At 72.1% G+C, this 51708-nt stretch carries 40 protein-coding genes and 1 pseudogene; 20 read left to right on the plus strand and 21 right to left on the minus strand.

Annotation, left to right across the window (positions count from 1 at the left end; translation table 11 throughout):
- Nucleotides 1-294: 294 nt before the first annotated feature.
- Nucleotides 295-1107 (plus strand): SAM-dependent methyltransferase, encoded by an 813-nt coding sequence (locus ACFUJR_RS08285; RefSeq protein WP_383171836.1) that lies wholly within the window; start codon nt 295-297, stop codon nt 1105-1107.
- A complete protein-coding gene (locus ACFUJR_RS08290; RefSeq protein ID WP_383171838.1) occupies nt 1104-3269 on the plus strand; it encodes a putative bifunctional diguanylate cyclase/phosphodiesterase in 2166 nt (721 codons plus the stop codon). Before ACFUJR_RS08285 ends, ACFUJR_RS08290 begins: the two co-directional genes overlap by 4 nt.
- A gap of 50 nt (nt 3270-3319) precedes the next feature.
- On the opposite strand, the gene ACFUJR_RS08295 is transcribed toward ACFUJR_RS08290, so the two are convergent.
- The gene (locus tag ACFUJR_RS08295; protein WP_383171840.1) at nt 3320-4198 is read right to left on the minus strand and encodes a LysR family transcriptional regulator; all 879 of its coding nucleotides are present in this window, start codon (nt 4196-4198) and stop codon (nt 3320-3322) included.
- A gap of 72 nt (nt 4199-4270) precedes the next feature.
- On the opposite strand from ACFUJR_RS08295, the gene ACFUJR_RS08300 reads away from it, so the two are divergent.
- The 4 genes and pseudogenes from ACFUJR_RS08300 to ACFUJR_RS08315 form a co-directional block, all read left to right on the plus strand.
- The gene (locus tag ACFUJR_RS08300) at nt 4271-4981 is read left to right on the plus strand and encodes a succinate dehydrogenase (RefSeq protein WP_383171842.1); all 711 of its coding nucleotides are present in this window, start codon (nt 4271-4273) and stop codon (nt 4979-4981) included.
- Nucleotide 4982: 1 nt separating this feature from the next.
- Complete coding sequence (locus tag ACFUJR_RS08305) at nt 4983-6983, plus strand: fumarate reductase/succinate dehydrogenase flavoprotein subunit (RefSeq protein WP_383171844.1); 2001 nt, start codon at nt 4983-4985, stop codon at nt 6981-6983.
- Nucleotides 6980-7729, plus strand: coding sequence for a succinate dehydrogenase/fumarate reductase iron-sulfur subunit (locus tag ACFUJR_RS08310; protein ID WP_383171846.1), 750 nt, complete (start codon nt 6980-6982; stop codon nt 7727-7729). The genes ACFUJR_RS08305 and ACFUJR_RS08310 overlap by 4 nt, the downstream gene beginning before the upstream one ends.
- 90 nt (nt 7730-7819) lie before the next feature.
- Nucleotides 7820-7933: pseudogene (locus ACFUJR_RS08315) on the plus strand (YceI family protein); the annotation flags it as partial.
- A gap of 68 nt (nt 7934-8001) precedes the next feature.
- Here the strand turns inward: ACFUJR_RS08315 and ACFUJR_RS08320 are convergent.
- Together ACFUJR_RS08320 and ACFUJR_RS08325 are read right to left on the minus strand one after the other, a co-directional pair.
- Nucleotides 8002-10353 carry an ATP-binding cassette domain-containing protein gene (locus ACFUJR_RS08320; protein ID WP_383171848.1) on the minus strand — a complete coding sequence of 784 codons (2352 nt, stop codon included), beginning with the start codon at nt 10351-10353 and terminating at the stop codon, nt 8002-8004.
- A gap of 9 nt (nt 10354-10362) precedes the next feature.
- Nucleotides 10363-11382 carry an LLM class flavin-dependent oxidoreductase gene (locus ACFUJR_RS08325; RefSeq protein ID WP_383171850.1) on the minus strand — a complete coding sequence of 340 codons (1020 nt, stop codon included), beginning with the start codon at nt 11380-11382 and terminating at the stop codon, nt 10363-10365.
- 125 nt (nt 11383-11507) lie between these two features.
- Here ACFUJR_RS08325 and ACFUJR_RS08330 point away from each other — a divergent pair, with 125 nt between their 5' ends.
- Entirely contained in the window at nt 11508-11996 is a 489-nt protein-coding gene (locus tag ACFUJR_RS08330) for a hypothetical protein (protein WP_383171852.1), read from the plus strand.
- Nucleotides 11997-12104: 108 nt separating this feature from the next.
- Here the strand turns inward: ACFUJR_RS08330 and ACFUJR_RS08335 are convergent, their stop codons facing one another.
- Nucleotides 12105-12323, minus strand: a complete 219-nt coding sequence (locus ACFUJR_RS08335; protein WP_352189686.1) for a dodecin — start codon at nt 12321-12323, stop codon at nt 12105-12107.
- 370 nt (nt 12324-12693) lie between these two features.
- Between ACFUJR_RS08335 and ACFUJR_RS08340 the strand changes: the two genes are divergently transcribed.
- The 3 genes from ACFUJR_RS08340 (at nt 12694) to ACFUJR_RS08350 (ending at nt 15867) form a co-directional block, all read left to right on the plus strand.
- Nucleotides 12694-13944: an extracellular solute-binding protein gene (locus tag ACFUJR_RS08340; protein WP_383171854.1), complete on the plus strand. Its 1251-nt coding sequence runs from the start codon at nt 12694-12696 to the stop codon at nt 13942-13944.
- A gap of 181 nt (nt 13945-14125) precedes the next feature.
- Nucleotides 14126-14992, plus strand: a complete 867-nt coding sequence (locus tag ACFUJR_RS08345) for a GNAT family N-acetyltransferase (RefSeq protein ID WP_383171856.1) — start codon at nt 14126-14128, stop codon at nt 14990-14992.
- Entirely contained in the window at nt 14989-15867 is an 879-nt protein-coding gene (locus tag ACFUJR_RS08350) for a lysophospholipid acyltransferase family protein (RefSeq protein ID WP_383171858.1), read from the plus strand. Before ACFUJR_RS08345 ends, ACFUJR_RS08350 begins: the two co-directional genes overlap by 4 nt.
- On the opposite strand, the gene egtD is transcribed toward ACFUJR_RS08350, so the two are convergent.
- The 4 genes from egtD to egtA are packed head-to-tail and all read right to left on the minus strand — an operon-like array spanning nt 15762 to nt 20048.
- Nucleotides 15762-16727, minus strand: coding sequence for an L-histidine N(alpha)-methyltransferase (gene egtD / locus ACFUJR_RS08355; RefSeq protein WP_383171860.1), 966 nt, complete (start codon nt 16725-16727; stop codon nt 15762-15764). The two genes, ACFUJR_RS08350 and egtD, sit on opposite strands and share 106 nt — an antisense overlap.
- Nucleotides 16724-17476 (minus strand): ergothioneine biosynthesis protein EgtC, encoded by a 753-nt coding sequence (gene egtC, locus ACFUJR_RS08360; protein WP_383171862.1) that lies wholly within the window; start codon nt 17474-17476, stop codon nt 16724-16726. The genes egtD and egtC overlap by 4 nt, the downstream gene beginning before the upstream one ends.
- Nucleotides 17476-18792 (minus strand): ergothioneine biosynthesis protein EgtB, encoded by a 1317-nt coding sequence (gene egtB, locus ACFUJR_RS08365; protein WP_383171864.1) that lies wholly within the window; start codon nt 18790-18792, stop codon nt 17476-17478. The genes egtC and egtB overlap by 1 nt, the downstream gene beginning before the upstream one ends.
- Complete coding sequence (gene egtA, locus ACFUJR_RS08370) at nt 18792-20048, minus strand: ergothioneine biosynthesis glutamate--cysteine ligase EgtA (RefSeq protein WP_383171866.1); 1257 nt, start codon at nt 20046-20048, stop codon at nt 18792-18794. The genes egtB and egtA overlap by 1 nt, the downstream gene beginning before the upstream one ends.
- 133 nt (nt 20049-20181) lie before the next feature.
- Between egtA and ACFUJR_RS08375 the strand changes: the two genes are divergently transcribed.
- Both ACFUJR_RS08375 and ACFUJR_RS08380 read left to right on the plus strand, forming a co-directional pair.
- Nucleotides 20182-21009, plus strand: coding sequence for a TIGR02452 family protein (locus tag ACFUJR_RS08375; protein WP_383171868.1), 828 nt, complete (start codon nt 20182-20184; stop codon nt 21007-21009).
- A gap of 118 nt (nt 21010-21127) precedes the next feature.
- The gene (locus ACFUJR_RS08380) at nt 21128-21292 is read left to right on the plus strand and encodes a hypothetical protein (RefSeq protein WP_383171870.1); all 165 of its coding nucleotides are present in this window, start codon (nt 21128-21130) and stop codon (nt 21290-21292) included.
- A gap of 257 nt (nt 21293-21549) precedes the next feature.
- Here the strand turns inward: ACFUJR_RS08380 and ACFUJR_RS08385 are convergent, their stop codons facing one another.
- A complete protein-coding gene (locus ACFUJR_RS08385; protein WP_383171872.1) occupies nt 21550-22257 on the minus strand; it encodes an alpha/beta fold hydrolase in 708 nt (235 codons plus the stop codon).
- A 222-nt stretch (nt 22258-22479) separates the two neighbouring features.
- On the opposite strand from ACFUJR_RS08385, the gene ACFUJR_RS08390 reads away from it, so the two are divergent.
- The 3 genes from ACFUJR_RS08390 to ACFUJR_RS08400 all read left to right on the plus strand — a co-directional run bounded on the left by ACFUJR_RS08390 (nt 22480) and on the right by ACFUJR_RS08400 (nt 25324).
- Entirely contained in the window at nt 22480-23502 is a 1023-nt protein-coding gene (locus tag ACFUJR_RS08390; RefSeq protein WP_383171874.1) for a LacI family DNA-binding transcriptional regulator, read from the plus strand.
- A 166-nt stretch (nt 23503-23668) separates the two neighbouring features.
- Nucleotides 23669-23938, plus strand: a complete 270-nt coding sequence (locus ACFUJR_RS08395; RefSeq protein ID WP_383171876.1) for a hypothetical protein — start codon at nt 23669-23671, stop codon at nt 23936-23938.
- A 198-nt stretch (nt 23939-24136) separates the two neighbouring features.
- A complete protein-coding gene (locus ACFUJR_RS08400) occupies nt 24137-25324 on the plus strand; it encodes a thiolase family protein (RefSeq protein ID WP_383171878.1) in 1188 nt (395 codons plus the stop codon).
- Nucleotides 25325-25407: 83 nt separating this feature from the next.
- Here the strand turns inward: ACFUJR_RS08400 and trxA are convergent, their stop codons facing one another.
- Entirely contained in the window at nt 25408-25782 is a 375-nt protein-coding gene (trxA, locus tag ACFUJR_RS08405) for a thioredoxin (RefSeq protein ID WP_383171880.1), read from the minus strand.
- 187 nt (nt 25783-25969) lie between these two features.
- On the opposite strand from trxA, the gene ACFUJR_RS08410 reads away from it, so the two are divergent.
- Both ACFUJR_RS08410 and ACFUJR_RS08415 read left to right on the plus strand, forming a co-directional pair.
- Nucleotides 25970-27421, plus strand: a complete 1452-nt coding sequence (locus tag ACFUJR_RS08410) for a dihydrolipoyl dehydrogenase family protein (protein ID WP_383171882.1) — start codon at nt 25970-25972, stop codon at nt 27419-27421.
- Nucleotides 27418-28296, plus strand: coding sequence for a 3'-5' exonuclease (locus ACFUJR_RS08415; RefSeq protein ID WP_383171884.1), 879 nt, complete (start codon nt 27418-27420; stop codon nt 28294-28296). The genes ACFUJR_RS08410 and ACFUJR_RS08415 overlap by 4 nt, the downstream gene beginning before the upstream one ends.
- Nucleotides 28297-28303: 7 nt before the next feature.
- On the opposite strand, the gene ACFUJR_RS08420 is transcribed toward ACFUJR_RS08415, so the two are convergent.
- On the minus strand, nt 28304-28918 hold the full coding sequence (locus tag ACFUJR_RS08420) for a TetR/AcrR family transcriptional regulator (protein ID WP_383171886.1): 615 nt from the start codon (nt 28916-28918) through the stop codon (nt 28304-28306).
- A gap of 140 nt (nt 28919-29058) precedes the next feature.
- On the opposite strand from ACFUJR_RS08420, the gene ACFUJR_RS08425 reads away from it, so the two are divergent.
- Nucleotides 29059-30456 (plus strand): purine-cytosine permease family protein, encoded by a 1398-nt coding sequence (locus tag ACFUJR_RS08425; RefSeq protein ID WP_383171888.1) that lies wholly within the window; start codon nt 29059-29061, stop codon nt 30454-30456.
- A 32-nt stretch (nt 30457-30488) separates the two neighbouring features.
- Nucleotides 30489-32159 carry an amidohydrolase gene (locus tag ACFUJR_RS08430; protein ID WP_383171889.1) on the plus strand — a complete coding sequence of 557 codons (1671 nt, stop codon included), beginning with the start codon at nt 30489-30491 and terminating at the stop codon, nt 32157-32159.
- Between the two features lie 487 nt (nt 32160-32646).
- Here the strand turns inward: ACFUJR_RS08430 and ACFUJR_RS08435 are convergent, their stop codons facing one another.
- From ACFUJR_RS08435 to ACFUJR_RS08470, 8 genes are all read right to left on the minus strand, one after another.
- Nucleotides 32647-33261 (minus strand): MptD family putative ECF transporter S component, encoded by a 615-nt coding sequence (locus ACFUJR_RS08435; protein WP_383172283.1) that lies wholly within the window; start codon nt 33259-33261, stop codon nt 32647-32649.
- Nucleotides 33262-33349: 88 nt separating this feature from the next.
- The gene (locus ACFUJR_RS08440; RefSeq protein WP_383450278.1) at nt 33350-34147 is read right to left on the minus strand and encodes a thioesterase II family protein; all 798 of its coding nucleotides are present in this window, start codon (nt 34145-34147) and stop codon (nt 33350-33352) included.
- 6 nt (nt 34148-34153) lie between these two features.
- Nucleotides 34154-35869, minus strand: coding sequence for an ABC transporter ATP-binding protein (locus ACFUJR_RS08445; protein ID WP_383172279.1), 1716 nt, complete (start codon nt 35867-35869; stop codon nt 34154-34156).
- A complete protein-coding gene (locus ACFUJR_RS08450) occupies nt 35866-37701 on the minus strand; it encodes an ABC transporter ATP-binding protein (protein ID WP_383172277.1) in 1836 nt (611 codons plus the stop codon). Before ACFUJR_RS08450 ends, ACFUJR_RS08445 begins: the two co-directional genes overlap by 4 nt.
- A 79-nt stretch (nt 37702-37780) precedes the next feature.
- Nucleotides 37781-38866 carry a Gfo/Idh/MocA family oxidoreductase gene (locus ACFUJR_RS08455; protein WP_383172275.1) on the minus strand — a complete coding sequence of 362 codons (1086 nt, stop codon included), beginning with the start codon at nt 38864-38866 and terminating at the stop codon, nt 37781-37783.
- Nucleotides 38863-43218 carry an amino acid adenylation domain-containing protein gene (locus ACFUJR_RS08460; protein WP_383172274.1) on the minus strand — a complete coding sequence of 1452 codons (4356 nt, stop codon included), beginning with the start codon at nt 43216-43218 and terminating at the stop codon, nt 38863-38865. The genes ACFUJR_RS08455 and ACFUJR_RS08460 overlap by 4 nt, the downstream gene beginning before the upstream one ends.
- A complete protein-coding gene (locus ACFUJR_RS08465) occupies nt 43215-47807 on the minus strand; it encodes an amino acid adenylation domain-containing protein (RefSeq protein ID WP_383450280.1) in 4593 nt (1530 codons plus the stop codon). The genes ACFUJR_RS08460 and ACFUJR_RS08465 overlap by 4 nt, the downstream gene beginning before the upstream one ends.
- Before the next feature lie 89 nt (nt 47808-47896).
- The gene (locus tag ACFUJR_RS08470; protein WP_383450282.1) at nt 47897-49885 is read right to left on the minus strand and encodes a non-ribosomal peptide synthetase; all 1989 of its coding nucleotides are present in this window, start codon (nt 49883-49885) and stop codon (nt 47897-47899) included.
- Between the two features lie 33 nt (nt 49886-49918).
- Between ACFUJR_RS08470 and ACFUJR_RS08475 the strand changes: the two genes are divergently transcribed.
- Entirely contained in the window at nt 49919-50638 is a 720-nt protein-coding gene (locus ACFUJR_RS08475; protein ID WP_383172269.1) for a tryptophan 2,3-dioxygenase family protein, read from the plus strand.
- Between the two features lie 27 nt (nt 50639-50665).
- On the opposite strand, the gene ACFUJR_RS08480 is transcribed toward ACFUJR_RS08475, so the two are convergent.
- Together ACFUJR_RS08480 and ACFUJR_RS08485 are read right to left on the minus strand one after the other, a co-directional pair.
- Nucleotides 50666-51166, minus strand: coding sequence for a winged helix-turn-helix domain-containing protein (locus tag ACFUJR_RS08480; RefSeq protein ID WP_383172267.1), 501 nt, complete (start codon nt 51164-51166; stop codon nt 50666-50668).
- A gap of 61 nt (nt 51167-51227) precedes the next feature.
- Nucleotides 51228-51455 carry an MbtH family protein gene (locus ACFUJR_RS08485; protein ID WP_383172265.1) on the minus strand — a complete coding sequence of 76 codons (228 nt, stop codon included), beginning with the start codon at nt 51453-51455 and terminating at the stop codon, nt 51228-51230.
- Nucleotides 51456-51708: the final 253 nt, after the last annotated feature.

Genomic DNA, 51708 nt, shown 5'->3' on the forward strand with positions numbered 1-51708 from the left:
AGGGGGGGGGGGGCGCCAGGGGTCTTCCCTCTTTTCCTTTTTTTTTCTTTCTCCCCCCTCCTTCCTTTTTTTTTTGCGTTTGTCCCGGCGCACGTCCGTATGCACGTGAAAATGCACGAGCTGAAGGCGTGAACTCTTCTCTTCCACTCGCACGTGCCAATGGCGTGTGACGAAGAACGGACCGCGAATTTCCGTTTCCACTCGCTCTCGCGACGGGCGATCAGTAGCCTCTGCTCGAACACCGGCCGCGAACACCTGGCCGTATCCCCCGTGGTTGACTCGTTGGAGACATTGATGGAGCGTCCCGCCTGGGCCCCGCCGGGCATCGATATTTCGGTGCCGAGCGTGTCCCGAATGTACGACTTCTATCTGGGCGGCTCGCACAATTTCGAGGTCGACCGTGAAGCGGCCCGCAAGGCCATGGAGTTCATGCCGGGACTCCCCAAGGTCATGCAGGCGAACCGTGCCTTCATGCGCCGCGCAGTGCGCTACGCCGTCGCCGAGGGAGTCACCCAGTTCCTCGACATAGGCTCCGGCATACCGACGTTCGGCAACGTCCACGAGGTCGCCATGGCAGCCTCGCCCGACGCGCGCGTGGTGTACGTCGACCACGACCCGGTGGCCGTCGCGCACAGCCGGGCCGTGCTGGAGGGCGAGGAGCGTGCCGCCGTCGTCGCGGCCGACCTGCGCGAGCCCCGGGAGATCCTGGACAGCCCGGAGGTCCGCCGACTCCTGGACCTGGAACGGCCCGTGGCGCTGCTGCTGGTGGCCGTCCTGCACTTCCTGGAGGACGAGGACGAGCCGCGCGCGGCGGTCACCGAACTGCTCGACGCCCTCGCCCCCGGCAGCCTGCTCGTGCTGACCCACGCCTCCTACGAGGGCATCCCTCTGTCGCAGGACGACGCCGCGGGCACCGTCGGCGTGTACCGCCAGATCCGCAGCCCCCTCGTCATGCGCTCGCACGCCGAGATCAGCCGCTTCTTCGAGGGCTGCGAGCCGGTCGAGCCGGGCGTGGTCTCCATGCCGGAGTGGCGGCCCGAAAGCCCGGTCGAGGAGGAGGATCCCTACGCCTTCTCGGGCTTCGCAGGCGTGGGGCGCAAGGCGTGAAGGTGCCGTCGCAGCCGTCAGGCTCCGGCGCGGAACCGGACAGCCTCGAAGACAGACTCCGGCGGTTCGTGACCATCTGGAGCCGGGCCACCTTCCCTGTCACGGCCACCTCCATGACCCGCGCCGAGTTCGAGCAGCACCTGATGCCGCTCGCCCGCGAGCTGTGCGCCGCGCTGCACGACCGGTCCCTGGACACGGCGCCCGCCCATAGCGCAGGCGCCGCGCTGGTCGGCATCCACTGCACGGAACCCGACGCGCTCAGCCGCACCCTCGGGGTCATCGACGCGTACCTGGTGCTCTACTGCGGCGACGAGGAGGGCACCTCCACGGAGGAGCTGCGGGCCCGCTGTTCACGGCTCCAGCACGCCATGGCGGCCGGCTTCGCCCAGGCCCTGCGCGAGCGGACCCGCGCCGAGCAGGAGGCCATCGCCCGCTCCGCGCTCAGCGCCCGCAACGCCGCCGAAGTCGCCCTGCACACCACCGAGAGCCGCTTCCGGGCGGTGTTCGACGGGGCGGCGGTCGGGATCGGCATCGCCGACCTCGAAGGGAACGTCCTGGAGGTCAACGAGACCCTCACCCGGATGTTCGGCGGCGTGGACGGGCAGATCCGCGCCCGCAAGGTCACGGAGTGGGCCCACCCCGAGGACGGCCCGCACGTCTGGAAGCTCTACGACGAACTCGTGCGCGGCGAGCGCGAGCACTACCGCGTGGAGAAGCCGTACTACCGGGGCGACGGCACCGTCCTGTGGACGAACCTCACGGTCTCGCTGCTGCGCGACGCCGAGGGCTTCCCGCAGTACCAGCTCGCGCTCCTGGAGGACACCACCGAGCGGCGGCTGCTCAACCTGCGCCTGCGCTACGAGGCGACCCATGACGCGCTCACCGGGCTGCCCAACCGGACCCTGTTCTTCGAGCGCCTGGAGAAGGCGCTCACCTCGGCCGACGGCGGCCGTTTCGGCCTCTGCTACCTCGACCTCGACGGCTTCAAGGCCATCAACGACAGTCTCGGCCACGCCACCGGGGACCGGCTGCTCGTCGAGGTCGCCGACCGGCTGCAGAGCTGCGCCACCGCCCCTGGCGAGATGGTGGCCCGCCTGGGCGGCGACGAGTTCGTCGCGCTGACCACCGGCCCGCACACCGAGCGCGAGGTCGTCGAGCTGGCCAACCGCATCCTCGCCACACTCGCCACCCCCGTCCGGATCGACGGCCGTGAGCTGACGGTCCGCGGCAGCGTCGGCGTCGTCGAGGGACCGGCGGGGGAGCGGACACCGGCCGAGGTGCTGCGCAGCGCCGACATCACGATGTACCGCGCCAAGTCGGCCGGCGGGAACCGCTTCGAGTTCGCCGACGCCGAGGCCGACGCCCGCGCCATCACCCGTCACGGGCTGACCACCGCGCTTCCGGCGGCCCTGGAGCGCGGCGAGTTCTTCATCGAGTACCAGCCGCTGGTGCATCTCGGCGACGGGAGCGTGCACGGCGCCGAGGCGCTCGTACGGTGGTGCCATCCGCAGCACGGCGTCCTCGGGCCCGACCGGTTCATACCGCTCGCGGAGAACACCGGACTGATCGTGCCGCTGGGCCGCTGGGTTCTCCAGGAGGCCGTCCGCCAGGCCCGGTTCTGGCAGGCCCGGCACGCCGACGGCGGCCCGCTGCACATCAACGTCAACCTCTCGCCCACCCAGCTGCACCATCCGCGCCTGGTCGCCGACACCGTCGACGTCCTGGAGCGCTCGGGCCTCGAACCGGGCGCGCTCTGCCTCGAGGTCACCGAGTCGGCTCTGATCGGCGCCGACGACGACCTGCTGAAGCCGCTGCGCCAGCTCGCCGAGATGGGCGTGGACATCGCGCTGGACGACTTCGGCACGGGCTACTCGAACCTGGCCAACCTGCGGCGGCTGCCGGTCAGCGTCCTGAAGCTGGACCGTTCCTTCACCCAGGGCATGCAGCAGCACCCGGCGGACCCGGTCGACCTCAAGATCGTGGAGGGCATCGTCTCCCTCGCGCACAGCCTGGAACTGGCGGTGACGGTGGAGGGCGTGGAGACGGGCGCGCAGGCGCAGCAGCTCAGGGAGCTCGGCTGCGACACCGCCCAGGGCTGGTACTACGCCCGCCCGGGAGCCCCGGACCGCATCCACTCGCTGCTCCTGGCGGACGCGGTGTAGCACCCGCCACGCGTCCCGCCGGGACGGTGCACGCCCTCGACGGGGCGCGCTCAGGTGGAGCGGAGGAGCAGGCGCTGCAGCTCCCGTGCCGCCCGGGGCGGCGCGACGTCGCTGCGGTGGGCCAACGCGATCGTACGGCGCAGGCCCGGACGGGCGAGGGCCGTGACCCGGAGGTCGCGGCCCGCGCGGGCCGCGACCATGGCAGGTACCACCGCCACCCCGAGTCCCGCCCGGACGAAACCGAGCACCGCGTCCATCTCGCCGCCCTCCACCGTGAACGTGGGCTCGAAGCCCTCCGCCCGGCACGCGGCCACCGTCAGCTCCCGCAGGTCGTAGCCGTGCCGGAACATCACCAGCGGCTGGTCGCGCAGATCGGCGATCCGTACCGGACGGGCCGGCGCCCTGGCAGCCGCGCTCGACACCACCACCAGGTCCTCGCGCAGCAGCTCCACCGTCGTCAGGGCCGGGGACGGCGTCGGCAGCGGCAGCACCACGAGCGCCAGGTCGAGCGCGCCGCGCGCCAGCCCCCGTACGAGATCGTGCGAGCCGCCCTCCTCGATGAGCAGCCGGATCCCCGGGTGGAGATCGTGGAAGGCGCGCAGCACGTCCGGCAGCAGACCCGTGCAGAGGCTGGGCGTCGCACCGAGCCGCACCCGCCCGCGCCTCAGCTGCACCAGCTCCTGCACCTCGTGCCGCGCCGTGTCCGTGTCCGCGAGGATCCGGCGCGCCAGCGGCAGCAGTGCCTCGCCCGCGTCGGTCAGCGTGATGTTCCCCCGCGCCCTGCTGAACAGCTCCGCCCCCAGCTCCTTCTCCAGGGCCCGGATCTGCTGCGAGAGCGAGGGCTGGGAGACATGCACCCGCTCGGCGGCACGCGTGAAGTGCCGGGTCTCGGCCACCGCCACGAAGTACTGGAGCTGCTGGAACTGCATAGGCTCAGTCTATCGAGATGAGCCGTACCATGTCTTGGACCTCTCGGGCCCTTCGCCCCTAGCGTCGGATGCATGGCTCTGGCAACGAAGACGGCACCTCCGCCGCCCACCCGCCCCCGCGGCTTCTGGTCCTCGACCATCGGCAAGAAGACCGTCATGGCCGTCAGCGGTCTGCTCATGCTCGGCTACCTCGTGGCCCACGTCGTGGGCAACCTCAAGGTGTTCTTCGGCCCCGAGGAGTTCAACAACTACGGCCACTGGCTGCGCACCATGGGCGCACCGGTCCTGCACTACTCCTGGGCCCTCTGGCTCGTCCGGATCGTGCTGCTCGCCGCCGTGGCCTGCCACGCCGTCTCCGCGTACCAGCTCAGCAGGCGCGACATCAAGGCCCGCCCCACCGGCTACGTCCACCGCCGCAAGCGGTCCTCGTACGCCACGCGCACCATGCGCTGGGGCGGGATCATCCTGGCCCTCTTCATCGTCTGGCACATCCTGGACCTGACCACCGGCACCGTCCACACCGGCGGCTTCCAGGAGGGTCGCCCCTACCAGAACGTCGTCGACACCTTCTCCACGTGGTACGGCAACGTCATCTACATCGTCGCCATGCTCGCCGTCGGACTTCACGTCCGCCACGGCTTCTGGAGCGCCGCCCAGACCCTCGGCGTCGGCAACGCCCGGCGCGAGCGGCTGCTCAGGACCCTCGGAGGCGGCCTCGCGCTCGTCCTGACCGCGGCCTTCATCTCCGTACCCGTAGCCGTCATGACCGGAGTGGTGAGCTGACATGAGCCTTCTCGACTTCACGACCGGTGAGCCGGTCGTCGACCACAAGGCCCCCGCGGGGCCCATCGCCGAACGCTGGGACACCCGCCGCTTCCAGGCCAAGCTGGTCAACCCCGCCAACCGCCGCAAGCACACCGTCATCGTCGTCGGCACCGGCCTGGCCGGCGGCTCCGCCGGCGCGACCCTTGCCGAACAGGGCTACCACGTCGTCCAGTTCTGCTACCAGGACTCCCCGCGCCGCGCACACTCCATCGCCGCCCAGGGCGGCATCAACGCGGCCAAGAACTACCGCAACGACGGCGACTCCATCCACCGCCTCTTCTACGACACCGTCAAGGGCGGCGACTTCCGCGCCCGCGAGTCCAACGTCCACCGCCTCGCGCAGATCTCGGTGGAGATCATCGACCAGTGCGTCGCCCAGGGCGTCCCCTTCGCCCGCGAGTACGGCGGACTCCTCGACACCCGCTCGTTCGGCGGCGTCCAGGTCTCCCGCACCTTCTACGCCCGCGGCCAGACGGGCCAGCAGCTGCTCCTCGGCGCGTACCAGGCGCTCTCCCGCCAGATCGCCGCGGGCAACGTCGAGATGCACGCCCGCACCGAGATGCTCGACCTGATCGTGGTCGAAGGCCGGGCGCGCGGCATCGTCGCCCGTGACCTGATCACCGGCGCGGTCTCCACCCACTACGCGGACGCGGTGGTCCTCGCCAGCGGCGGCTACGGCAACGTCTTCTACCTGTCGACGAACGCCATGAACTCCAACGCCACCGCCGTCTGGCGGGCCCACCGGCGCGGGGCGTACTTCGCCAACCCCTGCTTCACCCAGATCCACCCCACCTGCATCCCGCGCACCGGCGACCACCAGTCCAAGCTGACGCTGATGAGCGAGTCGCTGCGCAACGACGGCCGCATCTGGGTCCCCAAGGCGAAGGGCGACACCCGCCCGGCCGCCGAGATCCCCGAGGACGAGCGCGACTACTACCTGGAGCGCACCTATCCCTCCTTCGGCAACCTCGTCCCGCGTGACATCGCCTCCCGCGCCGCGAAGAACGTCTGTGACGAGGGGCGTGGTGTCGGCCCCGGCGGTCAGGGACAGACGGGCGGAGCCGAAGGCTCCTCGGCTGAGGGTGGTGGTGGGCGACGGGACGGCGTCTACCTCGACTTCGCCGACGCCATCCGCCGGATGGGCCGGAAGGCCGTCGAGGAGAAGTACGGCAACCTCTTCGAGATGTACGAGCGGATCACCGCCGAGAACCCCTACGAGGTCCCGATGCGGATCTATCCCGCCGTCCACTACACGATGGGCGGACTCTGGGTCGACTACGACCTCCAGACCACCGTCCCGGGCCTGTTCGCCATCGGCGAGGCCAACTTCTCCGACCACGGCGCCAACCGGCTGGGCGCCTCCGCGCTGATGCAGGGCCTCGCCGACGGCTACTTCGTCCTGCCCTCCACCATCAACGACTATCTCGCGCGCCATCCGCACAGCGAGCCCGTCACCGACGAACACCCGGTGGTGCGCGAGGTGTTGGCCGAGACCGAGGACCGGATCAACCTCCTGCTCGCCGTGGACGGGGACCGCACCCCGGACTCCTTCCACCGTGAACTCGGCGAACTGATGTGGGAGTTCTGCGGCATGGCCCGCACCGACGAGGGCCTGCGCAAGGCGCTGAGGCGCATCCCACGGATCCGCGAGGAGTTCTGGCGCCGGATCAAGGTCCCCGGCACCGGAACGGAGTTCAACCAGTCGCTGGAGAAGGCCAACCGGATCGTCGACTACCTCGAACTGGCCGAGCTGATGTGCCTCGACGCGCTCCACCGCGCCGAGTCCTGCGGCGGCCACTTCCGCGAGGAGTCCCAGACGCCGGACGGCGAGGCCGCGCGGCGCGACGAGGAGTTCTCGTACGTGGCGGCCTGGGAGTTCACCGAGAGCGGCGCCCCCGTCCTGCACAAGGAAGACCTCGTCTTCGAGTACGTCCACCCCACCCAGCGGAGCTACGCATGAAGCTCACCCTGCGCGTCTGGCGCCAGAAGAACGCCGACGCCCCCGGCGCCATGGCCACCTACGACGTCGACGGCATCTCCTCCGACATGTCGTTCCTGGAGATGCTCGACACGCTCAACGAGGAACTCATCCTGCGCGGGGAGGACCCCGTCGCCTTCGACCACGACTGCCGCGAGGGCATCTGCGGCGCGTGCAGCCTGGTCATCGACGGAGACGCCCACGGCCCCGAGCGCACCACCACCTGCCAGCTACACATGCGGTCCTTCCGCGACGGAGACACCATCGACGTCGAGCCGTGGCGGGCCTCCGCCTTCCCCGTCGTCAAGGACCTGGTGGTCGACCGCTCCGCCTTCGACCGCATCATCCAGGCCGGCGGCTACATCAGCGCCCCCACGGGCTCGGCTCCGGAGGCCCACGCGACGCCGGTGCCGAAGGCCGACGCCGACTTCGCGTTCGAGCACGCCGAGTGCATCGGCTGCGGCGCGTGCGTGGCCGCCTGCCCGAACGGCTCGGCGATGCTCTTCACCTCGGCGAAGGTCAACCACCTGAACGTGCTGCCCCAGGGCTCCCCGGAGCGGGAGACCCGTGTCCTCGACATGGTCGGACAGATGGATGCCGAGGGCTTCGGCGGCTGCACCCTCACCGGGGAGTGCGCGACGGCCTGCCCGAAGGGGATCCCGCTCCCGTCGATCGCGGCCATGAACAGGGAATGGCTCCGCGCGACACGCAGGTCCGCCCGCCGGTAAGGGGGCGCGGCCCGCCGCACGATGCCCTCCGGCCGTCCCGGTCGGCCGCCGACCGCGCGCAGGGTGCCCGGCGGCGGGCCGGCCGGTCCCTCCCTCGACACGGGCAACGCGGACCGCGACGCGCATGTGCGGGCCGCGGACATGCTCGACGTGGAGAAGCGCCCCACGACGACGTTCCGCTCGACCCGGATCGGCGGCGGGGGGCGAGGGGTGATCAAGGTGAGCCCGGAGGTCCGGTTCGTCGAGCCCCGGTAGGGCTCACAGGGGGTGCCTCAGCCGCCGAGCCGGGCCGCGAGATAGCGCGCGGTCCGGCTCTCCGACGCGGTCGCCACCCTGTGCGGTGGGCCCTCGGCCACGATCCTGCCGCCCTCCTCACCACCGCCCGGACCGAGGTCGAGCACCCAGTCCGCCGTGGCGACGACGTCCATGTCGTGCTCGACGACGACCACCGAATGCCCGGCGTCGACCAGGCCGTGGAGCTGGCGCATCAGCACCTCCACGTCCGCCGGGTGGAGGCCGGTCGTCGGCTCGTCCAGGACGTAGAGGGTGTGTCCGCGGCGCAGCCGCTGGAGCTCGGCGGCGAGCTTGATGCGCTGCGCCTCGCCCCCGGACAGTTCGGTCGCCGGCTGGCCGAGCCGCAGATAGCCGAGCCCGACGTCGAGCAGTGTGCGCAGGCTGCGGGCGGCCGCCGGGGTGTCGGCGAAGAAGCCGGCCGCCGACTCGACCGTCAGATCCAGGACCTCCGCGATCGTGAGACCCCGCAGCCGCACCTCGAGCGTCTCCGGGTTGTAGCGGGCGCCCCGGCAGTCGGGGCAGGGGGCGTACGTGCTCGGCAGGAACAGCAGCTCGACCGAGACGAAGCCCTCGCCCTGACAGGTCTCGCACCGCCCGCCGGGTACGTTGAACGAGAACCGCCCCGCCTTGTACCCGCGCGCCCGGGCCTCCTCGGTGGCCGTGAACAGCTTGCGCACCACGTCGAAGAGACCGGTGTACGTCGCGAGGTTGGAGCGCGGTGTCCGCCCGATCGGCCTCTGGTCCACCGTCACCAGCCGCTGCACTCCCTCCAGTTCCTCGCCCAGCGTGCCGACCAGGGTCGACTTGCCCGACCCCGAGACCCCGGTCACCGCCGTGAGGACACCGGTCGGGAAGGCCGCCTCGACCGCCTTGAGGTTGTGCCGCGTGACCGGTCCGGTACGCAGCCAGCCGGTGGGCCGGCGCACCGTACGCCCGGGGGCGGGCGCGCGGTCGAAGAGGAAGCGGCGGGTCGCCGACTCCTCCACCCCCGCCAGTTCCTCCGGCGGACCGCTGTGCAGCACCCGGCCGCCGTGCACCCCCGCCCGCGGGCCGACGTCCACGATCCAGTCGGCGTGGCGGATCACGTCGAGATGGTGCTCGACCACGAACACCGTGTTGCCGGCGGCCTTGAGGCGGTCGAGGACGACCAGCAGCGCCTCGGTGTCGGCCGGGTGCAGACCCGCGGACGGCTCGTCGAGGACGTACACGACGCCGAACAGCCCCGAACGCAACTGGGTTGCCAGGCGCAGTCGTTGGAGTTCGCCGCTGGAGAGCGACGGGGTGGTGCGGTCCAGGCTGAGATAACCGAGGCCCAGCTCGGTCACCGTGCCGATCCGCGCGACGAGATCCTCGGTCAGGAACCGCGCGGTCTCCGAACCGCCGTGGTCCGTCAGGTGCCCCGCGAGAGCCGTCAGCGGAAGAGCGGCCAGCTCGGCGATCGTCCGGCCCGCGAAGGTCACCGCGAGTGCCTCGGGGCGGAGCCGGCTGCCCCCGCAGACCGGGCACGGCGCGCTGGTCAGGAAGCGCTCGGCCTTCGCCCGCAGTGTGGCGCTCTTCGAGTCGGAGAACGTGTGCATCACATAGCGCCGGGCGCTCATGTACGTTCCCTGGTAGGGGCGTTGGATGCGCCCCGCCTCCCGTACCGGATGGACCGTGACGACCGGCTGCTCCTCCGTGAAGAGGATCCACTCCCGGTCCTTCGCGTCGAGCTCCCGCCACGGGCGGTCGATGTCGTGGCCGAGCGCGTCCAGCACGTCGCGGAGGTTCTTGCCCTGCCAGGCACCGGGCCACGCGGCGACGGCACCCTCCCTGATCGACAACTCCCGGTCCGGTACGAGGAGTTCCTCGCTGGTCTCGTGGACGAGGCCCAGACCGTGGCACTCGGGGCAGGCGCCGGCGGCGGTGTTCGGCGAGAACGCGTCGGAGTCGAGCCGTGAGGCCCCGGCCGGATATGTACCGGCACGGGAGAAGAGCATGCGCAGCGAGTTGGAGAGCGTCGTGACCGTGCCGACCGATGAGCGCGTGTTCGGCGAGGAGCGGCGCTGTTCGAGGGAGACGGCAGGGGGAAGCCCGGTGATCTCGCCGACCTTCGGGGCCCCCACCTGGTGGATCAGCCGCCGGGCGTACGGCGCGACCGACTCGAAGTAGCGGCGCTGGGCCTCCGCGTAGATCGTCCCGAACGCGAGCGAGGACTTGCCGGAGCCGGACACCCCGGTGAAGACGGCGATCGCGTCCCGCGGGACGTCCACATCCACGCCGGCGAGGTTGTGCTCGCGGGCGCCGCGGACGCGGACGTACGGGTCGTGGCCGTCGATGCGAGAGTCGGGCATTCCGTAATTCTAGGTGTTTGCGCTGGTCAGGCCCGCCACGCCAGCCAGTCGGCGGTACGAGTCGAGCAGCGCCGCGCGGTCGTACGTACTGGTCGTCACCAGCACCTCCTGCGCCCCGCTCTCCTTCACCACGCGCTCCAGCGCGTCGCCGGCCTGCTCCTCCGTGCCGTACACGTGCCCCGTCAGCCCCGACTCCAAGAACCCGCGCTGCCTGTCGGTCATGGGGAGCCGCCGGATCTCCTCCACGGGCCTGAGGGGCGGGAAGACGCCCTGGGTGCGGGAGTGGGCGAGCGACCAGGCCTCCGGGATCAGCAGGCTCCGCGCCTCCTCCTCGGTCGCGGCGACGGCGACGGTGCCCGCGATCACGACGTACGGTTCCTCGGCCCACGCCGACGGCCGGAACGCGGACCGGTAGGCGTCGATGGCGCCCAGCATCCGCTCCCTGCCGCGCAGATCGCCGATCACCAGCGGCAGGCCCGCCTCGGCGGCGATCGACGCGCCTTCGCCGGTCGCGAGGACGTACGGCGGGATCCGCAGCCCCTCCGCAGGGCGGGCGTGCACCTGGGGGTGGGCGGTCTGGGTGCCCTCGAACCAGCCGAGCAGCTCGGACAACTGCTCGCCGAACCGCTCGGCGTCCTCCTTGTCCCGGCCGAGCGCGCGCCGGATCCCGTCGGTGAAGCCGACGGAGCGGCCGAGGCCCATGTCGATCCGGCCGGGGAACAGCGACTCCAGGACGCCGAACTGCTCGGCGACGAGCATCGGCTGGTGGTTGGGGAGCATCACCCCACCGGTACCGACCCGGATGGCCGAGGTCGCGGCGGCCACGGCGGCCGCGAGCACCGTCGGCGCGGAACCGGCGACGCCGGGCACGCTGTGGTGCTCCGAGACCCAGAACCGGTGGTACCCGAGGGCCTCCACCTCCCGCGCGAGCTCCACGCTCGCCCGCAGGGCGACGGCCCCGTCCTCACCCTCCCGGGTCCGGGAACGGTCGAGGACGGAGAAGCGGATGTCGCTGAGAGAAGACGTCACGCAGGGTTCAACGCGCGGGGGCGTGGAGGATTCCCGGAGGGTCCAGGCGCCCGGAGACTCGCACGCCGGCGCCGCCCGGCCGGCCGCGTGCCCTGGTCCCCACCCGCACTGCCTACGCTGTCCGCGTGACGCGTACCAGCAGCCCCCTCGCCGTGTTCGACCTCGACAACACTCTCGCCGGCACCGCCCACCGGCAGCGGTTCCTGGAGCGCCGGCCGCGCGACTGGGCGGCGTTCTTCGCCGCGGCGCCGCACGATCCGCCGCTCGCGAAGGGCGTCGCCCTGTGTCTGGAGGCCGCCGAGGAGTGCCAGATCGTCTATCTCACCGGGCGCCCCGAGCGCTGCCGCCGGGACACCGTCGCCTGGCTGGCCGCGCAGGGCTTGCCGGAGGGCGACCTCCACATGCGGCGTGACCGCGACTTCCGTCCCGCTCGCCACACCAAGCTGGAGATCCTGCGCCGGCTCGGACGCGACCGTGATGTCCGGATGCTCGTCGACGACGACGAGCTGGTCTGCGACGCGGCCGAGGAGGCCGGCTTCACCGTCGTACGGGCCCGATGGGCGACCGCCTCGGAGGCGCTGAAGGACGCACAGGAGAAGGAGGGCCGTACCTGACCGCGGAAGGCCGCGTCAGGCGCCCGTCCGCCGGGGGTGCCGCACCTCAGGATCCTGCGCCTCGGCACCCTGCCGCTTTCAGGTGCCTGCCCCCGGGACCACCGCGCCTCAGGATCCGCCCTCCTCCAGCCGGAAGCCGACCTTGAGACCGACCTGGTAGTGGCCGATCTCCCCGTCGACGATGTGGCCGCGGACCTGCGTCACCTCGAACCAGTCCAGGCCCCGCAGGTTCTGTCCGGCACGCTGGATGCCGTTGCGGATGGCCTGGTCGACGCCGTCCGGGGAGGTGCCGACGATCTCGGTGACGCGATACGTGTGGTTCGACATGGGGGCCGAACTCCTCTCGGTGGGGGTCATTCCACGGTGCCCCACCACGCTCCGGTCCGCGACACGTCGGGCTCCGGGTGGTCGCTCGCCGCTCGAGGACTCCGTACCGGCCGTCCAGCGGCGTCACCGCCTCCCGCGGCCGGGACCCGGCCGTACGCGATTCTGGACGGTCCCGACCCGCCCTACCCGGGGTAACGGGCGGGCGTGCCGCGCACGACTGCCCGGAACCGGACAGTCCGGGGCTTGACCACTTCGTTGGTCCAGACCAGAATCCAGGCCACGCACCCGCACGAACACGCCGTTCGGTCCCCCCACGACGGGTCAGTTCCCCATGCCGCACTCCATTCATGGAACGCAGAAGGTGACCTACGTGAAGAACCGACACCTGGCCTGTCCCCTGGCAGTCGCCGCGGCCCTCGCCCTCGCGGGCTGCGGGCTCCTCCCCGGCGACGACGGCGGGACCCGAACGGTGAACGTCTGGCTGATGCGCGACAGCGCCAGCGAGGACTTCCTCCAGCGCTTCGAGGCCGCGTTCGAGGCCGAACACGAGGGCGTCGAACTGGAATTCACCATCCAGGAATGGACGGGCATCGGCAAGAAGGTCACCGAGGCGATCCGGGGCGAGGGCGGCCCCGACGTCATCGAGGTCGGCAACACCCAGGTCGCCCAGTACGCCGACACCGACAAGCTCTACGACCTCACGCTGGAGTCCGTACGCGACCTCGGGAGCGAGGACTGGCTGCCCGGCCTCGCCGAGCCCGGACGCATCGGCGGATCCCAGTACGGCATCCCCTGGTACGCCGCCAACCGTGTCGTGATCTACCACAAGGACCTCTTCGAGCAGGCCGGCATCACCAAGCCGCCCACCACCCGGGCCCAGTGGCTCGACGACACCGAGAAGCTCAACCGCACCGGGTCCCAGGGCATCTACCTCGCGGGACAGGACTGGTACACCCTCGCCGGGTTCATCTGGGACGAGGGCGGCGAACTTGCCGAGGACAAGGGCGGCGACTGGACCGGCTCGCTGGACAGCCCCGCCGCCCTGCGCGGCATGGACTTCTACAAGGACCTCCAGTCCCTCGGCTCCGGCCCCAAGGACGCGGACGAGCAGACACCGCCCCAGGCCGAGGTCTTCGCCCGGGGCGACGTCGCCCAGATCATCGCCACGCCCAGCGTCGTCGCCGCCATCACCAAGGCCAACCCCGGACTCGCGGACAAGCTCGGCTTCTTCCCGATACCCGGCAAGAAGGCCGGACAGCCCTGCGCGGTCTTCACCGGCGGCTCCGACCTGATCGTCCCGGAGAACGCGCCCGAGCGGAACGCCGCCATCGAGGTCGTCAAGGCCCTCGCCGGCGAGAAGTGGCAGACGGAGCTGGCCCGGGCCATGAACAACGTCCCCAACAAGACCTCCCTCGCGTCCGTCGTCGAGGGCCAGGAGGCCACCGCCGTCATGGCCCGCGCGGCCGCCCGCGGCCGTGCCACACCGAACTCCCCGCAGTGGGCCGACGTCGAGGCGGCCAACCCGATCAAGCCCTACATGACGGCCGTCCTCCAGGGCGAGAACCCGCAGAAGGCAGCCCGGGCCGCCTCCGAGAAGATCACCCGGACCCTCGGGGAATAGCGGGCCCACACCGAAGAACCAGGCCAGGCGGGCCACCGACCAGCATTCAGCACCTCCACACCCGCGGGCCCCCGAACGGTCATGTCGAATCCAGCCGGCCACGGAAGAAGTAAGGAGCCGGACCACCGCTCACCCGGTCCGGCCCCCACCGTCCCCCTTCCGTACGCCGGAGGAACACGACATGCCCGCACCCTCACCCGCAGCCGCTGTCGCACCCGCTGTCCCCGTCCCCGCCGGTGTCAACCTCACGACCGCCCCCCTCCACGGGGTCCCGGCGCAGCCCCAGCCCCTGGTGGCCGACCGTGCCACCGAGGAGCAGCCGCGCTACGTCGTCTGCCTCGCCCGCGACCAGGACGACGTCCGCGCCGCACAGCGGCTCCGCCACCAGGTCTTCGCCGGCGAGATGGGCGCCCACCTCGACGGCCCCGAGCCGGGCCTCGACATCGACGCCTTCGACGCCTACTGCGACCACCTGCTCGTACGCGAGGAGGCCACCGGCGACGTCGTCGGAACCTACCGCGTACTGCCGCCCGACCGCGCCCGGATCGTCGGCCGCCTGTACTCCGAGAGCGAGTTCGACCTCGGCCGCCTCGGCCCCATCCGCGACGACCTCGTCGAGGTCGGCCGCTCCTGCGTCCACCCCGCCCACCGCAACGGCGCCGTCATCGCCCTCATCTGGGCCGGGCTCGCCCGCTACATGACCCGGACCGGCCACAACTGGCTCGCCGGGTGCTGCTCGATACCGCTGGCCGACGGCGGCACGCTCGCCGCCGCCACCTGGGACACCGTCAAGACCAAGCACCTCGCCCCCGAGGAGTACTGGGTCACCCCGCGCAAGCTCTGGACCCCCGACGGCGTCGCCCGCCCCGAGAGCCGCGTCGAGCTCCCGCCGCTGCTCCGCGGCTACCTCCGGCTCGGTGCCTGGGTCTGCGGGGCGCCCGCGCACGACGTGGACTTCGGGGTCGCGGACCTCTACGTCCTGCTGTCGCTGCGCAACACCAACCCCCGCTACCTCCGCCACTTCCTCTCCCTCGCCCCGGCGCAGTGACCACCGCCGGCCCCGTCTCGCCCTGGCTGCCGACGGCGCCGTGCGCGCCCGACGACTGCGCCCGGCACACCGGCCCGTCGGCCGGGCCCGTCCTGGCGGCGGTCCGGCTGACCGTGGGCGCCGCCGCCGTCCTCGCCGGGGTGGTGTTCGCACCCCTGGCGGCGTTGCTGCCCGCCGCCCGCAGGCGGGCGCTCGTCCGCCGGTGGTGCCGGACGGTGATCCTGGCCTTCGGCGTCCGGATGAAGGTCACCGGCGCCCCCGTCCCCGCGGACGGGCCGCTGCTGGTCGTCGCCAACCACATCTCGTGGCTGGACATCCCGCTGGTCGCCGCCGTCCTGCCCGGCCGGATGCTCGCCAAGCGGGAGGTCAGGGCCTGGCCCGTGCTCGGCCCGCTCGCGGCGCGGGGCGGCACCCTCTTCATCGACCGCGACCGGTTGAGGGCCCTGCCCGAGACCGTGCGCACGATGGCCGGGGCCATGGCGGCCGGCGGGCGGGTGGTCGTCTTCCCGGAGGGATCGACCTGGTGCGGCCGGGGCGGCGGCGCCTTCCGGCACGCCGCCTTCCAGGCAGCCCTGGACGCCTCCGCGCCGGTCCAGCCGGTACGGCTGGAGTACCGGCCCGTCGGACCCGCCGCCTTCGTGGGAGACGATCCGCTGGCCGCCTCCCTCTGGCGGATCGCGGCGGCCCGCGGAATCACCGCGGAGATTCGGATACTGGATGCGATATCCGGCGTCCAGTATCCGAACCGTCGCGAACTCGCCAGGGCGGCTCAGAGAGCCGTCGCCAGCGACAGCGCGAACCGCCCCTCCCCGTCCGTCCACCAACGGCTCAGCTCCAGCCCGGCCTCGGCCAGCTCCGCGCGCACACCCGCCTGACGGAACTTCGCCGACACCTCCGTCCGGATCTCCTCGCCCTCCTCGAACGGCACCACCAGATCCAGCTCCGGGATCTTCACCGTCAGCGCGTGCCGCGCCCGCAGCCGCATCTCGATCCACTCCCGGTCCCGGTTCCAGACCGCCACATGGTCGAAGTCGTCCGGCCGCACGTCCGCGTCCAGCTCACGGGCGATCACGGCCAGCACGTTCCTGTTGAACTCCGCCGTCACCCCGGCCGCGTCGTCGTACGCCGCGACCAGCGTCGCCTCGTCCTTCACCAGATCCGTACCGAGCAGCAGCGCGTCCCCCGGCGCCAGCATCGCCCGTACCGAGCCCAGGAACACCGCGCGCTCGGCGGGCAGCAGATTGCCGATCGTGCCCCCGAGGAACGCCACCAGGCGCGGCCCCGGAGTCCCCGGCAGCGCGAGCCCCCGGGTGAAGTCGGCCACCAGGGCGTGGATGTGGAGACCGGGACGCTCTTCGAGCAGCGCCTCGGCCGCCCCCTTCAGCGCCGACTCGCTCACGTCCACCGGCACGTAGCTGTCCAGCTCCGGCAGCAGCGCGTCGATCAGGAAGCGGGTCTTCTCCGAGGAGCCCGAACCCAGCTCGACCAGCGTCCGTGCCCCCGTCGCCGCCGCGATCTCATGGGCCCGGTCCATCAGGATCTCCCGCTCGGCGCGGGTCGGGTAGTACTCGGAGAGCCGGGTGATCTCCTCGAACAGTTCACTGCCGCGCGCGTCGTAGAACCACTTCGGCGGCAGTTCCTTCGGCATGCGGGTCAGACCGTGGAGCACATCGGCGCGCAGATCGGCCTCCGTGGCGTCCTCGGGAAGGGTACGGGTCAGCTGGAAGGGGCTCACGAGGACGGCTCCTTGAGCGAGGTGAGGGTGACGTCGGTACGGGTGGCGGTCAGCAGCGTGCGGTCCGGCACCTCGTGCCAGCGGGGATCGTCGTCGTACGGTTCGGAGGCCACGACCACGCGGTCGGGACGTCTCAGGTACCACAGGGAGTTCCGCCAGCTCGTCGCGGTGATCTCCGTCCCGTCGGTGAGCAGCAGATTGAGCCGGGACCCGGGGGCGGCCTCGGCCACCTCGCGTACGGTGTCGGCGAGCGCCTGACCTGGCGCGTCACCGGCCCGAAGCCGGTGCAGCACCAGGGCCCACACCAGCGCCGAGTCCGTCCGGGCCTCCAGAGCGAGCAGCTCCGCGGCCGACAGCGAGGCGGCCGGGCCGGTCAGCGACCCCGGCCAGCCCTCGACCGCGCCGTTGTGGCTGAAGAGCCACCGCCCGGCCGCGAACGGGGCCGCCGCGGCCTCCCCGTCCGCGCCAGGCCGGGTGGCGCCCCGGACCGCCGCGAGCAGCGCGCCCGTGCGCACCACGCGCCCGAGATCGGCCAGGGCGAGGTCTCCCCAGACGGGCGCGGCCCGTCGGTAGCGGGCCGGCACCAGGTCGCCGTCGGCGTACCAGCCGACGCCGAAGCCGTCCGCGTTCACCACGCCGCTGGTCTGCATACGCGGCTGCCAGGCCTGCCGCTCCAGCGAGTACGGTGGCCGCAGCAGCAGCTCGCCGAGCGGCAACGGATCGCCGACGAAAGCGAGATGACGGCACATCAGGAGAACTCCGCATCGCGTGCGGTCCGGAACCCGGAGAAGATCTGGCGGCGCACCGGCAGGTCCCAGTTGCGGAACGTGCCGCGGCAGGCCACCGCGTCCACGGCGAACGACCCGCCGCGCAGCACCTTGTGCGCGGGACCGAAGAACACCTCCGAGTACTCCTTGTACGGGAAGGCCGTGAACCCCGGATACGGCAGGAAGTCGCTCGACGTCCACTCCCACACGTCCCCGATCAACTGCCGCACCCCGAGCGGCGAGGCGCCCTCGGGGTAGCTGCCGGCCGGGGCGGGCCGCAGGTGCCGCTGCCCGAGATTGGCATGGCCGGGCTCGGGGTCGGTGTCGCCCCACGGATACCGGCGCGAACGCCCCGTCCTGGGATCGTGCCGGGCCGCCTTCTCCCACTCGGCCTCCGTGGGCAGCCTGCGCCCGGCCCAGCGGGCGTAGGCGTCCGCCTCGTACCAGCTGACGTGCACCACCGGTTCGTCCTCGGGCACCGGCTCCGTCACGCCGAACCGGCGGCGCAGCCACTGTCCGCAGTCACGTCGCCAGAACAACGGCGCGCCGATGTCGTGCCTGCGGATCTGCTCCCAGCCCTCCGCCTGCCACCAGCGCTCGTCGGTGTAGCCGCCGTCCGCCAGGAAGGCCATGTAGGCGCCGTTGGTGACCGGCACGGTGTCGATGAAGAACGCCGGTACGACCCGGGTGTGCGCCGGGCGCTCGTTGTCCAGGGCCCAGGCCTCGTCCGAGGTGCCCATCGTGAACGCGCCGCCGGGAACGAGGACTTCGGACGGAAGAGGGCCGGTGTCCGTGACAGGCGGCGGGGGAGCGCTCAGCGCCTGCGGGCCCTTCCGCAGCTGATGGGTGATCAGCATGGTCTCGTCGTGCTGCTGTTCGTGCTGCGCGATCATCCCGAAGGCGAACGCCGCCTCCACCAGAGGCCGGCCCTCCAGCGGGGTGCGTTCGAGGATGTCCAGGACCCGGCCCCGTACGTCCGAGGCGTACGCACGGGCCTCTGCGGGCGCCAGGAGCGGAAGGGCGGGGCGGGCGGCGCGGGGGTGCTCGAAGGCGTCGTAGATCGAGTCGATCTCCGGACGCAGCGCGTCACGCCCGGCCACCGTCCGCCAGAGCCACTGCTCCTCCTGGTTGCCGATATGGGCCAGGTCCCACACCAGCGGGGACATCAACGGGGAATGCTGCGCGGTGAGCTCGTCGTCCTCGACGCACGAGGTGAGCAGCGCGGTGCGGGCCCGCGCGGTCGTGAGCGCTTCGAGCGCCCGCCGCCGCAGAGCCGTCGGCTCGTCGGTCACGGTCATCACGCCACCTCCTGGGGCTCGTCGGCGGGGCAGCTGCCGGTCAGTACATGGCGCTCGTGGAAGTCGGCCACCGCCTGCCGGACCGCCTCGCTCGCCCCTATCCGGGGCAGCGCCTCAAGTGCCGCGGGGAACGCGACCAGCGCGGCGGCATGCAGCTCAGGGTCGGTGAGCCCGTCCCGCGCCGCCGCCAGCCAGAGCGGATTGCGCGGCGCCGCCAGCGAACCGGCGCGCTCCGCAAGAGGTTTGACGGCCCGATAGACCGTCTCGGCCGCCTCCGCGTCCTCGAAGAGCGCCGTGGTCACGGCGACGGGCACGATCCAGCCGTCCGGGCCGGGTTGGGCGTCGATCATCCGCAGCTCCAGATGCCCGCGTGGCCGCACCGGCGGGAAGAGGGTCGTCAGGTGATAGCGCAGATCGTCCTCGTCGGCAGGCCGCGGACGTCCGGTGCGCAGCCACTCCCGGAAGGTCAGCGCCTCCGGCACGTCCCAGGGCGTCTCCGCGCCACGTACGCACATCACCGGGGTGTCGAGCACATGCGCCGCCCACGCGGCACGCGGCTCGCCGTCCGGCGGCGGGGCGAGCGCCCGAGCCGGGTCGAGATCCGTCCACAGGGCCTGCCGGGTCGACCGCCAGCCGGTCCGACGCCCCCCGTGGACAGGGGAGTTGGCGAACGCCGCCACCAGCACCGCGCCGAGCAGATGCGCCATCTGCCAGCGGCGGTGGTATCCGAGCGGCCCCGGCTCCTCGTTGCCGGCGTCCAGACAGACCTGCACGGACGCCGATTCGCGCATCATGGCCCGGCCGGCGGGACCCGTACGGTCGAGAGCGGTCTCCATCGCGTCGTAACGGGGCTCACGCAGGATCCGCTCGCGCGGCGCGTTCCAGGGGTCGACCCCGTACCCGCTGAGGGAGAGCCCGAGAGGGGTGAGAGCGTCGCGCACCGCGCGAAGATCGGCCGAGAGGGTGTCGACGCAGCTCATGAGGGACCCGGCGGGCGGCGAGCTGAGCTCCAGCTGTCCACCGGGTTCGAAGGTGATGGCCGAGGCCAGGGGCAGGGACCGTACGGTGTCGACCGCAGGGGCCAGTCGCTCGGGCGGGACGGGAAGCCGCGGATCCCGCAGCTCGTGGACGAGCCATTCCACCTCCGCCCCGACCGTGCGGGGCGGACCCGTCTTGAAGCAGATACATCGGAGCAGGTCTTCGGCCTCGTCCATGCTGAGGCCCTGACCGCCCTGCGGTATGCCGCTCGACGACATGTCTTCTCCTCCTGTTCCGTCAGGCGCTGATTCCACCTAAAGCCACCACCGACGGGCGTGCAAGAGCGCCTCACGGGCCCCACGGTGAATATCCCGTTGCTCAGGGTCAACGGAATCGATCAAGCTTGTGTTCATGAGCGCACGACTGCGGGGGATCGCGAAGCAGACCGAGGAGATCGTCGAGGCGGGCCGGTACCGGGCCCTCGGCGGCCGCGCGGTCTCCATCGAGGAGGCGCTGCGCGCCGCTTTGGCGGGGACGACGCTGTACGGCCCCGAGGCCGTGCCCGTCACGCCGGACACGGACCGCGCCACCTGCGTCGAGGTCACCGACGAGAGCAGTCTCGTCGCCGCCCGGCGCCTGACCGGGTCCGATCCGGCCGCGCCGGTGGCCGTCCTGAACTTCGCCTCGGCCCGTAACCCCGGTGGGGGATATCTGAACGGCGCCCAGGCCCAGGAAGAAGCCCTCTGCCGGGCCTCCGCCCTCTACACGACGCTCCTGCGCGCCCCCGAGTACTACACGCACCACCGGGCCGAGCGGGACGCCTTCTACACGGACCGCGTGATCCACTCGCCCGGTGTCCCCGTCTTCCGCGACGACCGCGGCGGACTGCTCGACGAACCCTTCACGGTCGGTTTCCTCACCTCGCCCGCCCCGAACGCGGGTGTGATCCGTCGGCAGACGCCCGAACTCGCCGACCGCGTCCCGGCCGCCCTCGCCGCCCGCGCCGAGCGGGTCCTGGAGACGGCCGTCGCGGCGGGCTACCGGCGGCTCGTCCTCGGTGCCTGGGGCTGCGGCGTCTTCCAGAACGATCCGGCCGAGGTCGCGGGCGCGTTCCGGGCACTGCTCCTGGACGGCGGCCGGTTCGCCGGCCACTTCGACGAGATCGTCTTCGCGATTCTCGACCGTACGGCCGCCCGGACGACGCTCGGCGCGTTCCAGCGGGTCGTCGCGGGCGACTGACCGGCTGCCGCGCTCTCCCTGGAATCAGGGCTCACGGCCCCTGACATGCGGCGTCCGTACGCCCGTGCGAGGCTGAAGACGGCCCCAGCGTCCGAGTTCCGGTACAGGAGGCACGATCGTGGGCAAGAAACAGACCCGGGTGAACCGCGGTGCCCGTACGGGCGGCCACGAGCACAGGACCGAGGCGACGTCGAAGGAACAGACTCCGGCCGTACGGGACACCCCGCGGCCGATCATCGAGCAGGTCTCCCACAAGAAGGAACGGAAGTTCGGTCACAACTGACCTTCCGCGGGCCCGCGTCACGCGCGCCGACCTGTCACAGAGCGGCTTGTGAACCTCTCTGCCGTGCCCGGCCGACCGCCGCGGAGGGCGCGGCCAGGGCCCGACGCCGGTACGGCGCCGGGCCCCTCCTGTCCCGCTCCCGTTCGTGCCCATGGGAATCGGCGTCCTGGCGGGCGGCGCCGTCGTCGGCGCCCTCGTGTTCCACGACATCACGACCGTACCGGGACCGATCCGATCCGTGACATCGGCGGCGTACGTCAGATCCACCCCTTCAAAGCGGTCATGAACCCGTCGAAGTCGTCGCGGTGGATCGTGTGTCCCGCGCCGACGACCGTACGGAGTTCGAAGCCACGCCCGGAGAGCATCCGGGCGTCGTCGGCGGTCACGAGCAGGCTCGGGTCGGCGAGGGTGACCAGCGAGGGGACGGCCGGGTTCGCGGGCCACATGTCCCGGCCGGCGAGGGCCACGAGACTCCGCGCCGTGCGCTCGTCCCAGAGCCCGACGGTGTCGATCTCGATGTCGATATCCTCCTCCGCCCAGCGGGGGTTGAAGACCCTGATGTGCTCACGGGTGAGCCGCTTGGCGTGGGTGAAGAGTTCCGCCCGGACGCTCGCGTCCCCAGCCGGCAGATGCCAGGCCGGGTCGACGTAGACCGCTCGTTTGGGGGCCAGGCGCTCCACCGCGGTGGCGAGGGCCAGTGCCCCGAGCGAATGGCCGATCGCCAACTCGGCCCCTGTGGAAAGGGTTTCGACGAGGTCGTCGGCGTAACTCTCGGGCGTGTACCCCTCGGGCCCGGCGGCCCGGCCGCTGGCTCCGTGCCCCCGCAGATCCACCGCCACCACCCGGTAGCCCTGCTCGGCCAGAGCCGGTCCGACCCGCCGCCAGGTGCGGTGGTCGGACATGATGCCGTGGACCAGCAGGGCGACCCGGTCACCGGATCCCCAGGTGGTGGTGTGCAGTCGCACGTCGTTCCCTCTCGGTCAGCGCACGGTATTGATCGGGCGCACGGCGAGTGCCCCGAGGACCCGACAGTACGGCGGCGATCACGAAGAGGGCCGTCCAGCCGGGGCGAGGAACGGATATGCGCGAGGTGGTACGTGTCAGTGACACGTGTCAGCGTGGGTGGGACTCGAATCCGGCCATCCCGAAGACCCTGGCCCGGAGGGGTCTGGAAAGATGCCGGAGCGATGAGCCAGTCACCCGAACGGTCCGCCGAACGTCCCGCCCCGACGAGCGCCGATGTGGCGCGGCTCGCGGGTGTGTCCAGAGCGACCGTCTCGTACGTCCTGAACAACACCGCTGCCGTACGGATCAGCGAGCCCACCCGGCAGCGGGTGCGGGAGGCGGCCGAGGAGCTGGGATACGTCCCGCACGCCGCGGCGCGCAGCCTCCGCGCAGGTCACAGCCGGATGGTGCTGCTGCCCACCGCCCACGTGCCGATCGGTCCCCTCTACAGCCGGTTCTTCGACGAGCTGCAGTGGGCTCTGCGGCGCCTCGACTACACCGTCGTGCAGTACGGCAGCCTCGGCCTTGAGGGGGACGAGGCCGCGCGCGCCTGGGCGGAGCTCCGTCCGGTCGCGGTGGTCTCGTTCGGCGAGGTCCAGCTCTCTCCGCACGGCGTCGAGATCCTCAAGCGGTCGGGGGCGAAGGCCGTCATCACCGTCGGCCCGCACCGGGTCGAGGGCGCGCACGCCCTCGTCATGGACCAGGGGCGGGTGGGGCGGGTCGCCGCGGAGCACCTCCTGGAGCGCGGCCGGCGCCGGATCGGCGTGGTGATCCCCGAGGAGCCGGGGTTCGAGATGTTCTCCGGACCGCGGCTCGAAGGCGCTCGGCAGGCGGTGGTCGGGACGGGGGCCACCGTCGTACCGCTGCCGCTGCGGTACGAGGAGGAGTCGGCGAACGAGCTCGCCGGACGCTGGCGCGAACTGGGCCTCGACGCGGTGTTCGCGTACAACGACGAGTACGCGATGCTGCTGATGCGGGCCCTCCAGGACGCGGGGATCTCCGTCCCGGACGAGACGGCGGTGGTCGGCTCGGACGACCTGCTGCTCGGGCGGCTGCTGCGGCCGCGGCTGACGACGGTGCGGATCGACATGGTGATCGGCCGGCACCTCGCCGAACTCGTCGACAGCGCGGTCCGCGCCCCTGAGAGCGCCCTTCTGGCGCAGGAGCTGATGGCCTCGCGGGTCGTCGCCCGCGAGTCGAGCTGAGCGCGGGCGCCGATCCGATCGGCGCCGGGCCGGAACCGGTGCCGGTGCCGGGGGCAGATGTCGCGGGTCGAGTGTCGGCTGCGGCCTGCGGCCTGCGGGCGCGTTGGGCGGACGCGAGGCGGGCGCGAGGCGGGCGCGGGGCGGCGATGCGGCTTAGCGTCGAAGCATGAGCACAGTTCCGCGGCGATTCGAGGTCCTGCTCGTCGCCGAGCACGTGGAGGACCGGGGCGGCGCGTCCGTGGAGGACAGCGCGGTCCGGACAGCGATCGTGGAGGCGACGGGCCACACGGGCTCGTCGGGCTACCCGCGCTACGAGGGTCACGGCATCGCCGCCGACATCGACCCGGAGACCCGCACCGTCGAGGCGCTGCTCGTCGACGGCCGTGAGCTCGACTACGGCCTGACGGCGCTGGTCAGGACCCCGACGGGATCCTGAGCGGTGGCCGCGTCGTAGCGGTTTGTCCACCACGTACTCGCCGTCCGGCCCCGTTGACAGAAGCTCCCGCCGGGCGGAGACTCGGCGCGCACCGCAACGAAGGAAAATTCACCAGGCGAACGAAGCCCGGCTAAGCACACGCACACGCACACGACGCGTGCGCGACCGACCGCCCGAGGGTCACGTGGGAGAGAACCGATGAGCATCCGCGACGTCTACATCGTCGACGCCGTCCGCACCCCGATCGGCAAGTTCGGAGGCGCGCTCTCCTCCGTGCGCCCCGACGACCTCGCCGCTCATGTCGTCGCATCGCTCGTGAACCGATCACCCCACCTCGACCCGGCCAGGATCGACGACGTCTACTTCGGCGACGCCAACGGCGCGGGCGAGGACAACCGCGACGTGGCCCGCATGGCCGTCCTGCTCGCCGGGCTCCCCACCTCCGTGCCCGGTGTCACCGTCAACCGGCTCTGCGGATCCGGTCTGGAGGCGGTGATCCAGGCCGCTCGCGCCATCGCGGTGGGCGACGCCTCCGTGGCCGTCGCGGGCGGCGTCGAGTCGATGTCCCGCGCCCCCTGGGTTCTGCAGAAGCCCGAACGAGCCTTCCCGGCCGGCCACCAGCAGCTCCACTCCACGACGCTGGGCTGGCGCATGACCAACCCGAGGATGCCCGCCGAGTGGACCGTCGGCCTCGGCGAGGGCGCGGAGCTGATCGCCGACAAGCACGCCCTCACCCGCGAGCAGCAGGACGCGTTCGCCCTGGCCAGCCACCAGAAGGCGGCCGAGGCGTGGGCGAAGGGGCTGTACGACGGCGAGGTCGTGCCCTACGAAGGCGTGGACCTCGACCGGGACGAGTGCATCCGCGACAACACGTCTCTGGAGGCGCTCGCCAAGCTGAAGCCCTCCTTCCGCCGCGAGGGCGGGACCGTCACGGCGGGCAACGCCTCGCCGCTCAACGACGGCGCCGCCGCGCTGCTCCTGGTCGACGAGGAGGGGCTGCGCGAGACCGGCCGCGAGCCGCTCGCCCGGATCCGCGCCTCCGCCGTCACCGGCATCGAGCCGCAGCTCTTCGGGCTCGGACCCGTGGAGGCGGTCCGGCGCGCGCTCGGGAAGGCGGACCGGTCCTTCGCCGACCTGACCACGTTCGAGCTCAACGAGGCCTTCGCCGCCCAGTCCCTCGGCTGTCTCGCCGAGTGGCCGGATCTCGATCCCGCCATCGTCAACCCGCGCGGCGGCGCCATCGCCATCGGGCACCCGCTCGGCGCCTCCGGCGCGCGGCTCGCCGGCGCGGTGGCCCACCAGCTGGCGGCGGCGGGTTCGGGCACCGGACTCGCGGCCCTGTGCATCGGCGTCGGCCAGGGCCTCGCGCTCGTCCTGGAGCGCTGACGCCCGCACGCGCACTCACCGGCGGCGCGACCACGCACGCGGGGGCGGTACGGGATGTCCCGTACCGCCCCCGCGTCGTGCGGTTACTGCTGCTGCTGCTGTTGCGCGTCCTCGATCGACTTGCGCACCTGGTCCATGTCCAGCTTGCGCGCCTGACCGATCACGTCCTCGAGCGCCGCCTCCGGCAGCGCGCCCGGCTGGGCGAACACGGCCACGTTGTCGCGGACGATCATCAGCGTCGGGATCGAGCGGATCTCGAAAGCGGCCGCCAGCTCCTGCTGCGCCTCGGTGTCCACCTTGGCGAAGACGAGGTCCTCGTGGCGCTCGGAGGCCGCCTCGAAGACCGGCGCGAACTGCCGGCACGGACCACACCAGGAAGCCCAGAAGTCGATCAGCACGAATTCGCTGTCGCTCACGATCTGGTCGAAGTTGTCCTTGGTGAGCTCAACAGTGCTCATGTTTTCTACCTCTCCGGGTCTCCTGGCGGGTGTCCTCACGGTCCCCTGGGGACTCGACCCGCACAACGGCGTATCGAGTCGCGCTATTCCACGCGGTTCCGCTCCTGTGCGCGGCCGTCGTGGCGGGCGCGCAGGGCCGCGCCTTCCCCTGTGGCCACCGTGCACACCTGCCGCCAGACTGGGGCCCATGACACGTGAGGTGGAGCAGGAGTACGACGTGGTGGTCCTGGGCGCGGGGCCCGTCGGCGAGAACGTGGTGGACCGGGCCAGGGCCGCCGGTCTGAGCGTGGCGGTCGTGGAGAGCGAACTCGTCGGCGGCGAGTGCTCGTACTGGGCCTGCATGCCGAGCAAGACCCTGCTGCGCCCGGCCATCGCCCGCTCGGACGCCCGCAAGGTCCCCGGCCTTCGGCAGCTGGTGCAGGGGCCGCTCGACGCGGCGGCGGTCCTGGCCCACCGCGACTACTACGTATCCGACTGGAAGGACGACGGCGCCGTCGGCTGGCTGGAGTCCACCGGAGCCCGCCTCTACCGTGGCCACGGCCGCCTCCACGGCCCGCGGAAGGTCGTCGTGGAAGGCCCCGAGGGGGATCGCCACCTTCTCTCGGCCCGCCACGCCGTCGCCGTCTGCACCGGCAGCCGCGCGGCGCTGCCGGAGCTGCCCGGCCTGACCGGGGCCCGGCCCTGGACGAGCCGCGAGGCGACCAGCTCGCATGCCGTTCCCGGCCACCTGATCGTGGTCGGCGGGGGAGTGGTCGCGGCGGAGATGGCGACCGCCTGGCAGGCGCTCGGCTCGCGGGTGACCGTCCTGGTGCGGGGCAAGGGGCTGCTGCCGCGCATGGAGTCCTTCGTCGGCGAGCACGTGGCGGACGCGCTCACCGAGGGCGGTGCCGACGTCCGTACCGGCGTCTCCGTCGCCGCGGTGGTACGGGACGGAGGCACCGGCCCGGTCACCGTCGTCCTGGAGGGCGGCGACCGGATCGAGGGCGACGAGGTCCTGTTCGCGACGGGCCGGAGCCCGCGCACCGACGACATCGGTCTGGAGACCGTCGGCCTGGAGCCCGGCTCCTGGCTCTCGGTGGACGACAGCCTCCGGGTCCGGGGAAGCGACTGGCTGTACGCCGTCGGGGACGTCAACCGGCGGGCCCTGATGACCCATCAGGGCAAGTACCAGGCGCGGATCGCCGGCGCGGCCATCGCCGCGCGCGCCGCCGACGGCTCCGCCGCGGAGACCGGCTCCTGGGGCGCGCACGCGGCCACCGCCGACCACGCGGCCGTACCCCAGGTCGTCTTCACCGACCCCGAGGCCGCGGCGGTCGGGCTCTCCCTCGCCGAGGCCGAGAGCGCCGGTCACCGGGTCCGCGCCGTGGACCTCGACCTCGCCTCGGTGGCGGGTGCCGGTCTGTACGCCGACGGCTACCGCGGCCACGCCCGGATGGTCGTCGACCTGGACCGCGAGATCGTCCTCGGCGTCACCTTCGTCGGGCCGGGCATCGGAGAGCTGCTCCACTCGGCCACCGTCGCCGTCGCGGGCGAGGTGCCGATCGCGCGCCTCTGGCACGCCGTTCCGGCGTATCCGACGCTGAGCGAGGCCTGGTTGCGGCTTCTCGAGGCGTACCGGGACGGTGCGACGACGGAATGAGTCCCGGTGCCCCCGACCTCACCAACGACTACGACGGCCACTGCGCGGTCTGCGGGGCCGTCGTGCCGGCGGGGACGGGGGTGCTGCGGCACGGCCACGGGCCCAGGGACGGTTGGGAGGTCTTCCATCCGGGGCATGTGCCTAAGGACGCTCCGCCGCCCCGGCAGGACCTTCCGGGCTGGCACCGCCGCCGCCTCATGGCGGTGGACATCGTGACCACCGGATACCGGGGGGCCGTGGATCGGATCCTCGCCGCGTCGGTGCGGACCAGCGACGGCGTGACCGGAGACTGGATCGTGGATCCCGGATCCGAACTCCGGTGCACGGACAGCGGCACGGGGCTCGGTGCCGCCGTGGAGCGGGCCCGCGCCGAAGGCGTCCCCGCTCCCCGCGCGCTCGACGAACTCGCGACCGTCCTCACCGATCACCTGGCCGCGAACGAGGTCCTGGTCGTCTGGTTCGCCCCCCACGTCCTGACCACCCTCCATGCCGAACTCCGGCGCCATGGCCTGGCCCCCCTCGCCGCACGTCTCCCGCACGGCGTGGCTCCCGTCTGCGACCCGCTCGTCCTGGACCGCCACGCCGACCGCTACCGCCCCGGCGGCCGCTCCCTGCGCGCCGTCACCGCGTGGTACGGCGTCCCGCACACCCACCCCGGGGACGCGGCCTCCGACGCCGAGGCGGCCCTCGCCCTCGCCCGGCTGATCGCGGACTCCTATCCCGCCGTCGCCAGGCTGTCCCGCCCCGCGCTCCACGCCGAACAGATCCGCTGGTACGCCGACCAGATGAGGCGTCGTCCCGACGCCCCCGCGTGGCCGTACACCGCCGTCGAGCCCCTGCCGTGGGGGGACCCGCCGGCCGCCGGCCCGGCGTAGCGTCCGCTCAGCCCCGCGGGATCAGCCGCGCGGCCGCGGCCCGTGCGGCGTCGATCGCCGGGCGCGAGTCGGGCCCGTGCTCCTGGCCGAGCACCACGCGGGTGCTCAGACCGTCGAGGAGCGCGAGGAGTTCGCAGGCGCGCTCGGTGACCTCGGCCGCGTCCATGGACGCGAAGCGGGACTGGGCCACGCCCTTGGCGAGCAGGGCCTCCAGATCCTCCTGCCAGCCCCGGTCCAGCTCCTGCTGTGCCTCGCGCAGCGTGTCGTTCCCCTGGGTGCGCGCCCAGAGTTCGATCCAGAGCATCCACCGGGGATCGCGCGGAGCCCGTGGCAGATAGAGCCGCAGGAACAGGTCGAGCTTGCGCTCCGCCGTCAGCCGCCGGCCGAGCAGCTCCCGTCGCTCCTCGGTGAGGGCCGCCTCGCTCCAGCGCAGCGCGGCTAGCAGCAGCAGGTCCTTGCTGCCGAAGTAGTACAGGATGTGGCCGCCGCTGGTCCCCAGGCGCTCGGCCAGTGCCGACATGGTGAGCGCCGCGAGACCGTTCTCGGCGATGGCCGCCATGGCCTCCTCGAGCATCCGCTCCTGGGTGATGTGCCCGTCGCGCCGTCGTGCTGACCCTGCCACCCGTGCCGCCTCCATCCCCGTGACCCGCCAGGTCACGACTTTAACCGCAGGTCTCGAAGGTCTTGACGGCGCCGCCACCTCTCCCACATCTTGAATGCTGTTCTAAGTTCTAGAACGGTATTCAAAGTCTGGGAGTGGACATGCTGCACCAGGAGAGAACGGCGGACGTCGGCCGCGACGAGGTCTTCCAGGTCGAGGGCCACGGCATCGACCCCATTCCGGACGCCGAGCGCCACGGCGGCGCCAAGGACCTGTTCTGGCTCTGGTTCGGCTCCAACCTCACCTTCACCTACGTGATCAACGGAGCCCTCGCCGTCGCCTTCGGCCTCTCCTTCTGGCAGGCCACCGCAGCCGTCGTGATCGGCGGCCTCTCCTTCTTCGCCATCAGCGCTGCCGGACTCAGCGGCGTCCGCACCGGCACCGCCACCCTCGTGATCTCCCGCGCGGCCTTCGGCGTACGCGGCAACTGGCCCGCCGGACTGCTCAACTGGGTCGTCAGCATCGGCTACACCATCGTCAACACGGTCGTCGGCACCCTCGCCCTCGAAGCCCTCTTCGCCCACCTCGGCTGGGCTACGGGCGGCCACACCGCACGCGCGATCGCCCTGCTCGTGACGCTCGCGATGACCTTCGCCGTGGCTCTGTGGGGTCATGCCACCGTCCAGTTCGCCGAACGCTGGATGGCCTACGCCCTCGCCCTCGGGTTCGCCGCCCTGCTGGTCTTCGTCCTGCCCGGCACCGACACCGCCGCCCCGGCCCAGGGACCCGGCGCCGCCGGCTGGAGCCTCGCCTTCGTCGTCGTGCTCGCGGGCCCTGTCTCGTACGTCCCGATGCCCGCCGACTACACCCGCTACCTCCCGCGCACCACCTCTCTCAAGGCCCTCACCTGGAGCGGCGGACTCGGCGGCTTCCTCTCCTCCGTCGCCCTCGGCGTCGCCGGAGTCGCCGCCGCGACCCAGGCCGACATGACCGACGCGGTCGCCGGAGCCGAAGGGCTGCTCCCGAGCTGGTTCCAGCCGCTCTTCCTCGCCCTGATCCTCGGCGGCTCGGTCACCAACTCGATCATCACGCTCTACTCCTCCAGCCTGAACCTCCAGGTGCTCGGCATCCCCTGGAGCCGCTCGCGCGCCATCGTGATCAGCGCCGCCGTCACCGCCCTCGGCTCCCTCGGCGCCCTCTTCCTCGCCGACTTCACGACCTCCCTGCTCGCCTTCCTCTCCCTTCTGATCATCGTCTTCGCCCCCTGGGGCGGGGTCTTCCTCGCCGACATGGTCCTGCGCCGCTGCACCTACGACTCCGACGCCCTTCACGCCGGCGAGCGCGGCGGCTACTGGTACCGCTCCGGATGGAACCCCGCCGGGATGACCGCCCTGCTCGCCGGCATGGTCTTCGCCGCCCTCACCTGCGACTCCGAACTCTGGACCGGCCCCCTCGTCGCCCCGCTCGGCGGCGCCGACCTCACCCTCCTCGGCGCCCTGGTATCCGCGCTCGTGTACGTCCTCCTCGCGCGCCGCACCGTCACCCCCGAAAAGCCGTAACACCTCTGACATGAACTGGAGTTCGCCCCCTCATGAGCAGCGCAACCCCCGCCGACCTCGTCCTCACCGGGGCCCGCATCCACACCGTCGACCCCCAGGTGCCCGAGGCCGAGGCGCTCGCCGTACGCGACGGACGCATCGTCTGGCTCGGCGCGGACACCGACGCCGCGCGCTGGACCGGCCCCGGCACCACGGTCCTCGACGCGGCCGGCCGCCTGGTCCTGCCCGGCTTCATCGACGCCCACAACCACGTACGCCTCGGCTCCGACGACGCCTGCGTCCAACTCGCCGGAGCCCGTACCCTCGACGCGATCCACGAGAGGATCGCCGCCTGGCGCGCCGCCCACCCCGAGGCCGCCTGGATCGAGGCCGAGGCGTTCGACTACTCGGCGATACCCGGCGGGCGCATGCCCACCGCCGCCGACCTCGACCCCGTCACCGGCGACACGCCCGCCCTCGTGCTCAGCTACGACGTGCACACCGCCTGGCTCAACACCGCCGCCCTGCGCGCGCTCGACGTCACCCGCGACCGCACCGACCTGCCGTTCGGCACCGCCGCCACCGACCCCGAGACGGGCGAACCGACCGGCTTCGTCAAGGACTTCGCGATCAAGGGGCTCTCCCGCGAGGGCCACCGCGCGCTGCGGGAGCTCGGTCTCCCGTGGGCCTCGCCGGACCGCCAGTACGGCCGGCTCGCACAGAGCCTGGACGATGCCGTCGCGTACGGCATCACCACCGTCGTCGAACCGCAGAACTCCCTGGACGACCTCTCCCTCTTCGAGCGCGCCCGCGCCGAGGGCCGGCTCCGTTCCCGGATCGTCGCCGCGCTCTTCCATCCGCGCGGCACGACCGACACCGAGCTGGACGAATTCGCCGCCGCCGCCCGCGCGTTCGCCGACGACCGGCTGCGCGTCGGACCGCTCAAGCTCTACATCGACGACGTCGTCGAGCCCCGCACGGCCGCGCTCCTGGAGCCGTACGCCGGCTGTGGCCGCCACCGCGGCGACACCTTCTACCCGCCGGAGGAGTTCGCCGAGCTGCTCACCGGGCTCGACGCGCGCGGCTTCCAGTGCTTCGTCCACGCCACCGGCGACCGCGGCATCCGTACGGTCCTCGACGCGGTCGCCCGTGCCCGCGCCGCCAACGGGCCGCGCGACGCCCGTCACCAGATCGTCCATGTCGAGTGCCTCGATCCGGCCGACACCCCGCGCTTCGCCGAACTCGGCGTCGTCGCCTGTATGCAGCCCCGCCACGCCGCGCCCGACGTCGCGGGCCCGGGCCAGGACTGGGCCGAGAACATCGGCCCCGACCGCTGGCACAAGGCGTGGCCGCTGCGCAGCCTCCACGCCGCAGGGGCCGTCCTCGCCCTCTCCAGCGACTGGAACGTCGCCGAGATGGACCCCATGGTCGGCATCTACACCGCCGTCACCCGCCGTCCGCTGCACGGCGGGGGAGAGCCCTGGACGCCTGAGGAGACGATCGACGTCGCGACCGCCGTCGAGGGCTACACCATGGGGTCCGCGTACGCCAACTTCCTGGAGGACGAGCGAGGTTCGCTGACCGTCGGCAAGCTCGCCGACTTCGTCGTCCTGTCCCGCGACATCCTCCGCGTCGACCCCGAGGAGATCCCGGGGACGGTGGCGGAGACCGTCGTGGTGGGCGGCGTCATCGTCCACACGCGCACGGGCGGCGGCGCGACGTAGGGCGACTGAGTTCCCGTGCCGGCGGCCTCGGACGGGCGGCTTCGGACCGGCGGCCTCGGACCGGGGGGGAAACGAGGGGGCCGGGGGGGGGGAGGGGGGGGGGGTGGGTTCTTGGGGCTGGTGCGCCCCCCCCCCCCCCCCACGGCCACCAGGCGGAGCGTGAACTCGCCCATGACCCCGATCAGGCCGAGCAGCGGCCACGGTGCGGCGAGCGGAAGTAGATAGGCCACCGCAGCGGCTGCCGCGGCTGCCGCCGGGAGTCCGATCGCGCGTTTCCAGGCCCGCTCGGAGAGCGCGAGCAGCACGCCGGCGGCAAGGGTCGCCGGAACGAACCACATGCCGCCGGGCGCCATGATGGTGATGCTCGCGGCCAGCAGGACGGCGACGGCCGTACGCGGGTCGAGCGACCGTCGTACGGCCGTCCTCCCCGGTGCGGCGGGGACGCTTCCGGGCGTGGTGCGGTGGCTCGGCCGCGTGGGGGCGCCGCTCACGCCAACCCGGCCTTGCGGAAGTGCTTGTCCAGGAGCCGCAGTCCCAGCACCCCGCCGATCAGGCCGAACACCAGCGTGGACACGTCGAAGGCGATCAGCACGCCCGGTGACAGCAGGTCGTCGAGCCGCGCCACGTAGTCGCCGTCCATCGACTCCATGTACGGGCTGGAGAGGAAGTCCTCGCGGGCGTAGAGCATCGGCAGGAACAGCCCGACGAACCAGGTGCTGAACACGGCGTAGCCCAGCACCGCGAGGTACCGCGAGCGGTACCGCCCCGCCCACAGCAGCACTTCGGCGACCAGGGCCGCCACCACGCCGACGAGGAGGGTGACGGGCGGGCTCCCGATCAGCAGCATGAATCCGGTGACGATGACGGCGAGCACGGTGACCATGCCGGCGTGTCTGACCCGGGTGAGGAAGAGCATGAAGGGCACTCCGGCCGCGACGATGCTGGCCGCACTCGTCACCAGGGTCATCACCGGGCTGATGAACTCGAGCAGGTTGAAGACGCCCACCGTCACGATGTAGAGGGCGCTGAAGACTCCGATGTTGATCAGGTCCTTGGGGCTCATCCGGACATCTATGCGGTGATCTGCGACGTCGACGGTCACGGTGTCCTGTCCTTGTCTCGGGGGGAAGGGGGCGAGGCGCCACCCCGCCACAAGGGGCCAAAAGCAGCCCCAGTACAAGTCAGTGCTGTCAGGGCGCTGAAGGCCCCAAGACCCCCCACTCCTCGGACGCGGCACGTGCCCGCGCCGTCAGGAGTTCGACGACCGCGTCGCGGTGCTCCTCCAGATAGAAGTGACCGCCCTCGAAGGTGCGCAGTTCGCACCCGCCGTCGGTCACCTCGCGCCATCCCTCGGCCTCCCAGTCGTGGATCTCGGGGTCGGCGTCGCCGTACAGCACGTCGACGGGGCAGCGCAGCGGGAGGCTGGGAACCGGTCGGTAGGTCTCGCTCAGCCGGTAGTCGGCCCGGATGATCGGCAGGAACGCCTGGACGAGTTCGGCGTTGTCGAGGATGTCGCGGTGCGTCGCGTCGGTGCGTCGCAGTTCCTCGACCAGTTCCTCGTCGGTGCCGAGATGGACCCGGCCGCGTCGGGTCAGTGCCGGGGCGGGGTGCCCCGACACGATCAGCCGCGTGGGAGGTTCGCCGGCCGCCGCGAGGCGGAGGGCGACCTCGTAGGCGACGACGGCGCCCATGCTGTGCCCGAACAGGACCGTCGGAAGCCGTGGGCCGTCGGCCGTCAGATCGGCCGCGAGCGCCTCGGCGACGCCGTGCAGGTCCGCCGGTATCGGATCGGAGTACCGGTCCTCCCGGCCGGCGTACTGCGCGGCGAGGAACTCGACGTCCCAGGGCGCCGCCGCGGCCCACGCGCGGTAGTAGCTCGCGCTGCCTCCGCCGTGGGGAAGGAGCAGCACCCGGGCCCGGGCGTACGGCCGCGGAGTGAGGCGGCGGAACGCGCCGAGGTGACGGTCGTGCGTCGCTGGATCGAACATGTCGGCTCAGTCCCTCGCTACCGGTGCCATGGAGATGTTCCAGAAGTTCGCGTAGCGGCCGCCTCGGCTGAGCAGCTCGTCGTGCGTCCCCTCCTCGACGACGTGGCCGCCGTCCAGGAAGACCACCCGGTCGGCGCGCTGGACGGTCCGCATCCGGTGCGCGACCATCACCACCGTGCGCCCGGCCATCAGTCGCTCGATGCCCTCGTGGACGGCCACCTCGTTCACCGGGTCGAGGGCGGAGGTGACCTCGTCGAGGAGGACGATGGGCGCGTTCTTCAGGAGGGCTCGGGCGATCGAGACGCGCTGGCGCTCGCCGCCCGAGAGCAGCGCGCCGCCCTCGCCGACGTCGGCGGCCCAGCCGTCGGGCAGCCGCTCGATCACCTCGTCGAGCCGGGCCGCCGTGGCCGCCGCCCGGACCTCGGCGTCGGTGGCGTCGGGACGGCCGAGGCGTACGTTCTCCTCGATCGTGCCGTCGAAGAGGTAGACGTTCTGGAAGACGATGGAGATCTGTGCCATCAGGACCTCGGGGTCGACGTCCCGTACGTCGACCCCGCCGACGCGCACCACGCCCGCGTCCACGTCGTAGAACCGCGCGATCAGCTGCAGCAGCGTGCTCTTGCCGGCACCGGACGGTCCGACGACGGCGAGGCGTTGGCCCTGCGGTACGGACAGCGAGGCGTTGTCGATCACCGTGCGGTCGCCCCGCCGGAAGACGACGGAGTCGAACTCCAGGTCGTGGCGCACCGGCAGGATCGGTTCGGCGGCCTCGGGCAGCGGCTCGGTGCGCAGGACGGTGTCGAGCCTGGCCAGGACGGACCGGGCACCGCGCAGCTTGCCGCCGATGTCCGTCAGCGACAGCAGCGGGTCGGCGCAGCGCGCCGCGAGGACCAGGATCGTGAGGATCTCGGCCACGCCGATGTCCCCGTCGAGCGCGAGGTAGGCGCCGAGCACCAGTACGGCGGTGAAGACGGCCTGGACCGTGAGTGTCAGACCCACCGCGCCGGGCAGCGCCGAGAAGGTGGAGCGGCGGGACGCGCGCTCGACGTCCCGCAGCGCGTCGTCGAGGAGCCGGAAGCGTTCGGTGGTCCGGCCGCCCGCACGCAGCACCGGCTGGGCCTGGAGGAACTCGATGACCCGGCCGGTGGCCTCGTGGTCGCGTTCCTCGCGCTCGACGTCCTCGGCGGCCGAGGAGCGTCCGGTCCAGATCTGGATCGCCGCCACGATCGGCACGCCGACGAGCGCGGCGAGGCCGAGCTGCCAGCTGTAGGCGAGCATGACGGCGACGATCGTCAGCGGGGTGACGGAGGCGGAGATGAAGGGGGCCAGCAGGTGTGCGATGACGCTCATCGCGTCCAGGACGCCGCGGCTGGCCAGGACGGAGACCTCGCCGAGGCGGCTCCCGCCGAACCAGCCGATGGGCAGCCGGGCCAGATGGTCGCCGAGGCGGTGGTACATGCCGCGGAGCAGCGCGGTGCCGACGTGGAAGCCGGACAGGTCGCTGATGTAGCGCAGCGCGGCGTAGACCGCGATCGTGACGCCGAAGGCCGTCAGCCAGGGCCAGGCGTCCTCGGGGGTGTCCCCGAACAGCTCCCGCAGGACGGGGACGACCAGCGCGTAGGACAGGCCCTCGACCACGGAGGTCAGCGTCATCAGCGCCACGGTGCGCCGCAGGGGCTGGGCGTACTCGCGGCCCAGCACGCGCAACAGCATTCGAATCATCGGGACTCGTCTCCTCGCAGTGCGCGACCGTCGGCTTCGGCGTCATCGGCGACCGATGGGTGGGACTGCCAGAACGCGGCGAACCTTCCTCCCGCGGACAGGAGTTCGGCCGGCCTGCCGCGCTCGACGATCCGGCCCTCCTCCAGCATCACCACCGTGTCGGCGTCGGCGATCGTCTCCAGGCGGTGGGCGATGACCAGGACGGTCCGCTCGCCCCCCAGCGTCCCGAGGGCGGCGCGTACGGCCTGTTCGGTCTGCGGGTCGGCGAAGGCGGTCGCCTCGTCGAGCACCAGGACGGGCGTGTCCGCGAGCAGGGCGCGGGCCACGGCGATCCGCTGGGACTCGCCACCGGACAGACCGGCGTCCTCACCGATCACGGAGTCGTATCCGCGGGGCAGTTCGAGAACGCGGTCGTGGATGTTCGCCAGCCGGGCCGCGCGTACGACGTCCTCACGGTCGGCGTGCGGGACGGCCAGCGCGATGTTGTCGGCGATCGAGGCGCGCAGCAGCCGGACGTCCTGGAAGACGAAGGAGACCGTCTGGTAGAGCTCCCGGCTGCCGAGTTCGCGCAGGTCCACACCGCCGAGGACGACCGAGCCGTGGTTCGGGTCGAAGAACCGTGGCAGCAGCTGGACCAGTGTGGACTTTCCGCTTCCGGACGGCCCGACGACGGCGGTGACCGTCCCGGGTTCCAGCACGAGGTCGATCCCGCGGAGCACCTCGCGGTCCTCCTCGTAACCGAACCGGACGTCGCGGAGTTCCACGCGGTGCCCCTGGGGCAGGACCGGGTGGGCCGGCTCGGGCAGCGCCTCCACCGTCAGCACGTCCTTGATACGGCCGATGGCGCGCCCCGCGGTCTGCATCTCGTCGAAGCCGTGGCCGAGGGCCGCGACGGGCGCGGTCAGGCCGAGTCCGAGCAGCAGGAAGGGCAGCAGGTCGGCCGGGGCCAGGTCGCCGCCGGTGATGCGGATCGTTCCGCCGATCAGCACGACCAGCAGCACGAAGGGCGGCGAGAGGACGAGCTGCATCCCGGCGGCGATCTTGGAGATGCCGTGCACCCACCGGTTGAAGGTGTCGACGAAGGCGTCCGCGGAGCTGAGGAACGTGCGGTGGGCGCGCTTGGACCCGCCGAACGCCTTGACCACCGAGATGCCCTGGACGAACTCGATGACGGAGCTGGAGATCTGTGCCATGGCCCCGTCGAACTCCTCCTGTTCGCGCACCCGGGTGGGCGTCATCATCAGGGGGACCAGCGCGATGGCGAGGAAGACGGGCATCAGGGTGATCAGTGTGAGCTGCCAGTCGATGGTGAACAGGTAGATCAGCGAGGCCAGCGGGACGACGAAGGCGGAGACCAGTTCGCCGGGAGTGTGGGCGATGACCGGGTGCACGGCACCGACGTCCTCCCCGACCACCTTGGCGAGTTCACCGGTCCGGCGCCGCGAGAACCAGCCGATGGGCACGCGCCCCAGCTGCGCGGCCAGCTGCCGACGGAACGTCAACTGGACCTTGCCGTCGAGGATGTGTCCGATGCCGGAGGACGCGGCCGTGAACACCAGCCGTACGAAGAGGCCCACCGCGCCGAAGATCACGACCGTCCACACGTGATCGCGGTCGCCCGGTCCGGGCTCCAGCAGGGTGCGCCCCAGCTCCACGACCGCGAGCAGCGGCGCCAGGCCCGCGAGGGCGCCGATCACCTGCAGGACGACGACGGTCGCGAAACTCCAGATATGGGGGCGCACAAGCCGTCCCATACTCTGCTGTGCCCCTGAATCGGTACCCGATAACGGCGCGGACCGCTCGCTCACCGCAGCAGAGTCAATCGCGTTCATTGGACTCCTCATTGTGTTTTGAAACGCGTTCCGATATCACTGTAGCGCGACCGGACACGGTGAGCAGCACGGCTACGGCCTAGAGATCCGCGGCCGTCAACGGGCTTCCGAGTTCGGGGGTCGCCACCTCCGGATATCCCAGAACCTCCGTCAGTTCCTGCCAGGTTCGGGCCACGGCGAGATGCCGCTGACCGCCCCGCATCGGGTCGGCGCCCGCGTCGATCCGCTCGCGCAGCAGCTCCAGGGCGGTCAGCACCCCGTCACCCCACACGTCGTGCATCGCCGACCTCCAGGTGGGCGTCTCGGCCGGCCCCACGTAGTCGCCGGTGACGGCGAGGCCGTCCGGCCACAGCTCCTCCGGGTCGTCCCGGCCGGGGAGACGCTCCCCCGTCGAGCCGGAGAGCGTGCGCAGCACCGGACTCCAGATGACCGGGCCGTGGGTGTTGGCCAGCATCAGGTTGCCCGCGTCGGTGCCGACGGTGATCCGGTGCAGAAGCAGGCTGGTGCTGTCGTCCCCCGCCTGCATCCGGTTCTCCACGCGGAGCGTCAGCGGAACCCCGGCGATCCGGCCCTCCAGACCGGCCAAGGGGCGACCGGCGGCCGTTCCGGCGGAGGAGATCGACCACGGCCGCAGTCCGTCGAAGATCTCGGCCAGCACGTCGAGCAGGTCGAACGAGACCTGCACGGCGCACATGGCGTCGACGAACACCGGCCGGCGCAGCCGGACCAGGCGGCGCGCGGAGGCGATGAACCGCCGGACCGGCTCCACATGGGGATAGAAGGTGTTCACCATGTACTGGACACCCGCCTTGCGCGCCGTCCGCAGGCAGTCCGCCAACTCGTCCGGATGCAGGGGATGTTCCTGGAGGACGTGCACCCCGCGGTCGAGCAGGGCCCGGGACAGCTCGACGCCCCGTCCGCCGCCGACCGCGGTCGACACCACGACGCACGCCGCGTCGACGTCGTCGGGGAGCTCCTCGACCGCGCCGTACAGCGGGACGCCGTACTCCTCGGCGAGGGCCACCGACCGTTCGCTGCCCCGTGCCACGATGCCCGCGAGCTGGAAGCGTTCGGGCGCGGCGTGCGCGAGGGCCGAGAGGTACACCTGGCCGAAGCGCGTGCCGCAGACCACGACCCGCATCGGTCCGGTCGTCGCGCGCGTCATCGGCGCTCCGCCTCTCGCGCCGCGATCGTGTCCGCGATGTCCGCGACACACGGCGGCCGAAGGGAGCCGAGCTGGTCGCCGGGGACGTCGATCACCGTCACATCGCCCAGGCACGCCTCGCGCCAGAAGTCGGCCGTGTCGTCCTGCGGGCCGGGGAGCAGGGGCGCGTGCGGGGCCGGACGCAGGAGCGTCAGGTCTCCCGCGTACAGCTCCGGTTCGTACCGGGCCGCCGCCTCGACCATCCGCGCGAACACGGCGTGCATCGCCGCGATCCGCCCGGGGTCACCCAGGGCCTGGTGGGATCCGGCGAGGGAGCGATGCAGCTCGGTCCGTCGCTCGGTGGCGTCCCGCTCCCCGAGGGCGCGGAACCGCTCGGCGATCTCCATCAGTTCCTGGTCGCCCGTCAGCCGGGCGAGAGCGCCCTGTGCCACCGCGGCCGGCGAACCGGCCGTCGCGGCGGCGATCGCCCGGCCCACCGCCGCCTCGTCCGCGGGCCAGCCGTGGGCGCCCGGGTCGGTGCCCGTCGCCCGGGTGAAGGCGTAGTCCACCAGGAGCTCGTCCTGCAGCAGGTACGGGAGGCGGTGACCCGGGACGACGGTCAGCCGGCGCACCGTCACGTCGGCCTCGCTCAGGGCACGGGCCAGTTCCAGCGCGATCGGGCCACCGAGGCCGTGGCCGATGATCTCGACCTCCTCGTGTCCGGCGGCCCGCACCTCGCGGGCGTAGCCGACGGCCAGCTCCTCGATGAGGTCCGCGGCGTCGAGGGCGGGCTCGCCCTCGGGCGGCACGAGCCCCACCAGCGTGCCGTCCGTGACGAGTCCGTCGATCAGCGCCTGGTACGCGGTCGGCGTTCCCGTTCCGTCGTGCACGAGCAGCCGGACCGGTCCGTCCCCCGGGCCGCCCAGCGGTACCAGGGAGGAGTGCCGGGCCCCGGTCGCCTCCACGGCCGGTTCCGGCGTCCCGGCGTTCTCCAGCCACCGGGCGAGGCCGGCGACCGTCGGCGTGTCCAGGAGGACGCGCAGCAGCACGTCGAAGGGGGTCCGGTCGGCCTCGGGGACGCGCTCGCGGACCCGGCCGACGAACTGCGCCGCCAGCAGCGAGTTGCCGCCCGCATCGAAGAACCCCAGGTCGCGGCCGGGCAGATCGCCGCCGAGGACCTCCACCCACAGCTCGGCGATCCGGCCTTCGAGACCCGGCCGCGGCGGCTTCGACCGCTCGGCACGCGGCGCACCGGGTGCGGGTGCGGGTGCGGGCGCCGAGTCGAGGAGTCGCTTGCGGTCGACCTTTCCGTTCGGGGTCAGCGGCAGCCCGTCGACGACGCGCACCCGCGCGGGGACCATGTGCCCCGGCAGCCGGTCGGCCACCCAGCCGACGAGCTCCGCGGGGTCGACGGGCTCGGGCCCCTGGCGGGGTATGACGAAGGCCATCAGCGCCCGCTCGAACGCGTCGCTTCCGGCGGCGAGCACCACACAGGTGCCCACCCTCGAGTGCTCTCCGAGCACCGCCTCGATCTCGCCGAGCTCGATCCGGTGACCGCGGATCTTGACCTGGTGGTCCGCGCGACCGAGGAACTCGATCTCGCCGTTCGGCAGGTAGCGGCCGAGGTCGCCGGTCCGGTAGAGCCGCTCCCCCGTCTCCGGGTGCGCGAAGAAGCGCTCGCCGGTCCGCTCGGGGTCGCCGAGATAGCCCCGCGCCAGACCGACGCCCGCGATGAACAGCTCGCCGGTGACCAGGTCGGGCCGGTCGCGCAGCGCGGCGTCGAGCACGTGGAAACGCTGGTTCGCCAGCGGAGTTCCGTACGGAATGCTGCGCCAGTGCGGTGCGACGGTCGTGATCCGGTGGTGGATCGACCAGATCGCCGCCTCCGTCGCACCGCCCAGGCTGACCAGCTCGGTCCCGGGCAGATGCCGTCCGGCATGGCCGGGCAGCGAGAGCGGGATCCAGTCGCCGGACAGCAGAGCGAGCCGCAGGGAGCCGAGTTCGGCGGGCTCGACGTCCAGGTAGTGCATCAGCATCTGCAGCTGAGCGGGGACCGAGTTCCACAGCGTGACCCGGTGCTCGGCGACCGTCCGCGCCCAGTGCGAGGGGTCTCCGCGACGGGCCGGATCCGGCAGTACGAGGGTGGCGCCGACGGCCGTCGGGCCGAACAGGTCGTACACCGAGAGGTCGAAGCTCAGGGCCGCGAGCCCCAGGACCCGGTCGGAGTCGTCGACGCCGAAACGCCGGTTGATGTCGTGGACGGTGTTGGCGGCGGCGAGATGAGTGATCATCACCCCCTTGGGCAGGCCGGTCGAGCCCGAGGTGTGCATGACGTACGCGAGGTCCCCGGGCGTCACTGCGCGGTCGTCGGGCACCTCGGCCGGCGGGACCTCGCGTACGCCGGTCACGTCGACGCCCTCGACACCGGGCGGCAGCACGCCGGTCGAGGTGCCCGCGACGACGGCGAGCCGTGTGCCGCTGGCGGTGAGGATCCCGTCGCGGCGGCTCGCGGGCTGCCCGAGGTCGACGGGGACGTACACACCGCCCGCGAGCAGGACGCCCAGCACCCCGACGGCCTGGTCCCGGCACTTGTCGATCAGTACACCGACGAAGTCGCCCGGGCGGCACCCCGCGGCCCGCAGGCGTTCGGCCACTCCGGCGGCGCGCCCGAGCCACTGGCCGTAGGTGAGCGATCCGCCTCCGTCGACGACGGCGATCCGGTCGGGGTGCGTGCGGGCGTAGGCGACGAGCGGTTCGTGGAGCAGGCACTCCGGCGTCGGCGCCTCCGTGGCGTTCACCGTGCTCCGCAGGGCGCGCTGCCGGTCGGGCAGCGGCTGCGGATCGACCGCGCCCCAGGGTTCGTCGTGCTCGGCCAGTCGGCGCAGGAGCCCCTCGAACGCGGCGAACATGTCCTCGACGAGACCGTCGGGGAAGACGCCCTCGCGGACGTCCCAGTTCATGTCCAGTCGGCCGCCGAAGGGATCGCCGACCTGGCAGTCGATCCACACCTGCGGGGTCTGGCTGATGCCGTACACCGGCCGCGGGTCGCGACCGGCCGGCGAGGCGGGCGGGCTCCCGACCCCGATGCTTCCGGTGAACACGACGGGGAGCACCGCCGCGTCACGGCCGCGGCGCCGGGCGAGCTCGCGCAACACCTCCACACCGCTGTAGAGCCGGTGGTCGAGGTCGTCGAAGACCCGCTCGCCCAGGGCGCGGGCCCGCTCGGTCAGGCTCGTCCGGCCTTCGTTCTCCACCGCGAGCAGGCTGAGTGAGGTGAAGTCGCCCAGCAGCCGGTCCACGTGCGGGTGCAGCGGCATCCGGTTGAGCACCGGCAGCCCCAGGGAGAAGCGTTCGACGCTGCTCCAGCGGCCGATGGTCTCGGCGTACGCCGCGAGCACCGCGTTGGCCGGGGTGATGCCGCGCTCGGTGGCGCGCGCCTTCAGCGACTGCCACACCCGGCTCTCCAGCGTCGCGGTCAGACGGCGGAAGCGGGGCGGTGTCGTCGCCGGGTCGTGGTCGTCGCGCAGCGGCAGCACCGGGGCGCCGGGCAGCTCGTCGATGCGCCGCGACCAGTACGCGCGGTCGCGTGCGTACCGCTCGGTGTCGCGCAGGCGGCGCTCGGACAGCACGTAGTCCCGGAAGGTGGCGTCCACCGGCGGCAGTTCGTGGTCCGGCCGCGCGTACCGGTGGTCCAGCTCGGACAGCACCTGCTGCAGGCTGATCCAGTCCAGGGCCATGAAGTCCACCGACACGTGCAACACACTGCGGTCGGCGGCCAGGGTCAGACGCAGCTCGTACATCGGGCGGACGCCCGTGGGGTGCACCCGGTGGGACAGCTCGTCCCGCACCCCGGCGATCGCCTTGTCGACCGTGTCGTCGGGCGCGCCACGCAGATCGGCGACCTCGACGGCGGTCCCGGCCGGCTCGGGCAGGACACGCTGGGTGCCGTCCTCGTGGATGACCGTACGCAGGGTGTCGTGGCGGCGGACGAGTCCGTCCCACGCCTGCCGGAACCGGTCCGGGTCCAGGTCGGCCGGGTAGGCGAACTCCAGGTAGATGTGGCAGGAGACGCCGCCGTAGTCGAAGGCCGCGCTACGGCCGAAGAGGTACGCCGACTGGATGTCCGTCAGCGGGAAGGGTTCCTCCCGCTCCTCGGGCCGGGCCTCCCACACCGGAGCGTCGCCCTGCCCGGCCCGCGGCGGCTCCGCGGTGTCGGGCACGATCGCCAGCAGCTCCGCCTTGCGGCTGCGCAGTTCGGCGAGGCGCCGGTCGGTCATGGCGCCGCGGGGGGCGCGGAAGCGCAGCTGGTCCCCGTCCCGCCAGAGGCGGATCCCGGCGCCGCGAAACTCGTCGAGCAGTTCGTTGGCGTTCACACCGCACCCTCTTCGCAGTCGTCACCGTCGTCCCGGCCGTCGGCCGGCCGCTCGCCGCCGGCGGCGGCCAGCTCGTCGATCAGCGCGCTCAGCCCCGCGACCGTCGGGGTGCGCATCACCTCGCGCATGGGCAGTTCGACGCCCCGCGCCTCCCGGATCTCGGCGACGAAGCGGGTCGCGAGCAGGCTGTCGCCACCGAGCAGGAAGAAGTTCTCGTCCCGGCCGACCGAGTCCGCGCCGAGGAGCTTCGTCCACCGTTCGGCGACGAACAGCTCGGTGTCGCCCCGCGGCGGATCGCCCATGTCCCGGGCCCGCTCGACGGAGTTCTCCAGGGCGGTGTGGATCCGCCGCCGGTCCACCTTTCCGTTGGCGCTGAGCGGCAGGTCGGGCAGGACGACGAGGTGGGCGGGCACCATGTGGTCGGGCAGCCGGTCCGCCGCCCAGGCGCGCACCTGCTCCACGTCGATCCCCCCGGCCGTCGCGGGCCGGTCCGCACTGAGCAGGATCTCCCCGGTGGCCTCGGCGCGCAGGACGCGGACGTCGCCGAGCCCGGCCGCGGCGCAGGCCCGGGTCCACCGCTCGGGACCGTACAACCAGGCGCGCTCGGGCCGGCCCTCGTCGAACCTGCCCGCGCGTGCCTCCAGCGGCAGGGCGGCCACGAGGGCGAGCGGCGTCGGGTGGGCGCGTTCGAGCAGGTAGAGGCGTCCGCCGGGCGCGAGCAGCAGGGCCATGGTGGCCACGGCCGTCTCCGGGTCCGGCATCCGGTGCAGCACGTTGTTGGCGACGACGGCGTCGTACGCGTGGACGTGCCGACCGGCGATCGCGGCGGCGCCCTGCACCGCGGTGCGCACCTGCCGTCCCCCCTCGCTCAGCAGCGCCTCGGCCTTGGCCAGCGCCGGCTTGGAGGAACCGAGCAGGGTGTACTCGGCCACGTCCGCCTGGAGTTGCGCCAGGAGCCGCGCGGCGCCGAGGCCGCCGGCCACGTCCCACTCGGCGACGGCGACCGGCGCCGCGTCCGCGCCGCGGGCCCCGAGGTCGCGGGCGACATCGGCGAGGCACTCCGCCGCCCCCGGCATCAGATCGTTGAGGGCTTCCGGAGCGAGGACCGGATCGTCCAGCAGCGCGACGGCGTCGGCGTCGCCGGAGACGATGGCCGCGAGGAGCGGCCCGGCCCATTCCAGCGCCGTCGCGACGGCTTCGAGAGGCGTGCCGTGGGTGGCTTCGCGCGTCTGCTCGGCCCACCGCGCGTCCGTGACCTCGCCCCACCGGGGCCCCTGCTCGTAGGTCGCGTCGGCGCGGCGCACCAGCACGGAGCGCTGCGTCAGATACTCCCGCCAGATGTCCACGACCGGACGCCATCGGGCGTGGACGGCGACGCCGCGCGCCGTGCCGCCGGACCCGGTCAGGGGTGCGACGACGCCGGCGAGCAGGGTCTCCACGAGCCGGTGCTCGTGGAGCCGCAGGGTGGTCTCCGCCGCGGCGTCGGTCGTGGGCGGCAGGAACGCGTGGTCCGGGCCCTCGCCGTCGTGGCCGGTCTCCTCGGCGCCCCGCTCCTGGGCCGCCGTCCGCTCGACGACGGCGGCGACCAGTTCGCGGCGTCCTTCGAGGAACGGTACGGCGACGGCCTGGGCGACCGTGGGATGGGCCTGGAGGCAGGTCTCGATCTCGCCCAGTTCGACGCGGAACCCGTTGATCTTCACCTGGTGGTCGAGACGCCCCAGGAACTCCAGGTTCCCGTCCGGCCGGTAGCGGCCGAGGTCGCCGGTGCGGTACCAGCGCTCGCCGTCCACGTGGGGGAAGCGTGCCGCGGTCAGCTCCGGGTCGCCCCGATACCCGAGGGCGACACCGCTGCCGCCGATCCACAGCTCGCCGGGCACCCAGTCGGGGCAGTCCCAACCACGGCCGTCCACCACTCGGAACTTCTGGTTCCGCAGCGGCTTCCCGTACGGGATCGACCGCCAGCCGTCCGGCACCGTGGCGGCCTCGTAGGCGTTCGACCAGATCGCGGCCTCCGTGGCGCCGCCGAGCGCGGTCAGCCGGCATCGGCCGCCCGAGGCGTGGGCCAGCCGGTCGGGCAGGTCGAGCCCGATCCAGTCGCCGGAGAGCAGGGCCTGACGCATCGTCTCCGGCAGCGGGGAGCCGTCGGCCGCGGTCAGGAGCATGTCGAGCAGCGCCGGGACGGTGTTCCAGACGCTCACCCCGTGCCGGCGGCACAGGGCCAGCCACTCGTTGGCGTCACGCCGGCCGGACTCCGGGACCAGGACGGCGGCGCCGCCCACCCCGAGGAATCCGAAGACGTCCCAGACCGAGAGGTCGAAGTCCAGGGCGGACACCGCGAGAACCCGGTCGTCGGCCCCGACCTGGAACCGTTCGTTGACGTCCTCGATCGTGTTGACCGCGGCGCGGTGGCTGACCTCCACTCCCTTGGGAAGGCCCGTCGAGCCCGAGGTGAAGATGACGTACGCGGTGTCGTCGGGGTCCACGCCCACCGGTGCGTCGAGGGGCGGCGCGAGCATCGCCTCGTCGATCGCCAGCACCTCGGCACCGGTACCGTCCGGGTCCAGGGCTCCGCCGCCGTCGAGGATCACCCGGGCACCGCTGAGTTCGAGGATGCGGGCGCGCCGCTCGGCGGGCTGGTCCACGCCGATGGGCACGTACGCTCCACCGGCGGCGAGGACGCCGAGCACCGCCGCGATCTGCTGCGGACCCTTCGGGGCGACCACGGCGACGTACGAGCCGGGGCCGACACCGTGCCGCCGCAGCGCGCCCGCGACGCCCAGGGCGCGCCGGGCCAGGTCGTCGTGTGTCATCTCGTCCGTGTCGCCCCAGAGCAGGGCGGGGCGCCCCGCTCGTTCGGCGGCCCCCGCGAAGAACGCGGAGTGCAGGAGGTTCTCGCTCAGCGGGCGGGTCGCCGCGTTGACCAGCTCCCGCCGCCGCCGCTGCGCCGCGGGCAGGGGGATCTCCGGCAGCGCGGTGTCCCACCCGCCGGCCAGCAGGCCGCGAACCAGCTCGTCGTAGGCGGAGAGCATCGCGTCGAGCACGCCGTCCGGGAAGAGCTCCTCGACGGCGTCCCACACCAGCAGCACCCCGCCGTCGCGGGTGCGGTACGTCTGGTGGTCGAGCCAGATCTGCGGGGTCTGGGAGATCATCCATGTCGCTTCGCCGAAACGGGCCTCGAAGGCGTCCGGCACCAGCGGCGCGGAGAGGTCGCACGCGAAGACGACCGGCGCCGTGCGCGGCGCGTCGGGATCGGTGCGGACGAGGTCACGCAGCACGTCGACGCCGGAGTAGGCGGCGTGGCCGATGTCCTCGTGCATCCGCTTCTGCAGCGTGCGGGCGCAGTCGGCGAAGCTCTCACCGGTGAGGTCGGCCTCGACGAGCACCAGGCCCGTGAAGTCGGCGACGATCCGGTCGATCTCCGGGTGGGCGTCGAGGTCTCGGTGGAAGAGCGGAAGGTTCATGAGGAAGCGGTCGTCCCCGCTCCACCGTCCCAGGACCATGGCGAAGGCCGTGGCCAGCACCACCGAGGGCGTCAGGCCGGCTTCGCCCGCCCAGCGCTCCATGCGGCGCCACTCCTCGGCCGTGAGCGCGCGCGAGCGCCGGACGAACTTCGGTACGGCGACGGCCTCGGCGTCGACTGCCTGAGGCAGTTTCGGGCCACCCGGCAGCGAGGGAAGCCGCTGCTGCCAGTACGCGCGGGCCCGTTCGCGTTCCGTGGAACGCAGCCGCTCCTGGTCGGCGAGGTACCGGCCGAAGGTGTAGGTGAGGGGGTCGAGGCCGTCGGGGTCGTCGTAGAGGACGGCCAGGTCGGCGAGGAGCACCCGGATGCTGGCCAGGTCGGCGGCGAGGAGGTCGACGTTGAAGTGGAGCCGGTCCATCCCGCCCGGCAGCCGGGTCACATGGACGTCCAGGACCTCGCCCAGGTCGACCCGCAGGCGTCGGTGCGACAGCCTTTCACGCAGGGCCAGTGCCGCGGCCGTCGCCTTCTCGTCGTCGAGCTCGCGGACGTCCTGGACGGTCACGCCCGGCCACGGGGACTCCCGCTCGATGCGCTGGGTGGCGTCGCCGGCGAACGACGCGCGCAGCATGGGGTGGCGCTCGATCAGGGCGAGTACGGCGTTCTCCAGGCGCTCGACGTCCACCTGCGTGGCGTCGAACTCCAGGTAGGCGTGGCAGCTGACGCCGCCGAGCGGCTGGTCGTCGGCGCGGCCGATCAGATACGCCTGCTGCACCGCCGTGAGCGAGAAGGGCCGGTCCTCGCGGTCGTCGTACTCCGGGGCGGGGGCCGGCGACGGCGCGGCCGGCGCGCCCCCGGTGCCGGGAGCGAGCAGGTCGAACCAGGCCAGCAGCCGGGGATCGTCGGAGAGCTGCGTGAACGTGATCTCCGTACCGGCCCGGCTGAGCCTCCCCGCGAGACGCATCATCTCAAGGGACTGCAGACCGAGTTCGAAGAGGCTGCTGTCGTCGTCCGCGGGGGTCAGTTCGATGCCGAGCAGCTCGGACACCATGCCGCGCAGGGTGTCGCGATCCATCCCGGCCACCGTGGCGACAGGAGCCCCCGCGCCGAGGTCCACACTGTCCGATGACATTCCAAGCTCCCTTGCACACTGTCGACTCCGCGGCGTCTTGCTGCACTGCTGGTTCCGGGGACGGAGGAACGTACGGCCCGGCGGTGGTGTCAGGACGGCCTGGCCTCGTCGGCTCCCTTGGCCTCCGCCACGGTCCGGGCCAGTTCGCCCAGGGTCTTGGCCTCGAAGATGGCCCGCATCGGCACGATCACACCGAGTTCCTTGCGGATCCTGCTGGCCAGCTTCGCGGCGAGCACCGAGTGACCGCCCAGATCGAAGAAGTTGTCCTCCGGGTTCGCCTCGCCGACCTTCAGCGTCTCCCGCACCATGGCGAACACGAGCTCGTCGCCGGACCTCGCGGTCTCCGTGCCGGAGGTGGCGGAAGAGGCCGTGGCGGCCGCGCCGGCCGTGGAACGCCGTGCCCGCTCGGCGAGCGCCTTGCGGTCGAGCTTCCCGTTCAGGAGCGTGGGGAAGAGGTCGAGCGTCTCGACGTTCGACGGGACCATGTGCTCGGGAAGCGCGCGGCGCGTGTGCTCGCGCAGCTCCGTCACCGAGACCTCGTGACGCGCCGAGGTCTTGACGTAGGCGACGATGTGCTCGGTCGAGACGTCCTCCCCGCCGACGACCGCCACGGCGATCTCCACCGCCGGGTGTGCTTCCAGACGGGCCTCGATCTCGCCGAGTTCGATGCGGAAGCCGCGGACCTTGACCTGGTGGTCGACGCGGCCGGTGAAGTAGAACTGGCCGTCCGGCCCGCGCCGTCCGCTGTCGCCCGACCGGTACATCCGGCTTCCGGGAGGACCGAACGGATCGGCGACGAACCGGCTCGCGGTCAGGCCCGGACGGTTCAGGTATCCGCGGGCGACTCCCGATCCGGCCAGGAACAGCTCGCCCTCCCGGCCGTCGTGGAGGTCCTGGAGGCTGTCGTCGAGGACGTAGACCGCGCCGCCGTCCCACGGGGTGCCGACGGTCACCTCGTCCTGGAGGCCTTCGATCGGTCCGCCGATCGAGGCGCCGACGGTCACCTCGGTCGGACCGTAGGCGTTGTAGAGGCCCCGGCCCTTGGACCACTCCTCGGCCAGGGCCCTGGTACAGACGTCGCCAGTCGAGGTGATCGTGCCGTCGACCAGCAGCCCCTCGCTCTCGGTGATCCCCAGGGCCACCGGCGGCAGCACCGCGTGGTTCACCTCGTGCCTGAGCATGGTCTCGCGCAGCGACTCGCCCGGCATCAGCTCGTGCTGCTCGGCCATGACGAGGGCGGCACCCTGCAGCAGGGCCAGCGTGAAGTCCCAGAACCAGGCGTCGAAACTGAACGACGCCCACTGCAGGATCCGGTCGCCGGTGCCGACGCCGTACAGCCTGGCCTGTGTGGTGACAAGGTCGGCCACTCCGGCGTGGCTGACGGCGACGCCCTTGGGCACGCCGGTCGACCCTGAGGTGTAGATGACGTACATCAGATGGGCCGGGGTCAGCGGTGCCAGGCGCTCGTCCTGGGCGATGTCCTCGGAGGGCTCCCCGGCGCAGTCCGCTTCGAAGGAGGGCTCGTCCAGGACGACTTCGCGGACGCCGAGCTCCAGCGAGCTGACGCTCTCCGTGCGCAGCAGCAGGACGGGACGGGCGTCCACGACCATGTGCGAGAGCCGCTCGGCCGGATAGGTCGGGTCCAGCGGCAGATACGCTCCGCCGGCCTTCAGGACGGCGAGGACCGCGACGATCAGGCGGGTCGAGCGTGGCACGGCGATCGCGACCAGGCAATCCGGTCCCACGCCCGCCGATATCAGGCGTCTGGCGAGCCGGTTCGCCCTCGCGTTCAACTCCGCGTAGTCGACGACGGAATCCCCGAAAATCACAGCTGGAGCGTCACTCGACCTTGCAACCACGGATTCGAAATGCTCCGAAACAGTATTCAACTCCGCTCCGCCTCCGACAGAGAGTCGAGCACGATTAACGGTCACCACGATGGCATGGCACCGTGTCGCTCGGACAAGCCGTGAAAGAACTCTTTCCTCGGACCCCGCGGGACCTCGGGCCGCCACATAATGACGTGGTGCCCGGCAACGCTGCCCAGTTGCCCGACCGTGCTGACCGAAGGCGCACACGGTACGAGTTCGTCACGGAGAGAGGGAATCAAAGTGACCGATGACGTGACCTATCAGGACTACCTTGAACTGGATACCTTGCTGTCCCTCCAGAAGCCCCGCACCGCCGGCTCCGCGGCCCTGAAGTCCACTGTTCTGTCGGAACAGTTCTTCATCGTCGCGCACCAGGCGAGCGAGCTGTGGCTCCGGCAGACGATCGCCGACCTGGAAGCCGTCATCGATGTGTTCACGACGACCGACGACACCTCCGACGCGGAGTGGATCGTCGATCTCCTGCACCGTTCGGCGGGCCTCGTCCATGTGCTGCACACCCAGCTGGTCGCTCTCGACCGCCTGCCACTGACCGACTTCGCCCTGTTCCGGGAGTTCCTCGGGACCGCGAGCGGCGCACAGTCGGAGCAGTTCCACCGGCTGGCGAAGCTCATCGGTCACTCGAAGCAGGACGGTCCGCTCTACGAGTCGTTCGCCGCGTGGGTCGCCAGGTCGGGTCACACGGTGGCCGACCTCGCACGGTCGGGCATCGAGGCGGGCGTCCACTACCGGATCATCGAGGCTCTGCTGGAACTGGGGAACGGCTACTTCCGATGGCAGGTCGGTCATGTCGGCCTGGTCACGAAGATCATGGGCAGCCATGCCGGAACCGGCGGCACCTCGGGCGCCGAGTACCTGCTCGGCCGATGCCATCTCCCCTTCGCGGAACTCCGCGAGCTGCGCAGCCAGGCGCACGTCGGGCTCAGCGTCGCGACGCCCTGACCACCCGGGCGGGGCCGGCACCCGGTCCTAGACCGGTTCCAGGACGAACCCGCGCCCCCATACGTTGCGTACCGCGAGGCCGACCAGTTGGAGGCGCCGGCGCAACCGCATCACGTGCAGATCAAGCGCGTTGCTGGACGAGCTGGAACCGGAATGTTCCAGGATCTCCCGTAGTTCGGTCCGGTAGATGATCTGGCAGTACCGGGCCACCAGCGGCGCCAGCATCTCGCACTGTGTCAGGGAGAGTGTGACGGACAGGTCCTTGAAGTAGAGGATGCCCGCCGGGTCGAGGACCGGCTGCGACTTGAGGACGGCCCGGGCTGCCAGCTGACGCACTCGGGCCTGGAGATCCTCCTGCACGATCGGGGGACGCACCCAGTCCTCGTAGAAACTCAGCTGGTCCGGCGGAGGCGCGCCGTGCTCGACCACGAGCAGACACAGGTGCCCTCTGACCTTGCACTGCTCGCGCATGTCCCGCTCGGCGGGCCATCGGACGAACTTGACCCGGCTTTTCACATCTGTCGTCACAGGTATCCCCCAGAACCCTTTGCCATTGACATCCGGACCAGGTGCGCTTTCGTACGACCGATCAGGCCGGCACGTCCTCGTGCTCGGCCTGCACGTGTCGCAGGCTTTTCGGGCGCATGTCCGTCCAGACCCGGTCGATATGGTCGACGACCTTTTCCCGGGACTCGGGGCCGTACTCCACGCGCCAGCCTTCGGGTACGGCGGTGCCGTGCGGCCAGAGCGAATACTGCTCCTCGTCGTTGCACAGCGCGAGATATTCCCGGCTGTCGTCCTCGAAGGCGTTGGACATGGCGTACGACCCCTCAGTGGAAGGAAGGACTTTCGGGCTCTCCGTCCGCAATTCCGCGGGCGATTGAGACGCTAACAGCGGGAGATCGCGACGGGCCAGGTTCGCACCGCATCGCCCACTGTGCGTTCCTCATGCGGGAAGCGGAGGAATGAAGCACGTGACGTACCGGGGGCGGGGGGGGGGGGGGCGGGGGGGCGAAAAAAAGTGGCGACCGGGGAAAAAAACGGGCCGGTCCGTGGGGGGGGATACGGAC

Source organism: Streptomyces sp. NPDC057271, from assembly GCF_042668715.1.
In the GTDB taxonomy this organism is placed as follows: Bacteria; Actinomycetota; Actinomycetes; order Streptomycetales; family Streptomycetaceae; genus Streptomyces.

Coding starts and splice junctions, on each gene's coding strand:
- ACFUJR_RS08285 (WP_383171836.1), top strand. CDS start 295: ATGGAGCGTCCCGCCTGGGCCCCGCCGGGCATCGATATTTCGGTGCCG.
- ACFUJR_RS08295 (WP_383171840.1), bottom strand. CDS start 4,198: ATGCAGTTCCAGCAGCTCCAGTACTTCGTGGCGGTGGCCGAGACCCGG.
- ACFUJR_RS08300 (WP_383171842.1), top strand. CDS start 4,271: ATGGCTCTGGCAACGAAGACGGCACCTCCGCCGCCCACCCGCCCCCGC.
- ACFUJR_RS08305 (WP_383171844.1), top strand. CDS start 4,983: ATGAGCCTTCTCGACTTCACGACCGGTGAGCCGGTCGTCGACCACAAG.
- ACFUJR_RS08310 (WP_383171846.1), top strand. CDS start 6,980: ATGAAGCTCACCCTGCGCGTCTGGCGCCAGAAGAACGCCGACGCCCCC.
- ACFUJR_RS08320 (WP_383171848.1), bottom strand. CDS start 10,353: ATGCCCGACTCTCGCATCGACGGCCACGACCCGTACGTCCGCGTCCGC.
- ACFUJR_RS08335 (WP_352189686.1), bottom strand. CDS start 12,323: ATGTCGAACCACACGTATCGCGTCACCGAGATCGTCGGCACCTCCCCG.
- ACFUJR_RS08345 (WP_383171856.1), top strand. CDS start 14,126: ATGCCCGCACCCTCACCCGCAGCCGCTGTCGCACCCGCTGTCCCCGTC.
- egtC (WP_383171862.1), bottom strand. CDS start 17,476: ATGTGCCGTCATCTCGCTTTCGTCGGCGATCCGTTGCCGCTCGGCGAG.
- egtB (WP_383171864.1), bottom strand. CDS start 18,792: ATGACCGTGACCGACGAGCCGACGGCTCTGCGGCGGCGGGCGCTCGAA.
- egtA (WP_383171866.1), bottom strand. CDS start 20,048: ATGTCGTCGAGCGGCATACCGCAGGGCGGTCAGGGCCTCAGCATGGAC.
- ACFUJR_RS08375 (WP_383171868.1), top strand. CDS start 20,182: ATGAGCGCACGACTGCGGGGGATCGCGAAGCAGACCGAGGAGATCGTC.
- ACFUJR_RS08390 (WP_383171874.1), top strand. CDS start 22,480: ATGAGCCAGTCACCCGAACGGTCCGCCGAACGTCCCGCCCCGACGAGC.
- ACFUJR_RS08395 (WP_383171876.1), top strand. CDS start 23,669: ATGAGCACAGTTCCGCGGCGATTCGAGGTCCTGCTCGTCGCCGAGCAC.
- ACFUJR_RS08400 (WP_383171878.1), top strand. CDS start 24,137: ATGAGCATCCGCGACGTCTACATCGTCGACGCCGTCCGCACCCCGATC.
- trxA (WP_383171880.1), bottom strand. CDS start 25,782: ATGAGCACTGTTGAGCTCACCAAGGACAACTTCGACCAGATCGTGAGC.
- ACFUJR_RS08410 (WP_383171882.1), top strand. CDS start 25,970: ATGACACGTGAGGTGGAGCAGGAGTACGACGTGGTGGTCCTGGGCGCG.
- ACFUJR_RS08415 (WP_383171884.1), top strand. CDS start 27,418: ATGAGTCCCGGTGCCCCCGACCTCACCAACGACTACGACGGCCACTGC.
- ACFUJR_RS08425 (WP_383171888.1), top strand. CDS start 29,059: ATGCTGCACCAGGAGAGAACGGCGGACGTCGGCCGCGACGAGGTCTTC.
- ACFUJR_RS08430 (WP_383171889.1), top strand. CDS start 30,489: ATGAGCAGCGCAACCCCCGCCGACCTCGTCCTCACCGGGGCCCGCATC.
- ACFUJR_RS08440 (WP_383450278.1), bottom strand. CDS start 34,147: ATGTTCGATCCAGCGACGCACGACCGTCACCTCGGCGCGTTCCGCCGC.
- ACFUJR_RS08445 (WP_383172279.1), bottom strand. CDS start 35,869: ATGATTCGAATGCTGTTGCGCGTGCTGGGCCGCGAGTACGCCCAGCCC.
- ACFUJR_RS08450 (WP_383172277.1), bottom strand. CDS start 37,701: ATGAACGCGATTGACTCTGCTGCGGTGAGCGAGCGGTCCGCGCCGTTA.
- ACFUJR_RS08455 (WP_383172275.1), bottom strand. CDS start 38,866: ATGACGCGCGCGACGACCGGACCGATGCGGGTCGTGGTCTGCGGCACG.
- ACFUJR_RS08465 (WP_383450280.1), bottom strand. CDS start 47,807: ATGTCATCGGACAGTGTGGACCTCGGCGCGGGGGCTCCTGTCGCCACG.
- ACFUJR_RS08485 (WP_383172265.1), bottom strand. CDS start 51,455: ATGTCCAACGCCTTCGAGGACGACAGCCGGGAATATCTCGCGCTGTGC.